At 70.2% G+C, this 54,678-nt stretch carries 59 protein-coding genes (2 of these 59 only partly in view); 31 read left to right on the plus strand and 28 right to left on the minus strand.

Annotated features, from left to right (window positions below; all coding sequences use genetic code 11):
* From BUR99_RS19745 to BUR99_RS18175, 4 genes are all read left to right on the plus strand, one after another.
* A protein-coding gene (locus BUR99_RS19745; protein WP_074261804.1) for a TetR/AcrR family transcriptional regulator crosses the window boundary here: on the plus strand, nucleotides 1-114 show its 3' end. Its footprint begins 393 nt before the window's first position; 114 of the gene's 507 nt are visible here — the last part of the coding sequence; its start codon lies off the left edge, out of view; the stop codon is at nucleotides 112-114.
* 161 nt (nucleotides 115-275) lie between these two features.
* Nucleotides 276-1,148, plus strand: coding sequence for a hypothetical protein (locus BUR99_RS18165; RefSeq protein ID WP_143231711.1), 873 nt, complete (start codon nucleotides 276-278; stop codon nucleotides 1,146-1,148).
* Between the two features lie 30 nt (nucleotides 1,149-1,178).
* Nucleotides 1,179-1,463 carry a hypothetical protein gene (locus BUR99_RS18170; protein WP_074261806.1) on the plus strand — a complete coding sequence of 95 codons (285 nt, stop codon included), beginning with the start codon at nucleotides 1,179-1,181 and terminating at the stop codon, nucleotides 1,461-1,463.
* Nucleotides 1,464-1,471: 8 nt separating this feature from the next.
* On the plus strand, nucleotides 1,472-2,050 hold the full coding sequence (locus BUR99_RS18175) for a hypothetical protein (protein WP_074261807.1): 579 nt from the start codon (nucleotides 1,472-1,474) through the stop codon (nucleotides 2,048-2,050).
* 6 nt (nucleotides 2,051-2,056) lie between these two features.
* Here the strand turns inward: BUR99_RS18175 and BUR99_RS18180 are convergent, their stop codons facing one another.
* A complete protein-coding gene (locus BUR99_RS18180) occupies nucleotides 2,057-2,743 on the minus strand; it encodes an SGNH/GDSL hydrolase family protein (RefSeq protein WP_084184138.1) in 687 nt (228 codons plus the stop codon).
* 89 nt (nucleotides 2,744-2,832) lie between these two features.
* Between BUR99_RS18180 and BUR99_RS18185 the strand changes: the two genes are divergently transcribed.
* Both BUR99_RS18185 and BUR99_RS18190 read left to right on the plus strand, forming a co-directional pair.
* Nucleotides 2,833-3,273, plus strand: a complete 441-nt coding sequence (locus tag BUR99_RS18185) for a hypothetical protein (RefSeq protein WP_143231712.1) — start codon at nucleotides 2,833-2,835, stop codon at nucleotides 3,271-3,273.
* An 81-nt stretch (nucleotides 3,274-3,354) separates the two neighbouring features.
* A complete protein-coding gene (locus BUR99_RS18190; RefSeq protein WP_074261810.1) occupies nucleotides 3,355-4,707 on the plus strand; it encodes a low temperature requirement protein A in 1,353 nt (450 codons plus the stop codon).
* Nucleotides 4,708-4,714: 7 nt separating this feature from the next.
* On the opposite strand, the gene BUR99_RS20320 is transcribed toward BUR99_RS18190, so the two are convergent.
* The 4 genes from BUR99_RS20320 to BUR99_RS18205 form a co-directional block, all read right to left on the minus strand.
* Complete coding sequence (locus BUR99_RS20320; RefSeq protein WP_159441010.1) at nucleotides 4,715-4,870, minus strand: hypothetical protein; 156 nt, start codon at nucleotides 4,868-4,870, stop codon at nucleotides 4,715-4,717.
* Complete coding sequence (locus BUR99_RS18195; RefSeq protein ID WP_074261811.1) at nucleotides 4,843-5,076, minus strand: hypothetical protein; 234 nt, start codon at nucleotides 5,074-5,076, stop codon at nucleotides 4,843-4,845. The genes BUR99_RS20320 and BUR99_RS18195 overlap by 28 nt, the downstream gene beginning before the upstream one ends.
* Nucleotides 5,077-5,423: 347 nt before the next feature.
* Nucleotides 5,424-6,299: an RNA polymerase sigma-70 factor gene (locus BUR99_RS18200; protein WP_074261812.1), complete on the minus strand. Its 876-nt coding sequence runs from the start codon at nucleotides 6,297-6,299 to the stop codon at nucleotides 5,424-5,426.
* Entirely contained in the window at nucleotides 6,296-6,901 is a 606-nt protein-coding gene (locus tag BUR99_RS18205) for a carboxymuconolactone decarboxylase family protein (protein ID WP_074261908.1), read from the minus strand. Before BUR99_RS18205 ends, BUR99_RS18200 begins: the two co-directional genes overlap by 4 nt.
* A 180-nt stretch (nucleotides 6,902-7,081) precedes the next feature.
* Between BUR99_RS18205 and BUR99_RS18210 the strand changes: the two genes are divergently transcribed.
* Entirely contained in the window at nucleotides 7,082-9,196 is a 2,115-nt protein-coding gene (locus BUR99_RS18210; RefSeq protein WP_143231713.1) for an esterase/lipase family protein, read from the plus strand.
* Between the two features lie 25 nt (nucleotides 9,197-9,221).
* On the opposite strand, the gene BUR99_RS18215 is transcribed toward BUR99_RS18210, so the two are convergent.
* Entirely contained in the window at nucleotides 9,222-10,157 is a 936-nt protein-coding gene (locus BUR99_RS18215; protein WP_074261814.1) for a LysR family transcriptional regulator, read from the minus strand.
* A 72-nt stretch (nucleotides 10,158-10,229) separates the two neighbouring features.
* On the opposite strand from BUR99_RS18215, the gene BUR99_RS18220 reads away from it, so the two are divergent.
* The 3 genes from BUR99_RS18220 (at nucleotide 10,230) to BUR99_RS18230 (ending at nucleotide 12,503) form a co-directional block, all read left to right on the plus strand.
* Complete coding sequence (locus tag BUR99_RS18220) at nucleotides 10,230-11,165, plus strand: EamA family transporter (protein ID WP_074261815.1); 936 nt, start codon at nucleotides 10,230-10,232, stop codon at nucleotides 11,163-11,165.
* Nucleotides 11,166-11,277: 112 nt separating this feature from the next.
* The gene (locus BUR99_RS18225) at nucleotides 11,278-11,868 is read left to right on the plus strand and encodes a hypothetical protein (protein WP_074261816.1); all 591 of its coding nucleotides are present in this window, start codon (nucleotides 11,278-11,280) and stop codon (nucleotides 11,866-11,868) included.
* A complete protein-coding gene (locus BUR99_RS18230) occupies nucleotides 11,868-12,503 on the plus strand; it encodes an HAD family hydrolase (RefSeq protein ID WP_074261817.1) in 636 nt (211 codons plus the stop codon). The genes BUR99_RS18225 and BUR99_RS18230 overlap by 1 nt, the downstream gene beginning before the upstream one ends.
* A gap of 116 nt (nucleotides 12,504-12,619) precedes the next feature.
* On the opposite strand, the gene BUR99_RS18235 is transcribed toward BUR99_RS18230, so the two are convergent.
* Complete coding sequence (locus BUR99_RS18235; protein ID WP_074261909.1) at nucleotides 12,620-13,078, minus strand: nitroreductase/quinone reductase family protein; 459 nt, start codon at nucleotides 13,076-13,078, stop codon at nucleotides 12,620-12,622.
* Between the two features lie 101 nt (nucleotides 13,079-13,179).
* Nucleotides 13,180-14,052, minus strand: coding sequence for an alpha/beta fold hydrolase (locus BUR99_RS18240; protein WP_074261818.1), 873 nt, complete (start codon nucleotides 14,050-14,052; stop codon nucleotides 13,180-13,182).
* Between the two features lie 82 nt (nucleotides 14,053-14,134).
* Between BUR99_RS18240 and BUR99_RS18245 the strand changes: the two genes are divergently transcribed.
* Complete coding sequence (locus BUR99_RS18245) at nucleotides 14,135-14,686, plus strand: TetR/AcrR family transcriptional regulator (RefSeq protein WP_074261819.1); 552 nt, start codon at nucleotides 14,135-14,137, stop codon at nucleotides 14,684-14,686.
* 63 nt (nucleotides 14,687-14,749) lie between these two features.
* On the plus strand, nucleotides 14,750-15,145 hold the full coding sequence (locus tag BUR99_RS18250; RefSeq protein WP_074261820.1) for a hypothetical protein: 396 nt from the start codon (nucleotides 14,750-14,752) through the stop codon (nucleotides 15,143-15,145).
* A gap of 52 nt (nucleotides 15,146-15,197) precedes the next feature.
* Here BUR99_RS18250 and BUR99_RS18255 read toward each other — a convergent pair whose 3' ends face one another.
* Together BUR99_RS18255 and qcrB are read right to left on the minus strand one after the other, a co-directional pair.
* Nucleotides 15,198-16,358, minus strand: coding sequence for a N(5)-(carboxyethyl)ornithine synthase (locus BUR99_RS18255; protein WP_074261821.1), 1,161 nt, complete (start codon nucleotides 16,356-16,358; stop codon nucleotides 15,198-15,200).
* 62 nt (nucleotides 16,359-16,420) lie between these two features.
* The gene (gene qcrB / locus BUR99_RS18260) at nucleotides 16,421-17,932 is read right to left on the minus strand and encodes a cytochrome bc1 complex cytochrome b subunit (protein ID WP_234980911.1); all 1,512 of its coding nucleotides are present in this window, start codon (nucleotides 17,930-17,932) and stop codon (nucleotides 16,421-16,423) included.
* Between the two features lie 152 nt (nucleotides 17,933-18,084).
* Between qcrB and BUR99_RS18265 the strand changes: the two genes are divergently transcribed.
* The 3 genes from BUR99_RS18265 (at nucleotide 18,085) to BUR99_RS18275 (ending at nucleotide 20,335) form a co-directional block, all read left to right on the plus strand.
* Nucleotides 18,085-18,690 carry a dihydrofolate reductase family protein gene (locus BUR99_RS18265; RefSeq protein WP_234980912.1) on the plus strand — a complete coding sequence of 202 codons (606 nt, stop codon included), beginning with the start codon at nucleotides 18,085-18,087 and terminating at the stop codon, nucleotides 18,688-18,690.
* Nucleotides 18,691-18,763: 73 nt separating this feature from the next.
* Nucleotides 18,764-19,093: a YciI family protein gene (locus tag BUR99_RS18270; RefSeq protein WP_074261823.1), complete on the plus strand. Its 330-nt coding sequence runs from the start codon at nucleotides 18,764-18,766 to the stop codon at nucleotides 19,091-19,093.
* Between the two features lie 9 nt (nucleotides 19,094-19,102).
* A complete protein-coding gene (locus BUR99_RS18275) occupies nucleotides 19,103-20,335 on the plus strand; it encodes an RNA polymerase sigma factor (RefSeq protein ID WP_074261824.1) in 1,233 nt (410 codons plus the stop codon).
* A gap of 13 nt (nucleotides 20,336-20,348) precedes the next feature.
* Here BUR99_RS18275 and BUR99_RS18280 read toward each other — a convergent pair whose 3' ends face one another.
* Nucleotides 20,349-20,699 (minus strand): metallopeptidase family protein, encoded by a 351-nt coding sequence (locus tag BUR99_RS18280; protein ID WP_074261825.1) that lies wholly within the window; start codon nucleotides 20,697-20,699, stop codon nucleotides 20,349-20,351.
* Nucleotides 20,700-20,806: 107 nt separating this feature from the next.
* Between BUR99_RS18280 and BUR99_RS18285 the strand changes: the two genes are divergently transcribed.
* Both BUR99_RS18285 and BUR99_RS18290 read left to right on the plus strand, forming a co-directional pair.
* Nucleotides 20,807-21,367 (plus strand): DUF1697 domain-containing protein, encoded by a 561-nt coding sequence (locus BUR99_RS18285; RefSeq protein ID WP_074261826.1) that lies wholly within the window; start codon nucleotides 20,807-20,809, stop codon nucleotides 21,365-21,367.
* Complete coding sequence (locus BUR99_RS18290; protein WP_074261827.1) at nucleotides 21,357-22,532, plus strand: low temperature requirement protein A; 1,176 nt, start codon at nucleotides 21,357-21,359, stop codon at nucleotides 22,530-22,532. Before BUR99_RS18285 ends, BUR99_RS18290 begins: the two co-directional genes overlap by 11 nt.
* Here the strand turns inward: BUR99_RS18290 and BUR99_RS18295 are convergent.
* Entirely contained in the window at nucleotides 22,516-23,757 is a 1,242-nt protein-coding gene (locus BUR99_RS18295) for an ROK family transcriptional regulator (protein WP_084184139.1), read from the minus strand. The genes BUR99_RS18290 and BUR99_RS18295 overlap by 17 nt on opposite strands.
* A 141-nt stretch (nucleotides 23,758-23,898) precedes the next feature.
* Between BUR99_RS18295 and BUR99_RS18300 the strand changes: the two genes are divergently transcribed.
* Together BUR99_RS18300 and BUR99_RS18305 are read left to right on the plus strand one after the other, a co-directional pair.
* On the plus strand, nucleotides 23,899-26,256 hold the full coding sequence (locus BUR99_RS18300) for a glycoside hydrolase family 84 protein (RefSeq protein ID WP_074261828.1): 2,358 nt from the start codon (nucleotides 23,899-23,901) through the stop codon (nucleotides 26,254-26,256).
* A 173-nt stretch (nucleotides 26,257-26,429) separates the two neighbouring features.
* Entirely contained in the window at nucleotides 26,430-27,005 is a 576-nt protein-coding gene (locus BUR99_RS18305; RefSeq protein WP_074261829.1) for a dienelactone hydrolase family protein, read from the plus strand.
* 3 nt (nucleotides 27,006-27,008) lie between these two features.
* Here the strand turns inward: BUR99_RS18305 and BUR99_RS18310 are convergent, their stop codons facing one another.
* The 3 genes from BUR99_RS18310 to BUR99_RS18320 all read right to left on the minus strand — a co-directional run bounded on the left by BUR99_RS18310 (nucleotide 27,009) and on the right by BUR99_RS18320 (nucleotide 29,645).
* A complete protein-coding gene (locus tag BUR99_RS18310; RefSeq protein WP_074261830.1) occupies nucleotides 27,009-27,905 on the minus strand; it encodes a TerC family protein in 897 nt (298 codons plus the stop codon).
* Nucleotides 27,906-27,976: 71 nt separating this feature from the next.
* Entirely contained in the window at nucleotides 27,977-28,510 is a 534-nt protein-coding gene (locus BUR99_RS18315) for a dihydrofolate reductase family protein (RefSeq protein WP_084184140.1), read from the minus strand.
* Nucleotides 28,511-28,580: 70 nt separating this feature from the next.
* On the minus strand, nucleotides 28,581-29,645 hold the full coding sequence (locus BUR99_RS18320) for a winged helix DNA-binding domain-containing protein (RefSeq protein ID WP_074261832.1): 1,065 nt from the start codon (nucleotides 29,643-29,645) through the stop codon (nucleotides 28,581-28,583).
* A gap of 107 nt (nucleotides 29,646-29,752) precedes the next feature.
* Between BUR99_RS18320 and BUR99_RS18325 the strand changes: the two genes are divergently transcribed.
* Nucleotides 29,753-30,175 carry an acyl-CoA thioesterase gene (locus tag BUR99_RS18325; protein WP_074261833.1) on the plus strand — a complete coding sequence of 141 codons (423 nt, stop codon included), beginning with the start codon at nucleotides 29,753-29,755 and terminating at the stop codon, nucleotides 30,173-30,175.
* 201 nt (nucleotides 30,176-30,376) lie between these two features.
* Nucleotides 30,377-31,516 carry a trypsin-like serine peptidase gene (locus tag BUR99_RS18330; RefSeq protein WP_200802770.1) on the plus strand — a complete coding sequence of 380 codons (1,140 nt, stop codon included), beginning with the start codon at nucleotides 30,377-30,379 and terminating at the stop codon, nucleotides 31,514-31,516.
* A gap of 66 nt (nucleotides 31,517-31,582) precedes the next feature.
* On the opposite strand, the gene BUR99_RS18335 is transcribed toward BUR99_RS18330, so the two are convergent.
* Complete coding sequence (locus BUR99_RS18335; protein WP_074261834.1) at nucleotides 31,583-32,323, minus strand: tyrosine-protein phosphatase; 741 nt, start codon at nucleotides 32,321-32,323, stop codon at nucleotides 31,583-31,585.
* Complete coding sequence (locus tag BUR99_RS18340) at nucleotides 32,320-33,639, minus strand: MFS transporter (RefSeq protein ID WP_074261835.1); 1,320 nt, start codon at nucleotides 33,637-33,639, stop codon at nucleotides 32,320-32,322. The genes BUR99_RS18335 and BUR99_RS18340 overlap by 4 nt, the downstream gene beginning before the upstream one ends.
* Before the next feature lie 189 nt (nucleotides 33,640-33,828).
* Here BUR99_RS18340 and BUR99_RS18345 point away from each other — a divergent pair, with 189 nt between their 5' ends.
* Together BUR99_RS18345 and BUR99_RS18350 are read left to right on the plus strand one after the other, a co-directional pair.
* Nucleotides 33,829-35,628 (plus strand): glycoside hydrolase family 3 protein, encoded by a 1,800-nt coding sequence (locus BUR99_RS18345; protein ID WP_143231714.1) that lies wholly within the window; start codon nucleotides 33,829-33,831, stop codon nucleotides 35,626-35,628.
* Nucleotides 35,625-36,257, plus strand: a complete 633-nt coding sequence (locus BUR99_RS18350; RefSeq protein ID WP_074261837.1) for a TetR/AcrR family transcriptional regulator — start codon at nucleotides 35,625-35,627, stop codon at nucleotides 36,255-36,257. Before BUR99_RS18345 ends, BUR99_RS18350 begins: the two co-directional genes overlap by 4 nt.
* An 80-nt stretch (nucleotides 36,258-36,337) precedes the next feature.
* Here the strand turns inward: BUR99_RS18350 and BUR99_RS18355 are convergent, their stop codons facing one another.
* Nucleotides 36,338-37,006 (minus strand): DUF4097 family beta strand repeat-containing protein, encoded by a 669-nt coding sequence (locus BUR99_RS18355; RefSeq protein ID WP_074261838.1) that lies wholly within the window; start codon nucleotides 37,004-37,006, stop codon nucleotides 36,338-36,340.
* Between the two features lie 237 nt (nucleotides 37,007-37,243).
* Here BUR99_RS18355 and BUR99_RS18360 point away from each other — a divergent pair, with 237 nt between their 5' ends.
* From BUR99_RS18360 to BUR99_RS18375, 4 genes are read left to right on the plus strand one after another with little or no spacing between them, the layout of a single operon-like run.
* Entirely contained in the window at nucleotides 37,244-37,987 is a 744-nt protein-coding gene (locus tag BUR99_RS18360) for a GbsR/MarR family transcriptional regulator (RefSeq protein ID WP_074261839.1), read from the plus strand.
* Between the two features lie 53 nt (nucleotides 37,988-38,040).
* A complete protein-coding gene (locus tag BUR99_RS18365; protein WP_074261840.1) occupies nucleotides 38,041-38,697 on the plus strand; it encodes a CatA-like O-acetyltransferase in 657 nt (218 codons plus the stop codon).
* Nucleotides 38,694-39,011, plus strand: a complete 318-nt coding sequence (locus tag BUR99_RS18370; RefSeq protein ID WP_074261841.1) for a hypothetical protein — start codon at nucleotides 38,694-38,696, stop codon at nucleotides 39,009-39,011. The genes BUR99_RS18365 and BUR99_RS18370 overlap by 4 nt, the downstream gene beginning before the upstream one ends.
* Before the next feature lie 28 nt (nucleotides 39,012-39,039).
* Nucleotides 39,040-39,447, plus strand: coding sequence for a hypothetical protein (locus tag BUR99_RS18375; RefSeq protein ID WP_074261842.1), 408 nt, complete (start codon nucleotides 39,040-39,042; stop codon nucleotides 39,445-39,447).
* On the opposite strand, the gene BUR99_RS18380 is transcribed toward BUR99_RS18375, so the two are convergent.
* The 4 genes from BUR99_RS18380 to BUR99_RS18395 all read right to left on the minus strand — a co-directional run bounded on the left by BUR99_RS18380 (nucleotide 39,380) and on the right by BUR99_RS18395 (nucleotide 45,225).
* Nucleotides 39,380-41,815, minus strand: coding sequence for an HAD-IC family P-type ATPase (locus tag BUR99_RS18380; protein WP_074261843.1), 2,436 nt, complete (start codon nucleotides 41,813-41,815; stop codon nucleotides 39,380-39,382). The two genes, BUR99_RS18375 and BUR99_RS18380, sit on opposite strands and share 68 nt — an antisense overlap.
* A gap of 79 nt (nucleotides 41,816-41,894) precedes the next feature.
* A complete protein-coding gene (locus BUR99_RS18385; RefSeq protein WP_074261844.1) occupies nucleotides 41,895-42,377 on the minus strand; it encodes a dehydrogenase in 483 nt (160 codons plus the stop codon).
* A gap of 84 nt (nucleotides 42,378-42,461) precedes the next feature.
* The gene (locus BUR99_RS18390; protein ID WP_234980913.1) at nucleotides 42,462-43,154 is read right to left on the minus strand and encodes a response regulator transcription factor; all 693 of its coding nucleotides are present in this window, start codon (nucleotides 43,152-43,154) and stop codon (nucleotides 42,462-42,464) included.
* Nucleotides 43,147-45,225, minus strand: a complete 2,079-nt coding sequence (locus tag BUR99_RS18395; RefSeq protein ID WP_159441011.1) for a sensor histidine kinase — start codon at nucleotides 45,223-45,225, stop codon at nucleotides 43,147-43,149. Before BUR99_RS18395 ends, BUR99_RS18390 begins: the two co-directional genes overlap by 8 nt.
* A 198-nt stretch (nucleotides 45,226-45,423) precedes the next feature.
* On the opposite strand from BUR99_RS18395, the gene BUR99_RS20325 reads away from it, so the two are divergent.
* The 3 genes from BUR99_RS20325 (at nucleotide 45,424) to BUR99_RS18410 (ending at nucleotide 48,811) form a co-directional block, all read left to right on the plus strand.
* Nucleotides 45,424-45,927, plus strand: coding sequence for a hypothetical protein (locus BUR99_RS20325; protein ID WP_074261846.1), 504 nt, complete (start codon nucleotides 45,424-45,426; stop codon nucleotides 45,925-45,927).
* Nucleotides 45,911-47,449, plus strand: a complete 1,539-nt coding sequence (locus BUR99_RS18405; protein WP_074261847.1) for a multicopper oxidase family protein — start codon at nucleotides 45,911-45,913, stop codon at nucleotides 47,447-47,449. The genes BUR99_RS20325 and BUR99_RS18405 overlap by 17 nt, the downstream gene beginning before the upstream one ends.
* A gap of 75 nt (nucleotides 47,450-47,524) precedes the next feature.
* Entirely contained in the window at nucleotides 47,525-48,811 is a 1,287-nt protein-coding gene (locus BUR99_RS18410) for a glycosyltransferase (protein ID WP_074261848.1), read from the plus strand.
* Here BUR99_RS18410 and BUR99_RS18415 read toward each other — a convergent pair.
* Both BUR99_RS18415 and BUR99_RS18420 read right to left on the minus strand, forming a co-directional pair.
* Nucleotides 48,787-49,167 carry a cupin domain-containing protein gene (locus BUR99_RS18415; protein ID WP_234980914.1) on the minus strand — a complete coding sequence of 127 codons (381 nt, stop codon included), beginning with the start codon at nucleotides 49,165-49,167 and terminating at the stop codon, nucleotides 48,787-48,789. The genes BUR99_RS18410 and BUR99_RS18415 overlap by 25 nt on opposite strands.
* A 14-nt stretch (nucleotides 49,168-49,181) precedes the next feature.
* On the minus strand, nucleotides 49,182-50,552 hold the full coding sequence (locus tag BUR99_RS18420) for an NAD(P)/FAD-dependent oxidoreductase (RefSeq protein ID WP_074261850.1): 1,371 nt from the start codon (nucleotides 50,550-50,552) through the stop codon (nucleotides 49,182-49,184).
* A 130-nt stretch (nucleotides 50,553-50,682) separates the two neighbouring features.
* Here BUR99_RS18420 and BUR99_RS18425 point away from each other — a divergent pair, with 130 nt between their 5' ends.
* Nucleotides 50,683-51,300, plus strand: coding sequence for a TetR/AcrR family transcriptional regulator (locus tag BUR99_RS18425; RefSeq protein WP_074261851.1), 618 nt, complete (start codon nucleotides 50,683-50,685; stop codon nucleotides 51,298-51,300).
* A 19-nt stretch (nucleotides 51,301-51,319) separates the two neighbouring features.
* Here BUR99_RS18425 and BUR99_RS18430 read toward each other — a convergent pair whose 3' ends face one another.
* The 4 genes in view from BUR99_RS18430 to BUR99_RS18445 are tightly spaced (at most 37 nt apart) and all read right to left on the minus strand, a layout consistent with a single transcriptional unit that may run on beyond the window.
* Complete coding sequence (locus BUR99_RS18430) at nucleotides 51,320-52,951, minus strand: ABC transporter ATP-binding protein (protein WP_074261914.1); 1,632 nt, start codon at nucleotides 52,949-52,951, stop codon at nucleotides 51,320-51,322.
* An 8-nt stretch (nucleotides 52,952-52,959) separates the two neighbouring features.
* Nucleotides 52,960-54,060: a serine hydrolase domain-containing protein gene (locus BUR99_RS18435; RefSeq protein ID WP_074261852.1), complete on the minus strand. Its 1,101-nt coding sequence runs from the start codon at nucleotides 54,058-54,060 to the stop codon at nucleotides 52,960-52,962.
* A gap of 37 nt (nucleotides 54,061-54,097) precedes the next feature.
* Complete coding sequence (locus BUR99_RS18440) at nucleotides 54,098-54,595, minus strand: GNAT family N-acetyltransferase (RefSeq protein ID WP_159441012.1); 498 nt, start codon at nucleotides 54,593-54,595, stop codon at nucleotides 54,098-54,100.
* A gap of 9 nt (nucleotides 54,596-54,604) precedes the next feature.
* Nucleotides 54,605-54,678 carry the 3' portion of an anhydro-N-acetylmuramic acid kinase gene (locus tag BUR99_RS18445; protein ID WP_234980915.1) on the minus strand. It continues 1,096 nt past the right edge of the window, so 74 of the gene's 1,170 nt are visible here — the last part of the coding sequence; its start codon lies off the right edge, out of view; it ends in the stop codon at nucleotides 54,605-54,607.

Genomic DNA, 54,678 nt, shown 5'->3' on the forward strand with positions numbered 1-54,678 from the left:
GTCATGACGATCATCGGATTCATCTACGGGCGATACATCCTCCAGGTCCCGACGCTCGCTTCTCTCTCCAAGGAGGAGGTCGGCAAGGAGTTGCTGGCGCTGCTGTCCGCATAAGATGCGGAGCTGAAGCAGTTCGCGCTCGCGTAGATGACCGAGTGGACCATGAAGGCGTGTTTGACCCCACACGCAAAGTTGAGGATAATTCATCTCGTCGGCGCGGCGTAGGGGAACGCCCAATGCGACACGTGGCCGGTGGGGGGCACATCGTGGTTGCCATGGGGAATGCCGAGGACAGGAACGTATCCGGGCGGACTGAGATCATCAAGCCAGTCGACGTCAAACCGGTCGTAGACAGCCTGAGTCAATTCGTCGTCACGACGGACAGTGTCGTGGTGACCGTTCGGCTGTCGACGACGCAGCGCGCGCGGCGCATCGCCATCGATTGGGGGGACGATCAGTACGACACGATCTGGGTGAGACCGGGCCTGCCAGTCGACCTTCACACGCATCCGCAGGATGACCCGCTGCCCGAGGGCACCTACGAGTTCCGCCACGCATACGAGCTCCCGCAGGGCGGGCTGCCGTTCATGCGCACGTTCCTCGTTCACGTCGAGAACGCCGACGGCAGTGACGATCTGCGTTTGAAGACCGTGCGCCTCGTACCCAGGTTCAGGGTCATTCAGTACCGCGCCTATCTGTACCTGCTCGAGCCCTGCGATCTCTTCGACTCGAGCTCCGAGCTGACGATCAAGCAGTCTGTCGCGGGAGAGACCGTCCGTGTCTGGCATTGGGAACCGAACAGTTCCTTCTACCCCGTGAGCACCGTGCTCGAAGGGAGCCAGTTCGCGGTTGAGTTGACGACCGAGACTGACCTCAACGCGCCCGAGTACACGGAGGATGTCACCGTGAGTTTCCACTTCGACGAGAGCGACTGGGGACCTGATCAATCGGGTCGCCACTCCAGCACGATCTCGAGGTACGGGCTCCCGGATCGTGCCGGCGAAGACGTCGATGCGATCGTGCACGTCGACAAGTCGATCGGCGGAGGTTGCGAGATTCGCCTTCACTACGACCGCGAGGCGACGCTGATTCGGCCGATGCCCTCGTCCGGGTCGGGGTGGCCCGTCTTCGAAGCAGCCCGCGCCTGACTCCCGCACGATGAGGGACAGAGGTGCGCCGTGGGAATCGGCGAACTGAAGAACGGCCGGCTGAACCTGGTGATGGTCGCGCAGCACCAACTCCCCCCGGCGGACTGGGCGCAGTGGCAGCGGGCGATTGCCAAGAGCAGCGAACTCCTCTACGACGCGAGCCAGGGGCAGCTGCAGGTCGGCGACGTCTACTTCGCCGACGACGGCAACGGCGAAGACACCGCCGACGTGGTCCCTATGCCTCGGGCGACCCCTCCTTCAGTCAGGGCCGGTTCGGCACCCCTGGTGCAGCGGTGCATCTGCTTCTTGACGTAGGGCATGAGATGCACGTCCGTGCGAGCGCGACACTCGGGCAGACCGTCCCCATCGAGGCGGGTGCCTCCTACCGCTTGCCGCTGTCCGGCCTGCACGTCACCGCCCGTCTGACCACCCCGAGTGGCGCTCAGATGGCGCTCACGCTGACCGATGTCGACGGCGACGGCGAAAGCACCGGTGCGTACCACGGGTCCTTTGCGGCGATGGAGGCCGGCCGGTACCACGGCGTCATCACCATCGAAGGAGGAGCCGACGCGCAGACGGCCCTCGGCCTCACACGCTCATTGCATCTGGAGGACGACGTGCCGGTGGATCTCACGTCGGATGCCCCACCGTTCCGCCGCACGATTCCGGTCCAGATCCTGGTGCGGAGAGAGGGGTCAGAGATCGAGGAGGACGAGCGCGAGAAGAAGGACGCACAGCCCGACGACGAGATTTGGAAGCGTCCGGTGCCGCTGTCGTCACATGTGCGGGAGCAGGAGCGGGCTCATCCACCTTGCCGATGTGACCATCCGTGGCGTGAACTTCGTAGCCGACGATGTCTGCGGGGTGCGCCCGCTGATGTGCGGTACGGGGCTGATCCGTAGGCTTGCTCACTCCTCGCGCAACGCCGTCGCGATCGCCTCTCCCAGCACACGCGCGCCCTCCGCCGACGGGTGCAGCCCGTCGAGACTCATCCCCTCGCCGAACCGCCCGTCGGCGGTGCCGAGGCCAGCAGATGCGTCGACGAACCGCCATCCCTGATCCGTCGCCAGGTCGTGGAGGCGCTCGTTGTACGCCTCCGCTCCCGCGGGCAACGTATCCATCGGCGGGATCGAGACGACGACGACCTCCTCGATGCCGACGACCTCGACGATGCGGTCGAGGTTCGCCGCAGAGTCTTCGAACGGGATGCCGAACGCGACGTCATTGGTGCCGGCGAGAAGCACGAGTACGTCCGCATCGACCCGGCCGACCGCGTCGGCCATCATCGCCGTCGTCGCACCCCACTCCGCCCAGCCACCGGCGAAATCGAAGCCGTCGTCCACGACGTACCTCGTCCACGACGCATCGCCGATGTCGCCCGCGGCGAAATCGGGGCTGTCGGCGTCGGTGATCGAGTCGCCGACCGCGGCGAACGTGCCGAGAACGGCCAGAGCGGATGCCTCGGGCGAACCGGTGCCGTCAGCGGGCTCGCGCGCGGAGCATCCGACGATCATGCTCGCGCATGCGAGGCCCATGAAGGCCGCGCCGATCCCCCGCGCAGCCCTGCCGGCTGCCGCTGTCGCTGCCCCGACCATGGGGCCAGTCTAGGAAGTCCGCCCGAAGCCGGCGGGTTCGATCCTCGATGTCGAGACTCGGAGTCCGGGTCAGCACCGACCTTGATTCAGTGCGGCACACGGATGCCGCGCCGAACAGACTGACCTACCGTGCCGGCATGACCTCTGAATCCGGCGCCCGCAGTGCGCCTGAACAGCCATCCGCCCGACGTGCGCCAATCCCGCTCTGGGCGCGCATCACGGTGCCCACCGTTGCCTTCGCCGGCGCGGCCGCCCTGATCGCCGGCGTCGTGACAGCCGGCGCGCAGCCACCTGCGACGGTCGAGTCCGCGTGCCGGTCGGCGATCGAGCACAAGCTTCAATCGCGCGGACACTCCGACGTCGATGTGGGCAGCTCGTTGCAGGTCGCCGAGGCCGACGGTGCGCAACGCGTGTCGGGCACCGTCATCTCCTCCGATGAATCGGGTCGCGTGCGCCACGCCGCTCTCCGCTGCGTCGTGCGCGATCAGGGCGAGTCGATGCGGGTCGTCAGCGCGCGCGTGTCTCCGTGAGCTGATTCGCACGCCTCGATCGCTTCCGATCGAGAAATCCGCGCTCGACCTCGCACCGCGCCCGGGCGCATCATTGCCTCCATGACGACGCTCAGCCTCTCGGACCGGCTCAAGCTCGATCTCAGGCATCGGCTGCGACCCATGTCGGGCCGCAATCCGGATGACCCGCATCGCACCGTCACCCCGCTCGAGCTGCTCTACGACCTCACGTACGTCATCGCGTTCGCGGCCGCGGCCGACGAGCTCGCCCACGCGCTCTTCATCGGCGAGGTCGGGGCGGGCGTCGGCGCGTACCTCTTCGCCATCTTCGGGGTGTCATGGGCGTGGCTCAACTTCACGTGGTTCTCGTCGGCCTACGACAACGACGACGCGCTGGTGCGCGTGGCGGTCGTCGTGCAGATGGTCGGGGTCGTGATCTTCATCTTCGGCCTGCCGGTCAGCTTCGAGGATGCCGCGCACGGAGCGAGTCCGAACAACATGCTGCTCGTGGCGGGCTACATCGTCATGCGGGTGCCGCTGATCGCGCTCTGGCTGCGCGCGGCGCGTGAGGATCCGGCGCGTCGCCGGACCTCCATTGCGTATGCGGTCGTGATCGCGGTCGCGCAGGTCGGCTGGCTGCTCACGACCATCCCAGGGATTCCGACGGGCGCGGTCATCACTGCCCTCGCGGTGCTGGCCACCGCCGAACTCATCGCCCCGCTGGTCATCGAGCGCCGATACGGGCGCGTGCCCTGGAACGCCGGCCACATCGCCGAGCGGTTCGGCCTGCTCACCCTGATCACCCTCGGCGAGGTCATCGCAGGAACGGTCGCGGCGGTCGGCGCCCTGGTCGGTGAACAGGGATGGTCGGTCGCGGCCGTCGCGATCGTCGCGGCGGGACTCGTGATCGCCGCCGGACTGTGGTGGGCGTACTACCTCATCCCGTCGAGGACCATCCTGCTGCGATGGCCGGAACGCATCTGGGGGTGGCGCTACGTGCACCTCCCCCTGTTCGGCGCCATCGCCGCGGTCGGCGCCGGCCTGCACGTCGCCGCCGAGGGCGTCGAGCACCAGGAGCTCAGCCTGCTGCAGATCACGCTCGCCCTCGCGGTGCCCGTGACCTGCGTGGTCATTCTCGTGTTCCTGATCTGGAGCGTGCTCATGCGCTCGATGGACTTCACCCACGTACCGCTCTTCCTCAGCAATCTCGTGCCGCTCGTCGCCGCGGTCGTCATCGCTGCCGTCGTGGATGCGGGGGCTCCGATCGACCTGGAGCCGGGCGGCGACCTCACCGCCCTCGTCACCGTGATCGGGCTGGTGTCGCTCTCCTGCGTCATCGAGGTCGTCGGCCATGAGCTGGTCGGCTACTCGCACACGCTTCGCGCCGCGAAACGGCACCTGCTCGAGCCCGAGATCGAGGCGAGGCGGGCGCACCAGAGCTCGATCGACCCCTGAAGCCCGATCACGCGAGGCGGTCGCGAGCAGCCAGGATCTCATCGGCGAAGCGCGCTGCGCGATAGCAGCGCACCTTCAGCACCGACTCGGGCGTCGTGATCGCGACGATCTTCGTGAAGAATCCCCAGAGCACCGTCACGTCGGTGATGTGCGCGAGGGGCACGCTGACGTCGAGCTCCCCGACTGCATGAAGCGGTTGGGCCCGTTCGGCGAGAAGCTCACGGCCTTCGTGGTGAGGGTGACCCAGCCGCCCACCCACAATCCACCCAATGCCGCGCGGAGGATCGGAATCGACGGCACCGTCACGTTGGCCGTCACGTCTTCGATCAGCGCGTTGGCGATCTTCCTCTTGAGCACTTGCTCGTGCATACGGCCATTGTCACGGCGGCCGGTGACCGGGTCCAGAGCACGGGCCCGATCGAGGACCGTGGATCCTCGAACGACCACAGGCGGGCATTCGTGCGGCCCGCACTGGGGCAGGCCGCACGGCTCGCCGTCGACCCGGGGAGCCGCGACTCAGCTGTCGAGTTCGACGTATGCCAGTTCCGCCTCATCGATGAGGGGGAACTGGCATATGGCGATCGCGATACCGACCGGTCGTCGATCGCGAACCCGATCGTCCCGAGACGAATAAGCCAGACGAGCGTCAGGCGGCGCACGTCAGCGGCGCACGTCTTCCGGCGAGCGTCAGGCCGCGCGGATGACAGCAACCGCCCTCAACGCACCAACTCCGCCGCCTCGTCCATCCGCCCGAGCTTGTTCGGGTTGGCGATCGAGAAGATCCGCGTGATGCGGCCGCCCTCCACCTCGAAGCAGATCGCACCGGCGAGCTCGCCGTCGACCTCGCCGCGAATCGCCGGATGTCCGTTCACCCATGTCGGGACCGCTTCGAACGGCACCGCGAGCTTCGCGAGACCGCCGAGCAGGTAGCGGGCGATCTTGTCGGCGCCGTGGATCGGCCGGAGCGCGGCACCCTTCACCAGTCCGCCGCCGTCTGCGACGGAGACCACATCGGGTGCGAGTACGTCCATCAGCCCTTGCAGGTCGCCCGAGTTGACTGCGGCGAGAAACCTCGCGACGACGGCCTCCTGCTCGGCACGCTCGACCGTGACGCGCGGGCGCCGGGCGGCCACGTGATCCTTCGCCCGGTGGGCGATCTGCCGCACCGCCGCCGGCGACTTGTCGACGGCCGCCGCGATCTCGTCGTACGGCACGTCGAACACCTCCCGCAGCACGAACACCGCGCGCTCGGTCGGGCCGAGGGTCTCCAGCACCGTCAGCATCGCGATCGACACGCTCTCGGCGAGCTCGACGTCCTCCGCGACATCCGGACTCGTGAGCAGCGGCTCGGGCAGCCACTCCCCCACGTACGACTCGCGCCGCCGCGACATCGTGCGCAATTGGTTCAGGGCCTGCCGGGTCACGATGCGCACGAGGTACGCGCGCTCATCGCGCACCTCGCTGCGGTCGACCTGATCCCACCGCAGCCAGGACTCCTGCAGCACGTCCTCCGCATCGGCCGCGGAGCCGAGCATCTCGTACGCGACCGTGAAGAGCAGGCCACGGTGGGTGACGAACGGATCATCGGTCATGAGGCCGAGCCTACGACCTGCGCCGCGTCATCCGCCCGGGTGGCGAGCGGCGGCATCTCGCACGCGTCTGCATACCCCTCGGAGTGGATGCCGAGCGCGATGTTCATGCGCGAGCTCATGTTCATGAACGCGACCTTGGCGGTGAGCTCGATGAGCGCGGCCGGGCCGAGTGCGTCGAGCAGCACGGCCGACAGCTCGTCGGTGACGGCGGGCGGGGTCTGGCTCATCGCCTCCGAATACTCCATGACCTGCCGCTCGAGGGGCGTGAACACGGATGCCGCGCGCCAGTTCGGCACTTGCCGCGCCTTCTCCTCGTCGAGGCCCTCGTTGTGCGTCTTGTAGTAGTTGAAGTCGAGGCACCAGCTGCAGCCGATGTACGCCGCCGTCGCCATCACCGCGAAGCTCGCGAGGTTCTCGTCGAGCTCGTCGAGCGCCTCGATCTTGCGGCCGATGCCCATCGAGGCCCGCATCAGGGCGGGGTGGTGCGCGAGCACGCCCATCGAGTCGGGCACCCTGCCGATCATGCGCTTTGCGGCGACCTTCACGACCGCGCCGAAGACTCCGGTGAGCTCGGTCGGCGGGATGCGGGTCTGGGTGGTCATCATGTCCTCCTGTGATGGTCGACGGCCCCGGGGTTCGGTTCCCGGATGATCCGTCGACATGAAGACACCGGATGTCGCGCGGTTGTGACATCCGGTTGGCGTTCGGTTCCGGACGGTCGGTAGACAGCGCAGGTAGCTGGGGCCACACTGTGCTCATACGCACACGGTCAGGGGGGACCCGTGCAAAAAGCCGACGTGGCCGTCGTCGTCGTTCACGGCATCGGTCAGCAACAACGCGGGGAGACACTGCTCGAATGGTGTGAACCGATCATCCGCAGAGCCGACTATCTGTCGCGACACTCAGGCGGCTCCGGCGCGACACTCATGTCTGCTGACTTGTTGGCCGCAGAACCGACGGGTGTGCGAGCGACCATTTCGCTCCCCAACGGGCGAGTACGGTCGATCATCTTCACGGAAGCCAACTGGTCGAGCGCTTTCCTCGCACCCAGACCGAACGAGGTGGCCGGATGGGTGATGAAGTATTCGCTTCGCGCCGGATGGCGCTTCGGCCGGCACCTGCTTCGCACCGCGCTCGGCACCTGGATCGCGAGCTCGCGCCGCCTCGTGAAGCCGACCGTGGTTCAGGTTCCCTCAGACGACGGCGGCACGCTGCACGTCGTTCGCCATCAGTCGTACTGGCTCATGATGATCGAGGGCATCGGGTTCTACCTCTCCGTCGTGCTTTCGATCTTCGCAACCCTCATCGGCGGCATCTCACTGGTGCTGATCGGCTGGATCCTCCCGATCCTGGCGACCATCATCGTCTTTCTGCTCTTCATCCTCGTGCGAGCGCCGATCGTCGGCAAATGGTTCAGACCGGCCGCGGGGCTGCTGGTCAACTTCATCGGCGACGCAACAGCGTGGACGAGCGAACCCGTGCGTGCCGCCGCCATTCTGTCGACCGTTCGAGGTGCCATCCGAAGAGCCCGAGAGTCGGCGAAGCGCGTTGTCGTCGTGGCTCACTCTCAGGGGGCTGCCGTCAGCATCTACGCCGCGCTCCAGGGAAGCGGGGCGGAGCGGGTGGACCATCTGGTCACCGTCGGCGGCGCGACATCCCTGCTGTCTGAAGTGAAATGGCCCACGTCGTCGCCGATCGACTTCCATCCGGTCAAGGCCTGGAGCGAGAGCACCATGGACTGGACGAACATCTGGGCGGGCTTCGACCCCGTGCCGGCAGGGCCGATCGCGCTCCCCAGACGGGCGGCGAAGAAGGCGGCCCGCCTTCGTTGGAAGGAGGTCAGCCGCGGGACCAAATGGCTGAGCGAGAGCTGGCTCACCGTTGCACGGGAGCACTTCGGTTCCGACACGGGTAGCCTCACGTTCCGGCAGATCTATGGTCTGATTCTCGTTCCGAAGCGATGGCACCCGTGGCGCGTGGATCACGCCCTTCGTCTGCATCCGGCGGTCGAGTTGGGCGAGGCGCAACTGGAAGAACTCCTCCCCGCCGCCCGCCAGCAGATGAATGAGGATCATCCGGGAAGCCCGGGGCCGGAGGAGCGTCGCGTGCACAACCACGGCTCATTCATCACCGACCATGTGAGCTATACGCAGAACATCGCTCAGGTCATCGAGCCCATCGTTCGCCACGCGATTCTCGAGGGCCAGCTGGGCACGTCCCACGACTCCAGAATCGTGGCTCGACGACACGCGCACTCGGTTCGGCTCCTGGCTCTCGCTCGATTGTTCGCTGCCGTGCTGGCGCTGGTGCTCACGCCAGTGCTGCTGGCCTTCCTGTCGAACGAAACGATCTCGGATGTCGCGACCGAACTCTCCCGCGACAGCGCCGTGCTCAGGTCGATGGTGGCCGCGATCTCGACGGCGGGTGTATGGGGCATCATCACGTTCAGCCTGGTCGCCCTGCTCATGTACGTGATGCTGACCGGGCTGCTCGGAGCGGCGTGGCGGTTGTGGCTCTCCGATTTCGAATGGGCGCTCGACCGTCAGCGAATGGCCGGGCGAGTGCTGCGGACCGTTCCGTTCTTCGTGCTCCTGGTCGCGACGATCGGCGTCGGGACGTACTTCGGCTTGATCTGGGTGTTCTCGGCACTGGCGAGGATCTTGAACCTCGAATATCTGCAGTCTCTTGCGACCGAACCGGGACTCATTCTGTATCTCACCTGCATCGTCACGCTCATCTTCATCGTCAACAGCTTCATCGGCGGCGAGTTCGTTCCGATTCCAGCCCGCCGAATCGTGCTCACCGAACCCGAGCCGACCGCGGCGGCGGCGGAACCAGCGGCTCCGATGGGTTCTGGAGTCGTGGCAGACGGGACGCTCTCGGACGGGGAGGCCTAGCCCGCTCTGCCAGCGTCAACCTGCGTCAGTCGCCGGCGTGGCCGACCGCGACCTCGCGGATCGCATCGAGCACCGTCTGCAGGGCCGGCGAGTCGGCCTGGCTGCGGCGGTGCACCGCCGAGACGCCACGGGTCGACGCCGGGCGCACGGTCGGGATGGCCACGAGATCGGGATGCAGCGGCGGCCGCCCCATGCGCGGCACGAGCGCGACCCCGAGGCCCGCGCGCACGAGCTCGAGGTGGTTCTCGAACTCCATCGACTCGTGCACGATGCGCGGTGCGTTCGAGACGCCGTCGAACAGTCGCCGCAGCCACTGCCGGCAGATCGTCGAGTCGAACGTCGCGATCCACTCCTCACCGGCGAGGTCGGTCGGGGTCAACTCGGTGTGGCCCGCGAGCGCGTGGTCGCGCCGCACGATCACGTCGGCGACGTCGGTGAACAGGGGCGTCTCGACGAGGTGCTCGGGCATCGCGAGAGCCACCCCGCCCCAGCGGTGCACGATGCCGAGGTCGCGCTGACCCGACGCGACGAGCGCGATGGTCTCCCACGGCTCGCTCTCGCGGAGCGGCACCCGCAGCTCGGGATGCTCGTCGCGCAGGCGCGGCAGCACGTCGACGAGGATGCCGCGCACCGCGGTGGAGAACGCACCGATGCGCACCTCGCCGGTGACCCGGCGCTCGGCGTTGCCGGTGCCGCTGCCGCCGGCGAGGTGCAGGTCGGCCTCGATGCGCTCGAGGTCTGCCAGCACGGTCGCCGACGAGGTCACGAGGTGCCGACCGGCATCCGTCAGCACGACGCCGCGACCCACCCGTTCGAGCAGCGCGATGCGGGTGCCGCGTTCGAGCCGCTTGATCTGCTGCGACACCGCCGACGGCGTGAAGCCGAGCGAGTCCGCCGCCGCCGCGACGCTTCCGTTCGTGGCCACCGCTCGCAGCGCGACCACGGCTTCGAGATCGATCATGCAGCGATGCTACCGAATCAGGCAGACAAATGATCGCTGGTGTTTCCGGATGCCGCGGGCGATCGTGGAACCATGACGAGACGCGACATGCTGCTGGCCGCCGCCGTGGCAACCCTGTGGGGCTTCAACTTCGTCGTGATCGACTGGGGCATGGCGGGCATCCCGCCCCTGTTCTTCGTCGCCGTGCGCTTCGGCGTCGTCGCGCTCGCAGCGGTCGTCGTGCCGCGCCCGCTCGCGAGCTGGAAGACCGTCGTCGGCGTCGGGCTGTTCATGTGCCTCGGGCAGTTCGGCCTGTTGTACACGTCGATCGCGCTCGGGCTGCAGCCCGGCATCGCGGCCCTGCTGCTCCAGGCGCAGGTCGTGCTGACGATCGTGGTCGCGGCGCTCGCCCTCCGCGAGCGCCCCACGCGCATGCAGACGATCGGCGTGCTCGTCGGCACCGTGGGACTCGGCGTCGTGGCATTCGGTCGCGGCGGCGACGCACCCGCACTCGCCGTCGTGCTGTGCCTGCTCGCGGCGCTCTCATGGTCGATCGGCAACGTCATCTCGCGCCATGCCGGTGCGGTCGCGCCGGCGAAGCGACTCGGCGCGCTGTCGCTGACGGTGTGGTCGTCGCTCGTGGTGCCGCTGCCGGCCCTCGGCCTGTCGGTGCTCATCGAGGGGCAGGATGCGATCGCCGCCGGCATCGCGGCGTTCGGCTGGCGGCCGATCGTCTCGACGCTGTACACGGCGGGGCTCTGCACGCTCGTCGGCTACGCGATCTTCAACGCGCTGCTCGCGCGCAACCGCTCCGCCTCGGTGGTGCCGTGGGTGCTGCTCGCACCGGTCGTGGCGATGGCGTCGGCCGCGCTGCTGCTCGGTCAGATCCCGAACCTCTGGGAGACGATCGGCGGACTCGTGCTCGTCGGCGGCGTGTTCATCGCGAACGCCCCGGGGCGGCGACGCCTGGGTCCTCCACCCCTGAAATGGGGCACCTCCGTGCCGCATCGGCGCATTCCCGCGGCGTAAGGTCGCGGGTGGCCCGGTGCTGCGTTCGGCGGTGCTCGGGTCGACGAGCGAGCCCTGCGCTGCGCCGTGGGGATGACCAACGAGCGAGGCCCGCGACTCGTAGGCTGGGAGCGTGCCCCGACTTCACGCCGAGCCCGACCTCTCCAAGTGGGTGCCCATCACGGACTCCCTCGGATTCCGCGGACGCCGCCACCGCAAGGCGGCGATCGGGATGCTCCTGTCGCAGGCGAAGGGACCCGACGCCGCACCGACCCGCGCGGGCGGCGGCTTCAGCGCCTGGGCGATGAGTCAGGCCGTTCCGTTCCTGATGCGCAAGGCCGCGGGCCGGGTGCTCGTATGGGTCTGGAAGGCGGAGCCCGAGCTGCTCGTCGTGATGGCGCAGGTGCAGGAAGCGACACCGCAGCTGCGGATGGCGCGCGCCTCGATGCCGATCGAGTACGACGACACCGAGGAGTTCCGCGGCAACTACCTCGGCATCGGGGAAAAGCTCGCGATGCCGCTGCCCGAGGGCGGTCGCCCGCCGTTCGCCACCTACACGTGGGATCTCGGCACGCACTTCGTGAGCGTGACGGCCGTGTGCAGCGACCGTGAGCGGTTCGGCACCGTCGTCGGAGCCGTCGACGAGCTCGCGCGCGGCCTTCGCGTCGTCGACGATCTCACGGTCGGGGATTCGGCGCCCGTGCTGCGGATCGACCCGGCCTGATGATTCGCGTCGTGCTGTTCGACCTCGACGGCGTCATCCGACACTTCGATCCCGATCACCTGGCCGACATCGAACGCCGGCATGGGCTCGCTGCCGGCACGATCGCAGGCATCGCCTTCGCGAACCCACTGATCGAGGAGGTCACGACCGGGCGCATCACCCGAGCCGAATGGGTGCGCCAGGTCAGCGAGGCGGCCGGAAGCGCACCGGCCGCCGAGGAATGGGGAGTTCAACCCTCGGTCGTGGACGAGTCGCTCTTGGCTCTGTCCGACGAGATCCGCAGCTTGGGTCTCACGACGGCGGTGCTCACCAACGGCACCGACACGATTCCAGCCGAGATCGCCGCGCTCGGCATCGCCGACCGGTTCGATGCGATCTTCAACTCGGCCGACATCGGTTTCGTGAAGCCCGACGTGCGCGCGTTCGGACACGTCCTCGACGCACTCGAGGTGACGGGCGCAGAAGTGTTCTTCACCGACGACACCGCCTCGAAACTCGTCGGCGCCGACCGTCTCTCGATGTGCACCCACGTGTTCGCGGGCGTCGAGGACCTTCGCGATCAGCTCATCGCGGCAGGCGTCGGGGTTCGACGTATGCCAGTTGCCCCTCATCGCGAGCCCGAACAGCTCCGCTGAGGCGGAACTGGCATGCCGATCTCGCGAACAGGCTCGTCTCACGGGCGGGGTCGACAACGACGACGACAACGGATGTCGGGCGGTTCGCGACAACCCAATCGGCTGGATGGCGCGCGTCACTCCCGGTGCGGGGTCAACCGGATCACCGGGATCTCGCGGTCGGTGACGCGCTCGTACTTCGCGAACCCAGGCGCCACGGCCGTGATCTTCTGCCAGGCCGCATCGCGCTCGGCGCCGTGCAGCTGGTCGGCCGTGACCTCGACCCGCCGACCGGCGTACTCGATGCGCACCCGATCGGGGTGGGCCGCGATGTTGTAGTACCAGGCCGGGTTGCGGGGTGCGCCGCTCGCCGAGGCCACGATGAGTCGGGTGCTGCCCAGGCCGGGGAACCAGCGCACGGGAGTCATCCGCTCTTCGCCGGTCTTCTTGCCGACGGTCACGAGCACCAGCTTGTTGCCGCTCCGGTCGCCCTTGCGACGCAGCCGCTGCGCCATTCGCAGGTTCGCCCAGCGCTCGAGCCGGTTGCGTCCGGGCTGGCGGGCTCCGCGGGTTCCGTTCGCCGTGTCGAATGCCATGACGTTCGCCTCCCTGAGGTGCGATGCGTACGTCAATCATCCCGCGTTCCGGCGCCCACGGCCCCGGATTTCTGAGGATCGGAACGAGCGGAGGAACCTCGTCAAGCGGATGCCTCGGCCGCCACGAAGTGCTCGAGCACGAGCTCGGCAACGGCGTCGGGAGCGTCGTCGGTGATGAAGTGCGCGGCCCCGTCGACGAAGGCGAAGTCGAAGCGGTCGGCGTAGCGGGCCGGGTCGCCGCTGAGCCGCCGCACGAGCTCCTCGGGGAACGGGCGATCGAGTCGCCCGAAGACGCAGAGTGTCGGCGGCTGCAGGCGCTGCTTCCGGTAGACGCCGCGGGCGATACGAGTCGCCTCGGGCACCGCCATGTGCCGGAAGATCTCGCGCACGGCGCCGTCGATCTCGGGGCGCTGCATGGGGGCGAGGTAGGTCTCGACCGTGCCGGGCGGCATCGGCTGGGCGACGTGTGCCGGGTCGAACAGCCCGGCGACGGAGCGGCCGGGTCGGTGCCAGACGAGCGCCGGCATGTGTCGGAGGCCGCTCATCATCTCGGGGCCGAACGACATGAACGGCGGCGGCACCGACAGCATGACCAGCGCCTCGACCCGCTCGGGATGCCGGTAGGCGAACTGGAAGCCGGTGATGGCGCCCATGTCGTGGCAGTCGAGCCGGACCCGATCGAGCCCGAGCGCGTCGAGCACGCCGATCAGGTCGTTCAGGCAGGTCTCGCGCTCCATGCGCAGATTCGCGGCGACGGTCCATCCGCTGCCGCGCTGATCGGGGCAGTACACCCGGTACCGCTCGGCGAGCATCGGCGCGATCGCCCGCCACTGCCACCAGTGCTGCGGAAAGCCGTGCAGCATCACGACCGGATCGCCGTCGCGGTCGCCGGTCACGGCGACGTGCGTGGCGAGCCCCGGCGTCGTGACCGTCAGGTGTTCGAATCCGGATGCCTCGGGCATCTGCGTGTCCATGACGACCTCCTCATCGGAGTCGATTACTATGTTCGTAGTAGATCTACTATGAACATAGTACGACCGCGATCGAGAGGTGTCCATGGCCGCGACGAAAGAGCGTGCACTCGAGGCGGCGGTCGAGCTGCTCGGCACCGAGGGCGTGCGGGCACTGAGCCACGCGCGCGTCGATGAACGGGCGGGCCTGCCCGCAGGGTCGACGTCGAACTGGTTCCGCACCCGGCGGGCGCTGCTGGCCGGCCTCATCGACTGGATGGCCGAGCGCGAGCGCGCCGACTTCGCCCCGTCGCTGCTCGAACACCCGACTCCCGACATGATCGTCGAGGGACTCTGCGCGGTGATGCTCGCGCAGACCGGCCCGTTCGCGGCCCGGACCCGGGCGCGCTACGCGCTCTTCCTCGAACTCTCCGCCGACGACGAACTGCTCGCACCGCTCTCCCGCCAGCGTCGCGAGTTCGAGCAGTGGACCGACCGACTCGTCGCCGAGGCCGGCATCCCCGACCCCGTGCCCGCGGCGCGCGCCCTCATGGCGCTCGGCGACGGGCTGATGCTGCACCGGCTCACCGTCGACCCCGGGCTCGACGTGCGTCCCGCCGTCGAACGTGCCGTGCGCGCACTCGCGGCGACTGCCTGAACCGGCGTTGACGCGCCGCCGACGCGGGCGTAGACCTGAGGCATCCGAGAAAGAGGTGCCGCCATGGTGAAGGATCTGCTGATCATCCTCGAAGACCAGCCCGGCGAGGGGGCCCGGCTCGGCGAGGCGCTCGGGCGCGCGGGGGTCAACATCGAGGGCCTCTGCGCGATCATGGAGGGCGGTCGGGGCACCGTCCACATCCTCGTCGAAGACGTCACCGGCGCCAGGGCGGCGCTCGAGGGCGCCAGCATCAGGGTCGACGCCGAGACCGACGTCATCGTCAGTCCGGCACTGCCGGACCCCGACCTCGACACGCCGGGCGTCTTCGGCGGGATGGCGCGCGCACTGGCCGACGCCGGCATCAACATCTCGCTCGCCTACGTGGCGTCCAGGAACCGCGTCGTGCTCGCGACGGACGACAACCAACGGGCCACGAAGCTGCTGCAGTCGATGATGTAGCGGGCCCGGCTGCGCGCCTCCGGATTTCGTCGCGTCGTCAGGCGCGACGCCGTCAGGCGTGCGGCGGGTACGGGTACTCGGGCGAGCGCCCCTGGAACTGGAGGATCGCCTCGTTGCGGATGCGCCCGCCCTCGATCTCGATCGCGCGGTCGATGGTGTCGGACTCCGCCCAGGCGTCCGGGCCCTCCATCACGGTGCGGAGGAACGGCATCAGGGCTTCGCTGATCTCCCAAGTGGCGGAGTTCCACAGGAACGACGGGCTGTGGTCGACGGCGTAGTAGTTGATCGAATCACCGACCGTGAACATCGGGTCGGTGAACGACGTCGGCCGCGCCCACTCGAATCCCATGCCGGCGTCGATCGAGACGTCGATGATGAGGCTGCCGGGGCGGAATGCCCCGACATCCTCGGTGCGGAGGTAGGTGAGCGGTGCGTTCGGATCCTGCAGGGTGCAGTTGACGACGATGTCGTGCGCCGCGAGGAACGGGGCGAGCGCGAGCGGCCCGTCCTCGGTGTTGACGGTGCTCAGGAACGGAGCGTCGGGGTCGTGCTCGAACTGGATGATGTCGATCGACGGGATCGGCGACCCGACGGCGGCGGTGTCGCGGTTGGTCAGCACGCGCACGTCGTGGATGCCGTGGGCGTTCAACGCGGTGACGGCGCCGCGAGCCGTCGCGCCGAACCCGATCACCACCGCGTTGAGCCGCCGCCCGTAGTCACCCGTCGAGCCGCACAGCTGCAGGGCGTGGAGCACCGAGCAGTAGCCCGCCATCTCGTTGTTCTTGTGGAAGACGTGCAGCCCGAATCCCCCGTCGGACTTCCAGTGGTTCATGGCCTCCCACGCGATGAGCGTGAGGCCCTTGTCGATGGCGTACTGCGTCATGTCCCGGTCCTGCACGCAGTGCGGCCAGCCCCACAGCACCTGCCCGTCACGGAACTCGGCGAGGTCGGAGGCGAGGGGTTTCGGCAGCACGACGACGTCGGCCTCCGCGATGATCGCCTCGCGCGACGCGATCGCGCCGACCAGCGGAGCGAGCTGCTCGTCGGAGATGCCGAAACTCTCGCCGTAGCCGCGCTCGAGCATCAGGTTCGACCGCAGGTCGGCGTCGATCCGCTCGAAATGCGAGGGATGTATCGGCAGTCGCCGCTCGTCGACCTTGCGCGAGGTGACCAGCACACCGAGTGCGAGGAGTGAGGGGGTGGGCGTGCTCATGGTGGCCTCCAGTTGTGCGGGCTGTGGCCGGTGTCGGCTCTGCGCTCGCTCACCGGCATCCGTCATGGCAGATGCGAACCAACGGGTGAGCCGCCGTCTGTCGAACCGGCGTCCTGCTCTGAGGCTACCCCGCCGAGCAGGACTCTCCAGCGTTCGTCGGGGTTCAGGGGCTCGTGCACCTCGATGTACTCGCCGCCCGGCAGGCGCACGATGCGCCCGGTCTCGAACCCGTGCAGCAGCACGTCGCGGTCCTTCAGCTGCAGGCCGAGGCACACCCGTCGGGCCAGCGCGAAGGCGACGGCCGGTCCGACGATCAGCACGATCTGCAGTGCGAGCACCACGCCCTCGATCGTGAGGCTGAAGGCGTCCGCGATGAGGTCGGCACTGCCGGCGACCCAGAGCGTGGCGTAGAACCCGATGCCCGCGACACCGATACCCGTTCTCGTCGGGGTGCTCCTCGGCCGATCGAGCAGGTGATGTTCGCGGTGGTCGCCCGTGATCCGCTCCTCGATGAACGGATACACCGCCACGGTGAGCAGGAAGAGCCCGATCACCGCCAGCGGGGCGATCACGGCGAGCGTCCAGGTGCGGTCGAACGCGACGAACTCCCACCCCGGGGGCACGAGCCGGAGCGCCCCGTCGAGGAAGCCGGTGTACCAGTCGGGCTGGCTGCCGGCGCCGACGTCACCGGGCGATGCCGGCCCGTACAGCCAGATCGGGTTTATCGTGACCGTCGCGGCGATGAGCATCAGCGAGCCCGAGACGATCAGGAGGAGACCGCCCGCGCGGGCTGCGGCGTTCGGGAAGAGCGGCATGCCGACGACGTTGGCGCCGGTGCGCCCGGGGCCGGCGAACTGCGGCGGCTGGTGGCGGGCCAGCAGCGCGACGCGCACCACGAGGAGCGCGATCATCGCCGGTACGACCGCGAGGTGCAGCGGGTAGAGCCGCTCGATGATCTCGCCCGGGAACTGGCCGCCGAACAGCAGGTCCTTCATCCACGTGCCGACGACGGGGATGCCGAGCGTGATTCCCTCGACGATGCGCAGCCCCGTGCCCGAGAGCATGTCGTCGGGCAGCGCGTAGCCGCTCCATCCGCCCACGAGTGCCGCGATGAACAGCAGGAACAACAGCACCCAGCCCGCGCGTCGCGGCCGGCGGAACGCCCCGGTGAAGAAGGTGACCAGCAGCTGCGCGAGCAATGCCGCCGGAAGCAGGAGCGCGGCCCAGTGGTGCGCCTGCCGGAGCGCCAGTCCGCCGGGCACCTCGAACGTGACTCGCATGGTCGAGGCGAACGCCTCGGAGACCTGCGCGCCGTGCAGCGTGGGATAGGCCCCCTCGTAGACGACCGTCGTGCCCGACGGCGTGTAGTGGAACACCAGCACCACGCCAGTCACGGTGATGACGGCGAGGCAGGCGAGCGCGACCACGCCGAACAGGTTCGACCAGTGCAGCGGCACCGCCCGGTGACGCAGCTCCTGCATCGCGGCCGAGGCGCGCCGGCCGATCGTCGTCTGCGACAGGCGCTCGCCCATCCGCCCCGTGAAGTCCGTGCGTGGTTCCCGTGCGACGGTCACGTCGTCTCCTTTCGAGCCTTCTGCACATACGACACGGCAGGGCCCCGAATCGTGACAGATCGAGCAACTTCCGCCCGAGGTGTCCGATCGGGTGCACCCTGTTCGTAGCAAGGGTGAGCGGCCGCCCACGAGGGGCGGTCGGAGAAGGGACCATGATCATGAAGCTGATCACCAACACCCAGATCACCGTCGACGGCGTGATGCAGGCCAACGGCGGCAACAACCCGGAGTTCGACCCGGGGTTCGAGCGCGGCGGGTGGGCCATCCCGGTCGGCGACGAGGAGTCGACCGGCTACATCGGCGACTACTACCGGCGCGCCGACGCGTTCCTCTTCGGGCGCCGCACCTACGAGCTCTTCGCCGGGTATTGGGGCGTGCAGGACGACTTCGACAGCCCGTTCGTGAGCTCGCTGAACTCGCGCCCGAAGTTCGTCGCGTCGAACACGATCACCGACCCGCAGTGGGCTGACACGACGGTGCTCTCCGGAGACCTCGAGGCCGCGGTGCGCGAGCTGAAGGCACGACCGGGCGGCGAGCTGCAGGTGCACGGCAGCGGGCAGCTCATCCGCTGGCTGCTCGAGCGCGAACTCGTCGATGAGATGACGCTGATCGTCTGCCCCGTGATCGTCGGCGCCGGCACTCGACTCTTCCCCGATGAGGGCAAGGACTTCGCACTCGAGCTGCTCGAGTCGCGCACGTTCCCGACCGGCATCATCGCGCAGACCTACCGGCCCGCAGGCCGTCCGCAGTATGCGTAGCCGCGCGGCCCGCGTGGCCGTACCCCGGCCCAGCAGTCCAGAATGTCCCTGACCCGCATCGTGGAGGTGTGAGATGCAGTACCTGGTTTCCGTGATCGACGACAAGACCGACTCCGGCACGGAGGAGGAGATGGTGGCGATCCGGGCGTTCAACGAGCGACTCCGAGCGGGCGGCCACTGGGTGTTCGCCGCAGGCCTCGCGGCACCCGAGACGTCGACGGTCATCGACGCCCGCGGCGAGGAGCCCGTGTTCACCGACGGCCCCTTCGTCGAATCGAAGGAGCACATGGCCGGGCTCTGGATCATCGAGGCACCCGACCTCGACGTCGCGCTCGAGCTCATGACCGCCGGCTCGAAGGCCTGCAACCGGCGGCTCGAGGTACGACCGCTCCTGTTCGTGTGAGCAGGCCGCGTGAACCCCGTCGACGCGCGCGAGGCGATCACGCTGGCGCACTTCGCCGAGTGGGCCCGCGTGGTCGCGTCGCTCGCGAGGCGCTTCGGCGACCTCGACGTCGCCGAGGAGGCGGCGGCCGAGGCCTTCGCCACGGCGGTGGAGCGGTGGCCGGTCGACGGCGTGCCGCCGAACCCGGGTGCGTGGCTCACCACGACCGCCAACCGCAGAGCGATCGACCGTATCCGGCGCGAGCACAAGCGCCTCGACAAGCACCGGGAGGCGATGCTGTTGACCGACGACACACCGCCCGAACCGCTCGGAGCCATCGACGACGACCGACTGCGCCTGATCTTCACGTGCTGCCACCCGGCACTCGCGATGGAGGCACGGGTCGCGCTCACCCTCCGCTTGGTCGGCGGACTCACCGTGCCCGAGATCGCCCGCGGGTTCCTCGTGCAGGAACCCGCCATGGCTCGGCGCATCACCCGCGCGAAGGGCAAGATCGCGGCAGCACGCATCCCGTACCGCGTGCCCTCAGCGCAGGATCTGCCGGCGCGCATCACCGGCGTGCTCGCGGTGCTCTATCTCGTCTTCAACGAGGGCTACCTGGCGACCGGCCCCGACACCGACCCGGTTCGGGCCGACCTGACCGCCGAGGCGATCCGGCTGACGCGCTTGATCCGCATGCTGCTTCCGGGCGACGGCGAGGTGGCGGGCCTCCTGGCGCTGATGCTGCTCACCGAGGCTCGTCGCCCCGCCCGCGTCTCGACAGCCGGCGAGCTCGTGCCGCTCGGCGAACAGGACCGCGGCCTGTGGTCTGAGGCACTGATCGACGAGGGCCATCGCCTCGTGCGCGAGCGCCTGGCATCCGGAGTCGCGCCCGGCCGCTACCAACTGCTCGCGGCCGTCAACGCCGTGCACACCGACGCGCGAGACGCCCGGGACACCGACTGGTCGCAGGTCGTCGCGCTCTACGACCAGCTGGTGCGCCTCGACCGCTCGCCGATCGTCGCCCTCAACCGCGCGATCGCCGTCGCAGAGCTCGACGGGCCGGATGCCGCGCTCCCGATCATCGATCGCCTGGAGAGCGCGCTGCAGGGCTATCACGCGTTCCACGCCACCCGGGCCGAACTGCTGCGCCGTCTCGGGCGGCCAGGCGAATCGCGCGAAGCCTACGACCGCGCCATCGCGCTCGCCGGCAACAGCGCGGAGATCGCCTATCTGGCCCACCGTCGCGACGACCTCGACTGAGACCGGTCGCCGCCTACGCCCAGCCCAGCTCCCCGAGCTTCGCGTCATCGAGCCCGAAGTAGTGGCCGATCTCGTGCACGAGCGTGATGCGCACGCGCGTACGCAGCGACTCGAGGTCGGCGCTGTGCGCCTGCATGTTGTTCTGGAACAGCGTGATGCGGTCGGGCAGCTCGCCGAAGCCGTAGACCCCGCGCGTCTTCAGCGGTCGCCCGCTGTACAGGCCGAACAGTCGCGGCCGCTGGTCGAGCGGCTGGTTCTCGATCAGGATCGCGACGTTCTCGACCCCGCGCACCATCTCGTCGGGCAGCGCGTCGAATACCTCGCCGACCATGCGTTCGAAGTCCTCGTCGGAGATCTCGACCATGTGCCCATTGTGCTCGCTCGCCGGGCGGGCAGGGCATGGCGGCGCATTCCCCCGCTGCGCCACGAGCGAACCGCGCGGCCGTCGTCCGCAGGTGGCATGCTCACGGTATGGAGACGCCGACGCACGTCGCACTGCTGCGCGGCATCAATGTCGGCGGCCGGAACCCGGTCGACATGGGGGCGCTCGTCGAGTGCTTCCACGCTGCCGGCTACGGCGAGGCACGCACGCACCTCCAGAGCGGCAACGTGCTGTTCACCACGAAGCGCAGCGCCGACACGAAGCTCGAAGCCGACCTCGAGCGCGCCCTCCAGCAGCGCTTCGGCTTCGCGATCCCGACGCTGGTGCGCTCGCGAGACGAGTTCGCCGCGACGATCGCCGCAGCGCCAGATGACCATGGGTCCGACCAGCTCCGCAGCGAGGTGTTCTTCGTCAAGGCGCCGCTCACGGTCGATGCGGTGCTCGACCAGATGCCCGAGCTTCGCGCCGGAGTCGACTCGATCGCCCCGGGGCCCGGCGCGATCTACTTCTCGCGCGTGAAGGCGCTGGCGGGCAAGACGCGTATCACTCGCCTGATGGCCATGCCCGTCTTCCAGCAGATGACGGTGCGAAGCTGGCGAACCGCCACTCGGCTGCGGGAACTGCTCGACGAGGCTCGAGATGAGCGCTGAGACATCCGGGCGGATCGCGGTCGCCGACCGCGATCCGTCGCGCGCGCACTGGATGGAGTTGTTCTTCGACCTCATCTTCGTGGCCCTCGTCGGTCAGCTCGCCCATCCGCTGCACGACCATCCCTCGGTCGCCGGCCTGCTGCTGTTCACCGCACTGTTCGCCTCCGTGTGGTGGTCATGGGTCAACCTGACCTTCACCGTGAACGTGATGCCGTGGCTCAGCCGTCGGCAACTGGCGCTCGTGATGCTCGCCGCGATGTTCGCGGTCGGCGCGATCGCCGTCGCCGCACCCGAAGCGACCGGCGAGCGGGCGTGGCTCTTCGCGGCGGGCAACGCGGCGCTTCGACTCGTGCTGCTCGGCCTCTGGATCACGCAGTCGTGGGGCAGCGGTGCGGCATCGCGAACCCGCCTGCTCGTCTACAACGGCGCCACGGCGCTGCTGTGGTTCGTCTCGATCTGGCTGCCGAGCCCGTGGATGTTCGCGCTCTGGGGTCTCAGCATCGTCGTCGAGGTGACGCTGCTCGTCACGAGCAGCAGCAGCTGGGCGGCTCGGGTGCTGCCGCGCATGAACACCGAGCACCTCTCGGAGCGGTTCGGGCTGCTCGTGGTGATCGTGCTCGGGGAATCGGTGCTCTCCACCGTCGGCGCCCTCAACGAGAGCTGGAACCTCGCTTCGGGCGTCGTGGGGTTGCTCGGCCTCGCCGTGATCTCACTGCTCGCCTGGTCGTTCTTCATGTACGGCACCGATGCGATGCGCGTCGGGCTCGACGAGCTGCGTGAAGCCGGCGACTACCGGGCGATCCGCGACACCGTCGGGTTCCTGCCGTTCCTCATCGTCGTCGGGGTGACCGCGGTGTCGGGTGCACTCGACAGCGCCATCCAGCATCCGGATGCACCGCTCCCCCAGGCTTCAGCCATCGCCCTCTGCGGCGGCATCGCCGTCTTCTACGGCACGAACGCCATCATCTCCCTGCGTTTCGGGCGCCCCCTGCGCGCTGTGCTCGGCTGGGCGGTCCCGGCCCTCGTGCTCACGATCGCGCTCGGGGCCACCGCGGCGTTCGTCGACGCGGCCTACGCGATCGCTGCGGCGGTCGTCGTGCTCGTCGTCATCGTCGCCACCTCGGAGGTCACCAACCGGCGCAAGCGACTCAGCGCGCCGGCGTGAGCGGCAGCGCGTCGCCGAGCACCGGAGCGAGCGCGAACCTCGCCGGCCCGAGGTACTCGCTGAGCTCGGGGCGGCCGTAGCGGATCGGCACCGGGGTCGTGCCCTTGGCCGGGTACATCTCGTACTCGTCGCGCAGCGTGCCGAGGAAGTGCGGGCCGAGCGCCGGCGCCGCACCGGCGATGACGATCTCCTCGGGGTCGAGCAGCGCCGAGCTGATGCGCAGTGCGCGGGCGAGCGCGCGGGCCCCGAAGCCCATGCGCTCGCGCGCCTCGGCGGTCGACGCCAGCAGGCTCGTGTCGTGATCGTCGAGCTCGTCGGTGTACGCGTCGCCGAGCATCGCGCTCATCGAGGTCGCCGACTCGAGGCATCCCGAGAGGCCGCACCGGCATCTGGTGCGCTCGCCCTCGTAGATCACGCGAACGTGCCCGATCTCGCCGGCCCGCCCGGTGGCGCCCGACATGAGGGTGCCCCCGTTCGTGATGGCGGCGCCGACGCCCTCGCCGAGGTGCACCACGAGCCGGATCGCGCCGTCGTCGGCATCGACCGCCTCGGTGAGCGCTTCGGCGTCGACGTCGTTCACGACGGATGCCGGTGCGCCGATCGCCTCCTCGACGATGCCTGCGAGCGGCACGCCACGCCAGCCGAGCTGCACGCTCTCGACGACGACTCCCCCGGCCGTGACCCCCGGCACCTGCACGCACGCGGCCAGCACCTGCGGTTCGAATCCCTCGGTGAGCGCACGAATCGCATCGACGACGGTCGCGACCTCCATGCCGCCGGCGACATCGAGTCGGCGGCTCGCGACGGTGCGACCCGCGAGGTCGACGAGCGCGGTGTCGATGGCGCGCGTGCGCACCACCGCGACGACGACGAGATAGGCGTCGCGCGCGATCTCGAGACGCGTCGCCCGCTTGCCGCCGGTGCTCTCGGCGCGACCGGTCTCGACGACGAGCCCCAGCGCGATCAGCTCCGCCACGAGCGACGAGGCCGTCGCCGAGGTGAGACCAGTGAGCCGCGCGATGACCGCCCGCGTGACCGGGGCGGGCTCGCGGGCGATCAGGCCGAGCGCCTTGAGCAGGTGCTCGCGCCGGATGCCCGTCTGCGCCTCGAACTGGGCGTTGCGCGCGAAACGGCGCAACAGGTCGGACTTGCGCTGCAGGCCGGCGGTGCTCACGGTCATCGTCTCCTCGGTCGTGCCGGCGGTCGCGGATGCCTGTGCCTGCACGAAGACATCTTGCCCCTTGACGCTCGGACTTGGGATCACATAAGTTCAGGGCTACTTAGTTTAGCCAGTCAACAAAGTGAGTGCCGACCGGATCTCGGCATCACGTTGACCACGGAGTCGTCGAGACAGTTGGAGGCAATAATGCAGACAATTCGCAAGACGTTCGCCACGGTGGGAATCTCCGCCGTCGCCATAGCCGGGATGCTCACGCCGCTCTCGGCGTCGGCGGCACCGCCATCGGGCCCGCTGCCGTCGGTGAGCCCGACGCCCCAGTCGATCACCCGCGCCGGCTCCGACCTCAACGTGCCGGGCCGCGTCGAGATCGTCGTCGACGACGGCACGGATGCCGCGGCGCTCGCCGAACTGCGCGAGACGCTCAGCGAGCACGGTGTCGACCGCATCGACGAGCGCGCGAAGGCCACGGGCACGGCCCCGCTCACGATCAAGCTCGGTGCGGCCTCGCGGGCCGACATCGACGCCGCACTCGGCGACACCGAGGCGCCGACGCACGCCGAGGGCTACGCGCTCCTGGCGGATGCATCCGCCGGACCGCTCGGCACCGTCGCACTCGGCGGCGTCGACGCCGCCGGCCAGTACTACGCCGTCAAGACCCTCGACCAGCTGTTCGTGCCGAAGGACGACGGCGGCTACCGCATCGCGGGCGCCGCGATCAGCGACTTCCCGTCGATGCCGCTCCGCGGCACGATCGAGGGCTTCTACGGCGAGCCCTGGTCGCACCAGGAGCGACTCGACCAGCTCGAGTTCTACGGCGACGTCAAGGCGAACACCTACATCTACGCGCCGAAGGACGACCCGTACCACCGTGATCGCTGGCGCGAGCCCTACCCCGCCGACAAGCTCGCCGAGCTCGGCGAGCTCGTGAACACGGCGACCGCCAACCACGTGCGGTTCACCTTCGCCCTCTCGCCTGGAAACAGCGTCTGCTACTCGAGCGACGGCGACTACCAGGCGCTCGCGACCAAGCTGCAGCAGATGTACGACCTCGGTGTCCGGGCGTTCAACATCCCGCTCGACGACATCGACTACGGTCGCTGGCACTGCGACGGCGACCGCACGAAGTTCGGCGCGCCGAGCGCCCGCACCGCCGGCATCGCGCAGGCGGCGTTCCTCGACCGCGTGCAGAAGGAGTTCGTCGAGACGCACGAGGGCGTGCACCCGCTGCAGATGGTGCCGACGGAGTACTCGAACACGGCCGACTCGGGCTACAAGACGGCGCTGCGCACCATGGACGAGGATGTCGTCGTCATGTGGACCGGCGAAGGCGTCGTGCCGCAGTCGGTGACGGTCGCGCAGGCGCAGAAGGCCGCGACGGTCTTCGGCGGCCCGACCTTCCTCTGGGACAACTACCCCGTGAACGACTACGGCAACACGGCCGGCCGCCTGCTCATGGCGCCGTACGACAAGCGCGAGGCCGGCCTCGGCGAGTACCTCGCGGGCATCGTCTCGAACCCGATGAACCAGGCCGCCGCCAGCAAGATCGCGATCTTCGGCGTCGCCGACTTCACCTGGAACGACGAGGCGTACGACGCGGGCCACAACTGGTCACGGGCGCTCGACTACCTTGCGAGCGGGGATGCCGCGACGGCCGCTTCGCTCCGGGTGTTCGCCGACCTCAACCACCTCGCCCCGAGCTTCGGCGCACCGTGGCAGCCGCAGGCTCCTGAGCTCTCAGCCCGCATCGCGGAGTTCTGGGAGACCTGGAGCGCCGGCGACCGCGCCGGTGCCGTCGCCGAACTCCGCACCTACGCCCAGTCCATCGCCGACGCCCCCGAGGCGATCCGCACCGGCACCACCGACCCGGCGTTCGTGTCGGACTCGAGCCCGTGGCTCGACGCCGCCGCGCTGTGGGGCCAGTCGACCGTCGAGCTGCTCGACGCCGTGCAGGCACGGATCGACGGCGACCAGGCGACATCCGATGCCCTCGCCGCCTCGGCGAAGGCCACGGCGGCGCAGGCCGCAGCGGTCGTCGTCGACCCGGTCGACAACGCATGGGGCAAGGCCAAGGTGAAGATCGCCGACGGCGTGCTCGACGCCTTCCACGGCCGCATCGGGTTCACGCTCGCCATGTGGGACGCGGGCGACGTCGTCAATGTCGCGCCGAAGGGCACGGCGACCGCTTCGAGCACCGAGGTCGCCCAGTTCGGCGCCAAGAACGTCAACGACGGCAACGCGTCGACGCGCTGGGCATCGGGCTACAGCGACGACTCGTGGGTGCAGGTCAAGCTCAGCGAGCCGACGGTCGTGCGCGGCATCACGGTCAGCTGGGAGGCCGCCTGCGCCAACGCCTACGAGCTGCAGACGTCGAACGACGGCACGACGTGGACGACGATCCGCACGGTCGACGACTCGACCTGCGCGCTCGACGTGTACACCTTCGACGAGAGCGAGCCGGTGCAGTACGTGCGTATGCAGGGCATCGACCGCAAGTCGACGTGGGGCTACTCGATCTGGGAGCTCGGCATCTACGCAGCGAGCTGATCCGACCCGACGATCTGATCTGATCTGATCCGATCGTCGACTGAACGAACCGGGTGCCCTCCCGCTCGCACCGAGCGGGAGGGCACCCGCGTTCGCATCCGGTCGACAATGTCAGACCGAGCGGGTAATTTCTCGTTCGGAATCGCCACGACGCTCGACGAACGGGGAACACGATGTCAGACGTACTGCTCTTCCACCACGCGCTCGGCCGCACCGATGGCCTGCACGCATTCGCGGACGAACTGCGTGCCGCCGGTCACACAGTGCACACGCCCGACCTCTTCGAGGGGCGCACCTTCGCGACGATCGAGGAGGGCGTCGGCTATGCGCGCGAGGTCGGTTGGGGCGAGATCATGGCGCGTGGCGAGCGTGCGGCGGCAGAGCTGCCGAGCGAGCTCGTCTACGGGGGCTTCTCGCTCGGCGTCGTACCCGCGCAGCAGCTCGCCCAGACCCGAGCCGGTGCACGCGGCGCGCTCTTCTTCTACTCGTGCCTGCCGGCCTCGGAGTTCGGCGAGTGGCCGGCCGGTGTTCCCGTGCAGATCCACGGCGCCGACGCCGACCCGATCTTCATGGACGAGGGCGACGTCGACGCCGCCCGCGAGCTCGTCGCGTCGACCGACGACGCCGAGCTCTTCCTCTATCCCGGCGACCAGCACTACTTCGCCGACTCGAGCCTGCCGAGCTACGACGCGGCCGCGGCCGCACTGCTCACGCAGCGCGTGCTCGAGTTCCTCGCCCGGGTGGGCTGACGCTCAACCGAGGCCGGCGCGCTCCTCCGCGGCATCCGACTCGCCCTCGACCGGCCTGCTCGACAGGCCGACCGAACCCGCGCCCTCGCCCCTCGAGAGCGCGGCCGACACTGCGACCGACTCGTCGACGTCGGGGTACTGCGGGCGCAGCTGCACGGCCTCTTGACGGCGCTTCTCGCGCTTGGCCTTGCGCGCGGAGGCGACGAGGTTCAGCGCCTCGACGAGGATGGCGAACGCCATCGGCGCGTAGATGAGGGCCTTGTCGATGTGCACGCCGAATCCCTCGGCGATGAGGAACACGCCGATGAGCAGCAGGAACGACAGCGCGAGCATCTTCACCGTCGGGTGCTGGTTGACGAACGAGAAGATGAACCGCGACGCGAAGAGCATGATGCCGAACGAGAGCACCACGACGGTGACGATGACGAGCAGGTTCTCGGTCATGCCGACCGCGGTGATGACCGAGTCGAGCGAGAACACGATGTCGAGCGCGAGGATCTGCAGGAGCACCGAGCTGAAGGTGATGCGCTTCGGTGCGGCGCCGCCGTGCTCCTCTTCGGCGCCTTCGAGCTTGTGGTGGATCTCGGTGACCGCCTTGTAGACGAGGAACAGGCCGCCCGCGATGAGGATGAAGTCCTTGATCGAGAAGCCCATGCCGAACCAGACGACCACATCTTCTTTCAGCGTGATGATCCACCCCGCGAAGAACACGAGCACCACGCGAATGACCATCGCCAGCGTGAGGCCGAGGTTGCGGGCGCGGGCCTGCTGCTCGATCGGGAGCTTCGACGCCAGGATCGAGATGAAGATGACGTTGTCGACCCCGAGCACGACCTCGAGCACGAACAGCGTCACGAAGACGGCGATGAGATCCGGCGTGAATGCGAAGGAGAAGTCCACCCGCTCATGTTAGAGCGGCGGGTCCAGCGGATGTCGCCGGCATTCCGTTGTTCGCCGTGCCTGGCTGCTCGCTAGGCCGGCGCGTACCTCGCGAAGATGGTGCCCGACTCCGAGCCCTGCACGTCGAGCAGCCGCAGGCCCACGGGGTGCGGCGTGCGCAGCCGGTCCTCGGCGTTGCCGACGATGAACGGGTGGATGCCGGCGTGCACCTCGTCGACGAGCCCGGCGTCCATGAGGGTCGCCGCCAACTGCCCGTAGCCGTGCGAGATGATCGAGCCGTACTGGTCGCGCAGGCGCCGCACCGCCTCGGCCACATCGCCCTCGATGAGCGTCGAGTTCCAGTCGAGCGGGCCCGTCAGCGTCGTCGAGGCCACGAACTTCGGCAGCGCGTTGTAGTGCGCCGCGAAGCCGCGCCCGTCGGTCTGCGCGGGCCAGTACTCGCGGAAGAACTCGTAGCTCTCCCGGCCGAGCAGCACCGCGTCGGCACCGAAGACGAGTTCGTCGGAGTGGCGCACGAGTTCGGGTTCGTTGTCGTCGAACCAGTGCTCCATCTGGTCGAACGCCCCGTCGAGTGTCATTTCGAAAGAGATCGTCACTGTTCCCATGCATTCCAGACTGCGCCTTCGAGCGCCGGATGTCACGGGCTCGACGGCTTCTCACCGCCGCCGCCCGCGATCAGGCCTCGAGTCGCACCCGCGCCTCGAGCCCGAGGAACGTGCCGTACCGCGCCGCGGCGTCGTCGACGGCCGCGACCTCGCGCGTCGTCAGAGCGCGATGCGGATGCACCGCGAACGTGACCGCCTTCGTCGTCACCGTGCGCTTCATGCCGGCGACGAGCTGCCCGTCGACGAGCGCCATCCCGATCGCGGCCTCGCGCGCCCTCGGCACGACGCCGTCGGCGTCGATGATCCAGCGCGAGTCCTGGTAGCCGCGATACATCTCGTCGAGCACCTGCAGCAGGTGGCCGGCGGGCGCCGCGGATGCCGGGGCCTCCCCGGGAGCGTGCCAGAAGGTGCGGCCCTCGTGCTCGAAGGAGTCGAGCCGATCGCCGGCCGCGGCGATGCCACGACGCACGTCGGTGACCGTGAGGGTCGCCCAGTAGGCGAGGTCGCGATCGGTGGCCGGACCGTGCGAGGTGAAGTACCGCAGGGCGAGCTCGGCGAGCGCCTCGTCGCGGTCGAGGCGGCGCGGGCTCGGCACGCGGTCGGCGAAGCGGGCATAGGTGTGCTCGCCGTCGCGCGGCGCGCCGCTGCACACGAGGCTCTGCACCTCGAGCCGGCCGAGCAGCAGCATGAGCTGCTGGCCTGTGAGCGGCTCGCCGCGTTCGGCGAGGCCCTCGGCGAGGTCGCCTCGGGTGCGGTCGGGCGACTCCGCGAGCATCTTCTCGATCGCATCGCCGAGCACGCCCAGCCTGCCGGCGATCGGCTGCAACTGCTGCTCGAAGATCGGCATCACCCGCGGCGCGGTGAGCTCCTGCAGCCACAACGCGTCGTCGGCGTGCACGTAGTGCCAGGTCGAGCGCAGCACGTGGATGCGCAGCACGCGCCCGTCGGCGAGCGCGGCGGCCAGATCGCCCTGCTCGGGCGACTTGGCGCGCGTCGCGACCGCCCACGCCGACTGCGAGGCATTCTCGGCCTGCACCGCGGTGAGGGTGCGCACCACGTCCTCTGCGGCGCCGGCCGGGGCGGCGAGCAATTGCGAGTGCAGTCGCCAACGGGCGATGTCTCGATCGGTGATCACCCCTGCAGCGTATCCACGCGACGGTCGGGCCGGTGCGCACGCTGGCCGCCTCCGCCGCAGAGGCGTAGCCTGTGCCGCGACGCGCCCGCGAGCTCCCAGGAGGTCCGATGACGAGAACGCCGATCGTCTACGAGACCACGCACCGCATCGCCTTCTCGGAGCTCGATCCGTTCCAGCACGTGAGCACCGGCAACTACGCCAGGTACTTCGCCGACCACCGCATGGAAGGGCTCGCGAGATACGCCGGCTGGGATCTGCCTGCACTCGGCACCCTCGGCTTCATGACCTGGGTGCGGCGCATGGAGATCGACTTCATCCGGCCCCTGACGGCGGATCAAGACGTCTCGATCACTTCGTTCGTACGCGAGTTCCGAGGGCCCGACGCGATGATCGAGTGCACGATGACGGATGCCGCCGGCACGACGGTCTCGAGGTGCCTCATGATCGTGGCCCACGTCGACGCCCGCACGCGGCGCGCCACCGACTGGCCCGACGAGCTCCAGGCGCTCTTCTTCGAAGCCGGCGACTGACGCTCGCTCAGGGCTGCCACCGAACCTCGCTCAGTGCTGTCCTGATGCCGCCGCGTCCGAGCAGGAGCAGCGTGAGGAGCACGGAAGGGCGGTCGCGCGAAGACTGCTCGTCGTACCCGTATGGCACCCCGAGCAGCGCGCGCAGGACTCCGTCCTCCGCCTGCACTCGGAGATGGTCTCCGGATGCTGGAGGTGAGTGTCATGAACGAGACGACGTCGACGAACGATGCGATGGAGCCGCCGAACGGTCCGGAGGAGTTCCGACGCCTCGACAACGAGCGCAGCTCCGAGCGCATGCCCGAGGAGCTCGCTTCCCAGGTCGAGGGCCGCACGCTGACGATCACGACGAGGGAGAAGTTCGACCTCAAGGCCGCCGAACCGGTGCACTACGACGCCGATCGATGGCAATTGCGGCTCCCCGAGGGGACCGGCCTGGTCATGCCCGGCCGTGCCTCCGGTCGACTCTCGCTCGACGAGATCGACAAGGGGATCACCCGCGAGTACGCCGGGGCGACCGAGCTCGCACCGTCACGGCCGGCCTGGGTCGACTTCGAGCCGCACGCCAAGGTGACGGCCCCGAGGTCGACCGTGCTGCGGCGGGTCGACGGCGAGCTGATCGAGCCGCACTACGGGGTCTTCGGGGCCGATCAACGCCAGGTCTACTATCCGGGCGGCTACCCGTGGACCTGCGTCGGCAAGGTGCTGGTCTGGGACGACTGGGGCTCTCCCTATCCGGCGTGGTCGGGGTCGGGCGTCCTGATCGGCGACCGCACCGTGCTCACGGCCGGACACATGTGCCCGTGGGGTTCGCCGAACTGGGCGATGCAGTTCATTCCGGCGTACTACGACGGCGCATCGACCCTCAGCCGGGGCGTGAGCTCGTACGTCTCCGACTACTACGGCTACGACACCGGCGACTCGGTCTCCGCGTGGGACATGGCGGTGCTGCGCCTGTACACCCCGCTCGGGGTGAACTACGGGTACTTCGGCACGAAGAACTACAACAGCGCGTGGGAAGGCGGCGACTACTGGACGCTCGCGGGCTACCCGGACGCCGTGTCGGGTGGGAACCGTCCCTCGCGCCAGATGTGGTGGCCGGTGCTCGACGATGACGGAAGCGGGTCGGCGGAGGAGGTCGAGTACGAGGCCGACGCGACGGCGGGAAACTCCGGCGGCCCGGTCTTCGGCTTCTGGAACGGCCAGCCCTACGCGATCGCCACCCACAGCGGCGGCTCGAAGACCACCTTCCTCTGGTGGACCCTCGAAGACACCAACGTCGGTGCGGGCGGCGGCGCGCTCAACTCCCTCGTGGCGTGGGCACGCAGCAACTGGCCGGCCTGATCCGGCGGTCGACACCGAGGAGCCGGTCGACTCCGACGAGCCGACCGACTCCGAGGCGTCGAGCCGTCACCGCGGAGCGTCGACGAGCCGTCGGCGCAGTCGCACCAGCTCGTCCGCGGTGAGTCCGTGCGCGAGGAGGTACGCGTCGACGCTGCCGTGCTCCTGCTGCACCCAGTCGAGCGCCGCGCCGAGCGCCTCGGCCGAGGTGCCGTTCACGAGCGCTTCGAGCTCGGGCGTCACCTCGGCGCCCATCCGGTGTGCGGCGCCGAGCATGCGCTCGGTCCACTCACCCGTGAGGTTCGAGGTCGTGGCGAGGTAGTCGGCCGTCACCGCGTCGCGGTCGGCGCCGACGGCGAGCAGCACGAGGGCGACTCCCACCCCGGTGCGGTCCTTGCCGGCAGTGCAGTGCACGAGCACGGCGTCATCGCTCGTCGCGATGATCGAGGCGAGCCGGGCGAACCGGTCGCCCGCCTGCTGCACGAGTTCGAGGTAGATGCCGTCGAGGGTGGGCAGGCGCCCGCCGCCGAGGGGCACGGCTCCGTCGAGCAGCGGCATGCTGACGAGCGCAGGACGCACCGAGTCCGCGGCGAGGCCGGGCGAGTGGGCCACCTCGCCCTCGCTGCGGAAGTCGACGACGGTGCCGATCGCGCAGTCCGCGAGCTCGCGGCGGCCCTCCTCGCTGAGCGAGGCGAGTCCCTCCGAGCGGTACAGCACACCCGGGGCGATGGTTCCCTCCCCGGCCGGCATGCCGCCGACGTCGCGGAAGTTCACGAGGCCGTCGAGGTTGGTGATGGTGGTGAGCGTCATGCTGAGACCTCCGCGGGTGCCGGGGCATCCGCTGATTCGGGTGCACGGCGCAGCACGGGGCGCAGCGCCGGCAGGGTGACGAGGGAGACGAGCACAGCGCCCGCCGCCACGAGGTAGAGGGCGACGTAGTTCTTGTCGCCGCCCGAGATGGGGTCGGAGCCGCCGATCAGGATGACGAACGGCGCGAGCGCCGGGGCGATCGACTGCGGCAGGGTCTTGGCCATGTTGAAGACGCCGAGGAACTTGCCCTCGTGCCCGACGGGGAGCGTGCGCATCGCGAGCGCCAGGTCGACCGCGTAATAGGCGCCGAGGGCGAAGCCCGCGATCACCGTGCTCACCCAGAACACGACGAGGTCGCCGGTGAACGCCTTCATGAGCAGCGAGGTCGCCATGAGGATGGCGGCACCCGCGATGAACGGGCCGTAGTTGCCGCGCCGCGAGGCGAGGTAGCCGCAGAGGAACGCCGCGCCGACGTTGACCGCGGCACCGGCGAGGGTCGCGATGGAGGTGAGCGCGGCGGCATCCGTCTGGCCCATGTCGAGCCGCAGCATGAGGTAGAAGAGGCCGAAGGTCGAGATGATCGTGTACCCGAACTGCATCGAGAAGCGCTGCAGCCACACGAGGGTGAACATCGGCACCTTCGCCGGGTTGAAGAAGAACGAGGTGAGCACGCTGCCGATCGATGCCGGCGGCACCGCGCTGCGGTCGATGGGCGGGTCGGACACGAAGCGGCAGATGACCGTGACCACGATGACGGCGAGCACGGGCATGGCGAGCAGCACGACCGTGAGCTGCGAGGCGAAGACGGCGGCCACGATCATGGCGGGCACCATGCCGAGGAAGCCGAAGGCGCCGAAGATGCCCGACGCCTTCGCGCGCTGCGCCTCGGGCACCTGGTCGGCGAGCAGCGCAGAGAGGGCCGCGAGGGTCGCGTTGTAGGCGACCTGCGAGAGCGCCCAGCCGAGCAGCAGCACGGGCACGTCGGATGCCACGACCATGACGAGCGCGCCGGCGAGACCGCCGAGCGTGCCGGCGACGATCCACGGGCGGCGGCGGCCGAAGCGGCTCGTCGTGCGGTCGGAGAGGTGGCCGAAGAGCGGGTTCGCGAGCATCGCGCAGACGGCGCCGACTGCGGTGATCAGGCCGAGCGCGGCCTCCTTCTCGCCCTCGGGCACGATCTGCAGCACCTTCAGCGAGAGCGCGACGACCAGGGGCGTCACGAGCGCGCCGAGGGCGGCGAGTTCGATGAGGGCGAGCAGGTAGATCTTGCGCATGGGCACGGCGGGGGTGCTGCGCGTGGTGGCTTCGACAGCCATCGTGGTTCCTTCCGGTTGGACTCGTCGTTGAGCGCTATCCGAACAGATCGGATCAACGTGAAGACTAAAACCTAGTGACGACTAGGTTAACTGCGAGATGATGTTACTGCCTCACCCGTACCGTGAGGAAGTGCCCGCCGATGCGCCATCGACGAGCGCGCCGAGCCACCACCGACGAGACGGAGCCCCGTGCCTTTCGCCAGCCCAGAGACCCTGCTCGCGCAGATGACCATCGAAGAGAAGGCCGGAGCGCTCTGCGTCGCCAGGGTGGTCGTCGGCGAGGGCGGCGCGCTGTGGGAGGGCACCGACGCCGAATCCCCGTTCGGCTTCGCACCGACGAGCGAACTGCTGCTCGAACGCTCGATCTCGCACCTCACGATCATGAACGCGCCGGGCGTCGCCGCGCTCGCGCGCTGGCGCGACGCCATCGACGCGCGCGCCGCCGAGCACCGCCTCGACGTGCCGGTCAGCGTGCTCAGCGACCCGCGGCACGGTCGGGTGCACAACGCCGCGACCTCGCAGAGCGGCGACGGTTTCTCGCCCATGCCCGAGCCCCTCGGCCTCGCCGCGATGTTCGACTCCGAGCTCGTCGAGGAGGCCGCCGCGATGATGGCCCGCGAGCTGCGCGCCGTCGGCATCGACGTCGCCCTGCATCCCATGGCCGACCTCGCGACCGAGGCGCGCTGGGCCCGCGTCGCGGGCACCTTCGGTGAAGACCCGGCGCATGCGACCGAGACGCTCGCACGGTACCTCCGCGGCATGCAGGGCCCCGCTGGCGGAGTCGCCTGCACCGTCAAGCACTTTCCGGGCGGCGGGCCGCAACGGCGCGGGGACGACGCGCACTTCGAGCGCGGCGCCAACACCGTCTACCCCGGCGGCCGGTTCGACGACCACCTCGCGCCGTTCGCCGCGGCGGTCGAACTCGGGGTCGCGCGGGTCATGCCCGGCTATGCGGCACCGGTCGGGGCGAGCGCGAGCGATGCCGGCACCGGCGTCGAGCTGCCGCCCGTCGGCTTCGCCTTCCAGCGCGAGCTCATCACCGGCGTGCTGCGCGAGCGCCTCGGCTTCGACGGCGTCGTGATCACCGACTTCAACATCGTCACTGGCATGCGGCTGCCGCGCCTCGGCCTCGAACTGCCCGTTCGGGCATGGGGGCTGCTCGACCTGCCGCCCGTCGAGCGCGTCGGCCGGCTCTTCGATGCGGGCGTCGACCAGCTCGGCGGCGAGGACGACCCCGGTCTGATCCTGCGCGCCGTCGAGGCCGGGCTCGTGACCGAGGCGCGACTCGACGAGTCGGTGCTGCGCGTGCTGCGCGAGAAGGAGCGGCTCGGGTTGTTCGGGCCCGCGAGCGTCGGCGCCGATGCCGACGGCGAGCACGGCACCCGCGACGAGCGCGCACCGGAGCTCGTCGCGACTCGCGAGCACCTCGCCATCAGCGCACGCGTGCAGGCCGCGTCGGTCGTGGCGCTGTCGGGTTCGCCCGTGACGGTCTCGCCGGGCACCCGCATCTACAGCGAGGGCGTCGACCTCGATGTCGTGGGCCGGTACGGCGTCCCGGTCGACTCCCCCGCCGACGCCGACCTCGCCGTGCTGCGGCTCGAAGCTCCGTTCGACGCGAGCGACGACCCGTTCGAGGCCGCCTTCCACTCCGGATCGCTCGAGTTCCCCCAGCCCGAGCGCGAGCGCATCTTCGAGATCTGCGACCGGGTGCCGACCGTCGTCGACGTCTTCCTCGACCGGCCGGCCGTGCTCACGGGCTTCCCCGAGCGGGCGGCAGCACTGCTCACGACGTTCGGTGTCACCGACGAGGTGCTGCTGGATGCCGTGACCGGCCGCGCCGCCGCCCCCGGCCGACTGCCCGTCGACCTGCCGCGGTCGATGGCGGCGGTCGAGGCATCCCGCGAAGACGTGCCGTTCGATACCGTGGACCCGCTGTTCCGATTCGGGCACGGACTCGGGTGGACGGCACTCGAAGGAGGCGACCGGTGAGCGAAGCGGATGTCGCGGCGCCCCTCGACGGCCGCCAGCGGCGCGGCGACGAGCGCCGCGAGCGCATCATCGCGGCCGCCGTGCGCCGCTTCGCCCGACGCGGCTACGACGGCACCCGCATCGCCGACATCGCGAAGGACGCCGGGGTGACCGACGCCGGCCTCATCCACCACTTCCCGACGAAGCTCAGCCTCTTCCTCGAGATCGTCGAGCGGCGCGAGGCGGCCTACACGCAGCACGATCTCGGCGAGGTCACGTCGGTGCGCGAGCTCGTCAACTGGCACATCGACTCCGTACGCCTTGCGGCGTCCGAACCCGACTACGTACGCTTCCGTGCCATGCTGACCGGGTCGGGCCTGCTCGAGGGGCATCCGATCGCCGACCGCCTCACCGCGAACCTCGAACTCGCCCTCGCCGAGCTGGTGCCGATCGTGCAGCGCGGCATCGACGACGGCGAGCTCCACGCTGGGGTCGAGCCCCGACAGGTCGTGCTCGAGCTGCTCGCGCTGAACGAGGGCATCCGCAACCAGTGGGTGACGCTGCCCGACCGCATCGACTACGTCGCCGTATTCTCGGCGGCGGCGGCCGGGCTGTACGAGCGCGTGTCGGGGCATCCGCTCGACGCCTGACTGACACGGTCGGTCGCGAGACGACGAAGCCGCCGGCGCCCAGCGAGGGCGTCGGCGGCTCGTCGTCTCCGGGTGCGACCTCAGAGGCTCCGGGCCTCGATGTCGCCGTAGGCGGTGGTCGCCGTGATGGCGAGCTCGGCGTCGGCGCCCTTCGTGTTGTTGAGCGAGTTCTGCACGCGACCGTAGGTGGTGCCTGCGTCGAGCGTGGCGGATGCCCCGGGCACGACGCCGACCGACAGGTTGCCGGCCTGCGCGCTCAGCACGACCGAGCCGCGCACGGCCTCGGCGATGCGGATGTCGCCCTTCTGGGTGCTGATCTCCGCCGGGCCGTTGAGTCGGCCGACCACGACATCGCCGGCGAGCGCCGAGAGCCGCACGCTCTGGGCCTCGTCGATCTTGATCGTGCCGTTGGCTCCGTCGAAGGCGATGTCGCCGAGGCGTCCGACGCCGCGGAACTCGGCGGCGGCGGCCTTCGCCTCGACGCGCGAGCCGGCCGGCAGCTGCACCGTGACCTCGACCGATCCCGACGGGCCGAGGATCTGGTTGCCCGAGGGCGTCGCGATGCGCAGCACGCCGTCGCGGTACTCGACCGTCGTCTCTTCGGCCATCTTCACGTCGCGGCTCTTCGAAGCGTTGGCGGGGCGCACCTCGACCGCGGTGTCGGCCCGGTCTGCGGCGATGACCTGCACGCGGCCCGCCGAGATGTCGAGCACGGCGGTGATGGCGGCGGGGGTGTCGAACTTCTGCATGATGATTCCTCTTCAGTCGGTGTTGCGTTCAGTTGGTGTTTCTGATGTTGGTAACGCTACGTTGCGTTCACACATTGCACAACAAGAGAATTGCATTGTCTCTCAAAAAATGCTGATCAAACCGGCTTAATCGTTGCAACTGCGCGAATTCTAACGCAATGACCCCACCATCACCTCGTTGCAATGACTGTGGAACGAAGGTCATACTGGAGGCATCCGTCGACGAAGGAGGCCGACATGCCGGGAGGCAGACTCACCCAGCACGAACGCCAGCAGATCTCGCTGGGCCTGTCCGACGACCTCGCCTACGCCGAGATCGCCAGACGCCTCGATCGCCCGACCTCGACGATCACCCGCGAGGTGATGCGCAACGGCGGCCCGGCGGCCTACCGAGCCGATCTCGCGCAACGCGCCACCGAGCGCCGCACCCATCAACGGAAGCCGGTGGCACCGCGCGGCCAGCACGCGCCCGCGCCGGCGCACGGCCGCGATCCCGACGCGGTGCACGAGTACGAGGAGGCGTTCATCACGATCCTCATGCAGTCGGGACTCCCCCGCATGGCCGCCTCGGTGCTGACCTGCCTCTACACCTCCGACGCCGGCAGCCTGACCGCGGCGGAGCTGGTGCAGCGCCTGCAGGTCAGCCCGGCATCGGTCTCCAAGGCGGTCGCACTGCTCGAGAACGTGGGACTCGTGCGCCGGGAGGTCGAGGCCGGCCGTCGCGAGCGCTACTCGGCCGACAACGACGCCTGGTACCAGTCGATGATCGCCGCGGCGCGCTCCAACGCCGAGCTCGCCGAGGCCGCCAGGCGCGGCGTCAACGTCTTCGGACGCGACACCCCGGCCGGCAACCGGCTCCAGAACATGGCCCGCTTCGTGGACTTCGTCGCCGAGAGCATCGCCCGGGCCGCGGAGCAGGCACGGGACATCCTCTCGACGATGCCCGCCACGAACGCCGACGGGAGAGACCGCGAACGCTGACGGATGTCGCAGCTCATGCCGTGCGAACGACCGCGACCTGCGACGATCGAGGAATGACCAGCCCCGAACTGATCGACCTCGACACCTGGCCACGGCGTGAGACGTTCGAGCACTACCGCCACCGCGTGCCGTGCACCTACGCCATCACCGTCGAGATCGACGTGTCTGCGTTCGCCGCGGCACTCCGCACGTCGTCGCGCAAGACGTACGTCGCGCAGATCTGGGCGATCGCGACCGTCGTGAACCGCTTCCGCGAGTTCCGCATGGCGCTGACCGACACCGGAGAGGCGGCGAGCTGGCCAGTGGTGCACCCCGCGTTCACCGTGTTCAACGCCGAGCGCGAGACCTTCGCCGCGGTCTGGGCGCCCTACGACCCCGACTTCGGCCGTTTCCACGAGCGGGCCGCCGAGCTGCTCGCCACCGCGGCGAGCGCGACCACCATGTTCCCGCAGGGCGATCTGCCGCCGAACGCATTCGACGTGTCGAGCCTGCCGTGGACGAGCTTCACCGGATTCACCCTGCAGATCGACGGCGGCACGAGCCATCTGCTGCCGATCTTCACACTCGGACGGTACGTCGAGCGCGACGGCCGCACGCTGCTGCCGGTCGCCGTGCAGATCCACCACGCCGCCGCCGACGGGTTCCACACGGCACGGCTGCTGAGCGACCTCGAACAGCTCCTGGCCGATGCGAGCTGGGTGGGCGCGTGACCTCCGCTCAGCCGTCGCCCACCCGCCGCGTCGAACTGACCCTGCACAAGCCCTGGTTCGCGCTCTACGGCCGTGTCAGGCCGACGCTCGTGATCGGCGGCCTGGGCCAGCCCGCGCAGTGGGGCGTCGGCACCTGGCAGCTGCCTGCCGACGACACGGCGGTGATCGGGGTGTTCCTGTTCAACCGCCTGTGGCGCTTCGGGCGCGCCGAACTCGCGCTCGAACCGCACCACGCGCCGGCGCTCGTGTACCGCGCACCCGCCCTGCCGTTCCTGCCCGGCCGCATCCGCGTACAGCCACAGCCCGCGGCGTGACGTCGGGTACTCGGCTAGGGTCGCCGGTATGACCCGCCGCCCACCGCCCGAGCTCGTCGTCGCCGTCGTGCTCGGCTACCTCAACGGCGTCGTGGCGGTGCTCGTGGGCATCGCCCTGATGTTCGCGCGCTACCTGCCCGACATCGTCGACGGCGAACGCCTGATCGTCACGATCGTCGGCGCCTGCACGGTACTGCTCGGGCTCTTCGTGATCGCGATCGCCGCGGGCCTCACGCGCGCCCGGCAGGACGCCCGGGTGCTCGTCACCGTGCTGCTCGGCATCACCATCGCGCTCGACGTGGTGATCCTGCTCGCGTCACCCGGGCTCTGGTTCGTGCTGGTCGACCTCGTGCTCGCGGCGGCCGCGATCACGGTGTTGTGGACGGGTCGAACAGCGCGGTTCTTCGCACATACCGCCGGTGCACGGCCCGGATGACCTCGATCGCCCCGATGCTCACGACCGACACCGCGAGCACGAGCACCGCCGTCACGATCGACGGGTCGACGAACACCAGGAACTCGGTGGCGAGCGGCACGGAGTAGACGAGGATGAGGCCGACCATCATCGAGCCGATGATGAGGATCTTCCATCCGTCGATCGGCCGTGAGAGCACGATGAGCACCCAGAGCCCGATGATCGTGAGCAGCAGGGTCGAGCCCGTGCGCAGCTCGTCTTCGCCGATGCCCGCCTGCGTCGCGGCCCAGCTGTAGAAGAACACGGCGAGCGCCACCACGATCCCCGCCGGGATCGCGAAGCTCAGCGACCGCCGCAGGAACCCGGGCACGTAGCGCCGCGCATTCGGCATGAGGGCGAGGAAGAACGCGGGAATGCCGATCGTGAGGCCGTCGACCACCGAGAGCTGGCGCGGCAGGAACGGGAACGCGAGCACGAACACCCCGAAGAGCAGGGCGAGCCCGGTGGCCCAGACCGTCTTGGTGAGGAACAGCATCGAGACGCGCTCGATGTTCGCGATCACCTGACGCCCTTCGGCGACCACGCGCGGCAGGTGGGAGAACCTGCCGTCGAGCAGCACGATGCGCGCGACCGCCTTGGTCGCCGCCGACCCCGACTCCATCGCGATGCCGATGTCGGCCTCCTTGATCGCGAGCGCGTCGTTGACGCCGTCGCCGGTCATCGCCACGGTGTGCCCGGCCTGCTTCAGCGCGATCACGATGGCCTTCTTCTGGTCGGGCGTGACGCGCCCGAACACGAGGTGCTGCGCCAGCACGGCCGCGAGCTCGGCCGGCTCCTCGGGCAGCTGCCGCGCGTCGAACCCGTCGGCCGCGTCGAGCCCGACGCTGCGCGCGATCGCCGCGACCGTGGCGGGGTTGTCGCCCGAGATGATGCGCACGGCCACGCCCTGCTCGGCGAAGTACGCGAGGGTCTCGGCGGCATCCGGTCGGATGCGCTCGCGGAAGGTCACGAGCGCGACCGGTTCGAGCCCGGCGGGCAGCGCCTCGCTCACCTCGTCGAGCGGCTCGGCACTGCGGGCGAGCACGAGCGTGCGCAGACCGGATGCCGCGAGCCCGCGTGCATCGTCGGCGAGCCGGTTGTCGGGGAAGACCATCTCGGGGCCCCCGAGCACCCAGCTGCCCGCGACCTCCGCGCCCGCTGCACTCGCTGCACCCGTTGCGAACGCGACCGCGCTCCACTTGCGCGCCGACGAGAAGGGGATGCGTGCGACGGGGGCGGCCGACGGCACGTCGTCGTAGGCCTCGGCGAGGCAGCGGGCCGTGGCGTTCGCGTCGGGCTCCCCGCCGTACCAGGCGAGCACGCTGCGCCATCCGGCACACCCGCCCGCGGCGTCGTCCGCGGCCGCACCGAGCGGGTGCTCGGCGTCGAAGACGATGCTGCCCTCGGTGAGCGTGCCGGTCTTGTCGAGGCAGATGAGGTCGACCCGGGCGAGGCCCTCGACCGCGGCGAGCTCCTGCACGAGCACCTGCTGCCGGGCGAGCTTCACCGCGCCGACCGCGAACGCGATGCTCGTCATGAGCACGAGGCCGAGCGGGATCATCGCGACGAGCGCCGCGATCGTGTTCACGGCCGCCTGGCGCCAGTCGCCCGACTCGATCGCCTGCTCCCACCCGCCGAACACGAACATCTGCGCGTTGAAGACGAGCAGCGCGATCGGCCCGACGATCCACGCGACGACGCGCAGCACCTTGTCGATCGACGTGCGCAGCTCGCTCGCGACGAGCGAGAACTTCTTCGCCTCCGAGGCGAGCCGGTTCGCGAACGAGTCCGCGCCCGCGCGCACCACGATCGCCTCGCCCTCGCCGGCGATCACCACCGAGCCCGACAGCACGTCGTCGCCCGGCGCCTTGTCGACGGCGTCGGACTCCCCCGTGAGCATCGACTCGTCGAGCTGCAGTCGAGCGGAGGTCGCGACGCGCGCGTCGGCCGGCACCTGGTCGCCCGCCCGCAGCACGAGCCGGTCGTCGAGCACGACGCCGCCGACCGCGACCTCGGTCACCACGCCGTCGCGACGCACCCGGGCCCGGGGCGCGTGCAACAGCGCCAGCTTGTCGAGCGCCGCCTTCGCGCGGAACTCCTGCACCGAGCCGATGACCGTGTTCGCGATGGCGCTGATGCCGAACAGGGCGTCCTGCCAGCGGCCGAGCAGGAGCAGCACCAGGAAGCAGGCGGCGATGATGCCGTTGAACAGCGTGAGCACGTTCGCGCGGATGATGCTCGAGACGCTGCGGCTCGACTGCTGCGTGAAGGCGTTCGATCGGCCGTCGGCCGCACGCTCGGCCACCTCGGCGCTCGTGAGGCCCATCATCTCGACGTCAGTCGCGCTCATGTCGCGAGACTATCGACGATCACGGCACCGCCGCAGTCGGCAGCGCGGGTGCGCCGAAGCGGGCGCCTGGTGCCGCGGGTCAGCCGCGTGCGTCTTCGAGGTGCGGCGCGCCGTGGCTCAGCACCTTCACCACGAGGTTGTGCCGGGCCAGGGTGCGGATCGTACGGGTGACCTCGTCGCGGTTCTGGCCGAGCGCGCGTTCATTGGCCACGACGAGCACGTCGCCCGCCCGCAGCGTGCCGAACAGGCGGCCGAGCCGCTGCTCCCAGGTCTCGGGAGCCTCCGCCGCCGGGTGCTTGAAGTCGAGGATCGCGACGCCGAAGTCGGCGAGGTCATTGCGCTGCTCGACGACCGAGGGCATGTCGTCGCGCGCGACGACGAGACCGACGAGACGTGCACCCTCGGGGCGCGCCTTCCACCAGTCCTGGTTGCGCTGCAGCTCCTCGAAGCACTCGGGGCAGCCGAGCGCGTGATGGCCGGGCCCGTGCGGAGCCGCTGCGGCATTCGGCGTCGACGTCGCCGCCGACGCATCCGTCGTCGTGTCTGATCGCTGCTCACCCATGCCGTACCCCTTTTGCGTCGCCTCCCATTCTCGCCGGGATCGAGGCGGACTGCACGTCGCAGGGCCGACGTCACCGGCGAACGCTCACGACGTCGCCTCCGTGCCGTCGTTCTGCAGGAACGCGAGCACCGCGGCCACCCGCCGGTGCACGCCCGTCTCGGGCAGCCGCAGCTTCGTGAAGATCGCGTTCACGTGCTTCTCGACCGTCGAGGTCGACAGGAAGAGCGCCTGCTCGATGCCCGCGTTCGTCTTGCCCGCGGCCATCTCGCGCAGCACGTCGAGCTCGCGCGGCGACAGCGTGGCGAGCGGGCTCGACGCCCCCGCCGCGCTCCGGCGGCGCACGAGCGTGTCGACGATCTGCGGGTCGATCACCGAGCCGCCGGCGTTCACCTCGTGGAGTGCGTGCACGAGGTCCTCGAGGTCGCCGATGCGGTCCTTCAGCAGGTAGCCGAGCCCCGCCGAACCATCGGCGAACAGTGCGAGCGCGTAGCTCTCGTCGGCGTGCTGCGAGAGCACCACCACGCCCGTCTCGGGGTGCGCGGCGCGGATGTCGCGGGCGGCCTCGATGCCCTCCATGTGATGGCCCGGCGGCATGCGGATGTCGGTGAGCACCGCGTGGGGGTCGAGCCGCCGCACCGCGTCGAGCAGTTCGGTCGCGTTGCCCGTGGAGGCGACCACGTCGATCTCTCCCGAGTCCTCGAGCAGACGGCGCAACCCCTCGCGCACGAGGTAGTTGTCCTCGGCGATCACGACGCGCAGCGTGCCCGGCTCATCCAACTGGGTCCGCCTCACGGTCGGCGGGTCGATCGGGGCGTTCCACGGGCAGGTCGACCAGCACAGTCGTGCCCGACGGCTGCGCCACCGACACGCTCACCGTGCCGCGCAGCGCGGCGACCCGATCCCGCATGTTCGCGAGTCCGCCGGTCGACGCCGTGGCCGGCGAGAGCGCGCCCATGCCGCAGCCGTCGTCGCTGATCGCGATGCGCAGGTGCCCGTCGCTCCGCGCGAGGCCGACCGATGCGTGCGTCGCCCCGGCGTGCTTCGCAGTGTTCGCGAGGGCCTCCCGCACCACGTAGTACGCGGTCGTCTCGACGTCGTCGGAATACCGCTCGGCGCGCACCGCGGCATCCGCCTCGACCGTGAGCGGGATCGGGTACCGCGCGACGCCCGACTCGACCGCCGCCACGAGTCCGTTGTCGCTGAGCACGGGCGGGTGGATGCCGCGAGCGAGTTCGCGCAGGTCGGTGAGCGTCTCCCGGGCCTGGTCCTGCAGCTCGACCAGCTCCTCGGGCACGAGCTCGCCGCGCTGCAGCCGGTTGCGGGCGAGGCGGAGTCCGGCGATCTGCGCCACGACGTCCTGCTGGATGCCGTCGTGCAGGTCGCGCTCGAGCCGCCGGCGCTCGTCGTCCTGCGCCGCGACGAGCCGCTCGCGGGAGGCGCGCAGTTCGTCGAGCTGCTCGGCGAGCTGCGCCGTCAGGCGCACGTTCGCGACGGATGCCGCGGCCTGGCCCGCGACCGTTCGCAGCAGCGTGCGCTCCGCCTCCCCGTATTCGCCGCGGTGCCGCGGCCCGACCTCGATGCGACCGAGGGTCTCGTCGCCGCGCACCAGGTCGCACGACTCGACCGGCTCGCCGTCGACGTCGCCGCTGACCCCGATGGGCACCGTGGCAAGCGAGGCATCCGTCGACACCAGCCGGATCCGCACCCACGTCGCGTCGAGTCCGTCGCGCACGGCCTCGGCGAGCCTCGTGAGCAGCTCGCGCGGGTCGGCGGCCCGTTCGAGTTGCGCGCCGAGCTCGCTCAGCATCGTGAACTGGCGCTCGCGGTCGCCGAACAGCGCTCGGTGGAGCCGCCGCTGCATCCAGCTGCGCGCGGGCAGGAGTACGACCGCGAGGATCGTCGTGAGCAGGATGGCGGGCACGGTCCTGAGCGGAGGCGTGAGCAGCAGGGCGGGCGTCGCGACCCCGGCGGCGTAGACGACCGTGATGAGCAGGTTCGACGACCGCTCGACCCGCGCGCCGCGATCGCCCGGTCCGATGTCGAACGCGCCGTACCGGAGGATGCCGTGGATCGCCGCGACCGGGATGGCGATCATCGACGCGTAGACGAGGAACTCGATGCCCCAGACGCCCGGCACGAACGTCCACAGCACGAACGCCACCATCGCCGAGCCGACCGCCAGGGCCATGACGCGGGTACGGTCGCGCACCTCGGGCGGTCCGAAGATCGCACGGGAGGCGAGCACCGCGACGCCGAGCGCGACAGCCGCCCACGACTGGACGACGAGGTAGTGCACCGCAGGTGCCGCCCACTCGAGCCACGGCACGACATACGGGTTGGGGATCGAATCGCCGCTGAAGCCGATGAACTGCGACATCACGACGTGCGGGGTCGTGAGCAGGGTGAGCGGGCCGACGAGCACCGGGGTCCAGAGGAAGAGGACCGTGATCCGCTGCCACCGGCGCTCGAGCACCCCGTCGGGGAAGGTCGCGAACACGACCAGCAGCGTCGACGTCGCCACCGCATCGGCGGTGAGGCCGAGCATGTTGACGAGAGGGAACCACGGTTCGCCGAGGATCTCGAGGTTGAGATGCACGAAGGTCTCGTACGCCGAGCCGACGAGCATCGAGGTCGCGCCGAGCGCGATGAGCAGGGCGATCCGCGAGGCCGACACGGTGAGCAGCCACATGCCGAACACGAACAGCGGCAGCGCTCCGAGCAGCGGCCAGGCGAGGCCGTGGTCGGAGTTGACGTCGGGGTCGATGAAGCCCCGCGTGACCACGACGTAGACCAGGGACGCGACCCCGATGGGGCCGAGCGTCGCGAGACACAACCACCTGCGGTCCACGATTCCATCGTCCTCCTGTCGGGCGATTCGCGGGAGAGGGTCTGCCCCGACAGCCCTTAGCAGCTGACCCCCACCCGGCGTACGGCGGGCTGCCATGCGGTGGCGGGCCATCCGCGTTCCGGCGTCGCTGACGTTCCGAGAACGTGAGAGGCGAGCGGATGCCGCGTCCGACGGCCCGCACGAACAGGGAGGCACATCATGCGCAGGTTCTACACGGGTCTGGCCTGGGCGATCGCCGCGAGCGTCGTCGTGCAGGCTGCGGCCATCGCGTTCGCGTTCGGCGGCCTGCTCAACCGGGTCTCGAACGGCGACGTCGTCGACAAGGCCCTCCTCGAGAGCCGCCAATCCGGCGGCACGGGCGAGGCCGGCTTCTGGATCCACGGGATCGTGGGCGGAGCCGTCATCCCGCTGCTCGCGATCGTGCTCGTCGTGGTGTCGTTCTTCGTGCGCGCCCGCGGCGCCAAGCTCTGGGCCGCGATCACGCTCGCCCTCGTGGCCGCGCAGGTCACGCTCGGCTTCACGATCGTCGGCGCGCCCTACCTCGGGCTGATCCACGGAGCGAACGCCCTCGCCATCGTGGCGGCCGCCGTCATCGCGGCGATGCGGGTGCGACGGATGCCTCGGGCGCCCGGCGAACGCACCGCTGCGACCGAAGCCGGTGCCGACCAGGAGGAGGCGACCTCGAATGCCGTCTCGGCGTGAGCTCTTCCGGTGCGCGGTCGTCGGCATCGCGGTCACGACCGCGCTCGGCGCCGGCGCACTGGCCTGGAGCTCCACGCTGCTCGGCGAGTACTCGGTCATGACGATGGGGGGCGGGCACGACGTCGACACCGCCGCCGGCGGCCACAGCGGGCACAGCGCCGGCGTGCCCGGTGCGGGCGAGGCATCCGGAACCGGCGGCGCGACCGGCGCCGTGAGCGTGACGTCGCTGATCGCCGACCCGGATCGCCCCGCCGACGTGCGGGTCGAACTCGTCGCCCGCGAAGGCACCGTCGAGGTGCCCGGCGGGCGGTCGATCGAGGGATACACGGTGAACGGCACCTCTCCCGGGCCTGAGATCCGGGCCGAGCAGGGCGACCTCGTCGAGGTCGAGTTCGTGAACGAGTCGGTGGCCGACGGCGCGACGCTGCACTGGCACGGCATCGACGTGCCGAACGCCGCCGACGGCGTCGCCGGCATCACCCAGGACGCCGTGCCGGTCGGCGGCCGCCACGTGTACCGGTTCGTGGCGGAGGACGCCGGCACGTACTGGTACCACTCGCATCAGGTGTCGCACGTGCAGGTCGAGCGCGGCCTGCTCGGCGCGATCGTGATCGAGCCCGCCGCGACATCCGGCCCGTCGGGCGACGCCGCGTCACGCGACGTGACCGCGCTGCTGCACGTCTACGGCGGCCAGCACACCCTGAACGGCCGCGTCGCTGACGAGCGCGTCGAGGCAGAGCCCGGCGAGACCGTGCGCGTGCGCGTCATCAACACCGACCAGGGCACCGCCTCGGTGTGGTCTGCCGAGCCGTTCCGTGTCGTCGCGACCGACGGGCACGACGTAAATCGACCCTCCGACGTCGAGGGGCAGCGGCTGCTCATCCCGGCGGGCGGGCGGGCGGATGTCTCGGTGCGCGCGCCTGCCGCGGGTCACGTCGTGCGCCTGCACGTGGGCGGCGCCCGGAGCATGGTGATCGGCGACGCATCGGCGCCCGAGGCATCCGCCCCGCCCGTGCGGCAGCCGAAGGAGACCCTCGACCTGCTCGCCTACGGCGCGCCCACGCCGCTGTCGTTCGACGCCTCGGCGCCCGACCGCTCCTACGACTACGTGATCGCCCGCCGCTTCGGCATCATCGACGGCCGCCCCGGCAACTTCTGGACCATCAACGGCCGCATGTTCCCCGACGTGCCCATGTTCGACGTGACCGAGGGCGACGTCGTGGTGATGCACCTGCGCAACGACTCGGGCGATGTGCACCCCATGCACCTGCACGGCCACCACGTCGTGGTGCTCTCACGCGACGGCGTCGCGGCCTCCGGCAGCCCGTGGGTCGTCGACTCGCTCGACGTGCACCCCGGCGAGTCCTACGACATCGCCTTCGTCGCCGACAACCCCGGCATCTGGAGCGACCACTGCCACACGCTCCCCCACGCCGTCGACGGCCTCATCGCCCACGTCATGTACGAGGGCGTCACGACGCCGTTCACGATCAACGGCGACGCCGGCAACCGCCCGGAGTGACGGTCGCCGTGCCGAGGTCGACGCTCAGCGCCACCACGGATGCCGCCATCTCGCCCGGGGAGTAGCGTGCGGCGCATGAGCGACGACGAGGCGGATCGCCCGGCTGCACGCACCTACCTGTTCGTGCTCAGCGACGCCGGCGGCACGGTGCCTCCCGAGATCGGGGTCGCACGCCGACTCGCCGAGCGCGGCCACCACGTCACCGTGCTCGCCGACGACCCGTTGGAGCGGCCGGCGCTTCAGGCCGGCGCGAGGTTCCGGCCGACGACGGGGCGGGTGACGGAGCCGTTCCGAGACTGGGCGATCCGCACCCCGCCCGGGATCGCGCGTGGAATGGCCGAGGAGATGATCGTCGGCCCCGCCCCCGTGCAGGCCGCCGACACGGCGGCGGCGATCGACGAGCTCCGGCCCGAGCTCGTCGTGGTCTCGTCATTCGCGGTCGGCGCGATGATCGCGGCCGAGTCGCGCGGCGTGCCCTTCGACCTGCTGATCCCGAACACCTACGCGCTGCCCGCGAAGGGCATGCCGCCGTTCGGTGTCGGGCTCGCGCCGGGGCACGGCGCCATGGGGGCGTTGCGCGACACGGCGTTCGGAGCGGCGGGCAGGCGGCTCTTCGACCACTACGCGCTTGCACCGCTCAACGCCGTGCGCACCGATCACGACCTCGACCCGGTCGCGACGATGTGGAACCAGATGCAGCACGCGCATCGGCAGCTCGTGCTCACCTCGGCGGCGTTCGACTTCCCGGCGGAACTGCCCGCGAACGCCCGCTACGTCGGGCCGGTGCTCGACGATCCGTCGTGGGCCGCCGACGAGACGTGGACGCCGCCCGACGGTGACGACCCGCTCGTGCTCGTGGCCATGTCGTCGACGTTCCAGAACCATGTCGAGTGCCTGCAGCGCATCACCGACGCGCTCGGCGAGCTGCCCGTGCGCGGCGTCGTCACCACCGGGCCGGCCGTGCTGCCCGACGCGATCCGCGCTCCGGCGAACGTGAGCGTCGTGGCATCCGCCCCGCATCGACTCGTGATGCGCGAGGCGAGCCTCGTCGTCACGCACGGCGGCCACGGCACCGTGATCAAGTCGCTCGCCGCTGGGCTTCCGCTCGTGATCCTGCATCACGGCCGCGACCAGGCCGACAACGCCGTACGCGTCACGGAGCGAGGGGCCGGGGTCGCGATCTCACGGCGCTCCTCGACGCAGCGCATCGCCCGGGCGGTCGGCGAGGTGCTCCGCGACGACCGCTACCGGCTGGCGGCGGCGAAGCTCGGCGAGGTGATCGCGCGGGATGCCGCGGGCAGCGCGTTGCTCGACGAGCTCGAAGGCCCGGCGCGGGATCAGGCGTCGTCGACGATCACGTAGAGCTTGCGCACGGTCTCGTGCACCACCCACACCCCGCGCCATCCGCTCGGCATCACGAGGGTGTCGCCGGCGGCGAGCGCGACGGTCTCCTCCCCCTCGACCTCGATCGTGACGCGCCCCGAGAGCAACTGGCAGATCTCGGTGTACCCGTCGCGGGTGGCGGTGAAGCGGCCGGGCGTGCACTCCCAGTAGCCGACGTCGAGGCCCGCACGAGCCCAGAGCGAGTCGGACGCCTCGAGCACGCCGTCGGTGACGGCGGTCGGCTTCGGCGAGCGCTCGCCGAGATCGCGCTCGAGCGGGCGGAGCCCGGCGACCGTCACGACGGGGTGGTGCTCGTCCATGGTTCCTCCGGTCATGGTCGTGGCCACCCTCAGCGCCCGGCGACGAGGTCGGCGACGTGGGCGATCGGCGAGGTGGTCGCGCGGCCGCGCAGTTCGGAGCGATCGGCGGCGTGGTACGCGCCGTAGATGGCCTGCACCGCGAGCCAGCGGAGCGGCTCGATCTCCCACTTGCGGGCGCGATGGCCGACCCAGGGCAGCCGGGTGAGCTCGGTGTCGCGGCCGAGCACGAGGTCGCGCAGGGTGCGTCCAGCGAGGTTCGTCGCCGTGACGCCGGTGCCGACGTAGCCGCCGGCCCAGCCGAGGCCGGTGGCGCGATCGTGGCCGACGGTGGCCGACCAGTCGCGGGGCACGCCGAGCACTCCCGACCAGGCGTGGTCGATCGCGGCATCCGCTGCTGCAGGGAAGAAGCGTGCCAGCAGCGCGCCGAGGCTGTCGATCGTGGCCTGCTGGGTGCGGCCGTCCTGGTCGACGCGCGAACCGTAGCGGTAGGGCACGCCGCGTCCGCCGAACGCGATGCGGTCGTCGGCGGTGCGCTGCGCGTACATGTAGACGTGCGCCATGTCGCCGAGGACCTCGCGGCCGTTCCAGCCGATCTCGTTCCACACGGATGCCGCGAGCGGCTCGGTCACGATGAGCGACGAGTTCATCGGCAGCCACGTTCGGTGCTCGCCGCGGAGGTCCGGCGTGAAGCCCTCGGTGGCGCGCAGCACGTGGGCCGCGCGCACGGTGCCGTGGTCGGTGCGCACCTCGCCCGGGCGGATCTCGGTGACCGTGGTGTTCTCGTAGATCGTCACGCCGAGGCGTTCGACCGCGGCAGCGAGGCCGAGCGCGAGCTTCGCGGGGTGCACGCGCGCGCAGTGCGGATGCCAGGCGGCGCCGAGCAGGCCGGCGACGTTCACGCGGGCGGCCGCCTGCGTCGCGTCGAGGAGTTCGACATCCGTCGCCGGCCACGACTGCTCGGCCGCGGCGTAGGACCTCAGCCGGGCGAGCTGCGCCGGCGTGTAGGCGACCTCGAGCTCGCCGCCCTTGTGGATGTCGGCGTCGATGCCCTCGGCGGCCGTGACGGCGATGACCTCGTCGACCGTCGCGTTGAGGGCGACCTGCTGTGCGATCGCGGCGTCGCGGCCGTGCGTCTTCACGTACTGCTCGCGGCCGCCCGTGACCGAGTTGGTGAGCCATCCGCCGTTGCGGCCCGAGGCGCCGTACCCGGCGAAGCGCCGCTCGAGCACGGCGACGCGCAGGTCGGGCTGGTCGCGCTTCAGGTAGTACGCCGTCCAGAGGCCGGTGTAGCCGGCGCCGACGATCGCGACATCGACGTCGAGGTCGCCGGGCAGGGCGGGGCGCGGCGTCGGCAGGCCGACCTGCTGCAGCCAGAACGAGACTCCGCCGTTCGTGGTCATGCGTGTTCCTCTCCGGTGAAGATCGAGCGCCCGAGATATCGGTGTGTTTTACAACAATGTTTTGAAACGTAGCGCCGAAGCTGGCAGGCTGTCAACAGCCGGCCGTCGTCAACCGAGGGAGGGAGGCCCGATGCCGATCGACGTCGACACCGACGAACGCCTCGCCGACATCGCCCGCGCGACCGTCGAGGTGGCCCGCGAGCGCGGCACCCGCGCCGTGACCCTGCGAGCGGTCGCCGATCGCCTCGGCCGCTCGACCGCCTACATCACGAACTTCGTGCCCTCGCGCGCCCACCTCATGGCGAACGCCCTCGATCACGCCCGCACGCAGTGGGACGCCGAGCGCCTCGAGCACCTCGGCGATCTCGTGGGCGTCGAGCGGCTCGCCGCCCTCGCCCGGTGGATGTGCACCTCCGACCCGGAAGAGAACGTGCTGCGCAGCCTCTGGATCGAGGTCATCGCCGACGTGCGCGGCGCGAACGAGCGCGCCTACCAGGTCGTGCGACGGGTGACGGATGCCACGTACGACAAGTTCCTCGCCGGCGCCGAGCACGTCGAGCACGACGGGGCATCCGTCGATCTCGAACAGGCCGCGCACATCGCCGACATCCTCTACCTCTACTGCCGGGGCTACGAGGTCAAGGCCGTCGAGGACCCGGCGTCGTGGACGGATGCGCGCGTGCAGGCCTCGCTCGAGGTGCTGCTGCGCGCACTCGTGTTCGGCGCGAGGCACGACGCGACGGCGTAGTCGCCGAGCAGCCGGCCGCTCAGGACGCCAGCGCGGCCCCGGGGATCGCCGCGAGCAGCTCCCGCGTGTACGGGTTCTGCGGGTCGTCGAAGATCTGCTCGGGCGTGCCGCTCTCGACGATGCGGCCGCGCTGCATCACGTGCACCTCGTCGGAGATCATGCGCACGACCGCGAGGTCGTGGCTGATGAAGAGGTAGCTGAGGCCGAGGCGGGCCTGGAGGCCCGCGAGCAGTTCGAGGATCTGCGCCTGCACGAGCACGTCGAGCGCCGAGACGGCCTCGTCGAGCACGACGAGCTCGGGCTCGAGCGCGAGGGCGCGGGCGATCGCGACGCGCTGGCGCTGGCCGCCCGAGAGCTCGTGCGGCAGGCGCGAGGCCATGGCCACCGGCAGGGCGACCTGCTCGAGCAGCTCGGCGACTCGCTTGCGGCGACTCGCGGCGTTGCCGATGCGGTGCACCTTCAGCGGTTCGGCGATCGACTCCTCGACCGTGTACCGCGGGTCGAGCGAGGCGTACGGGTTCTGGAAGACGGGCTGCACCCGGCGGCGGAACGCGAAGAGCTCGCGGCGCTTCAGCTTGGTCAGGTCGGTGCCGTCGAAGGCGATGCGACCCGAGGTGAGCTGCTCGAGCCCGAGCACGAGGTTCGCGGTCGTGGACTTGCCCGACCCCGACTCCCCCACGATCGAGACGGTCTTGCCGCGCGGGATCGTGAAGCTCACGCCGTCGACGGCGGTGAACGTCGCGGGCTCCCCCGCCTTCGGCGAGCGCAGGTGGAACTCCTTGCGCAGCTCGGTCACCTCGACGAGCGGGCGCGCGTCGACGTCGCCGCCGCGGATCGGCAGCGGTTCGCGGCGCGAGGCGAGGCTCGGCGCAGCGGCGAGGAGCTGCTTCGTGTACTCGTGCTTCGGGTTCTCGAGCACCTCCTGCGAAGTGCCGGTCTCGACGATGCTGCCGCGGAACATCACGACGATGCGGTCGGCGCGCTCGGCGGCGAGCGCCAGGTCGTGGGTGATGAGGAACACCGCGGTGCCCATCTCGCCGGTCAGCTGGTCGAGCTGGTCGAGGATGCGGCGCTGCACGGTGACGTCGAGCGCCGACGTCGGCTCGTCGGCGATGAGCAGGCGCGGCTGGCACGCGAGGCCCATGGCGATGAGGGCGCGCTGGCGCATGCCGCCCGAGAACTCGTGCGGGTACTGCCGCGAGCGCTGCTCGGGGTCGGGGATGCCGACGAGCTCGAGCAGCTCGACCACGCGGGCGCGCACGGCGTCGCCGGTGCCGTAACCGTGCACCTCGAGCGCCTCGCCGATCTGCTCGCCGACCCGCATGAGCGGGTTGAGGTTCGACATCGGGTCCTGCGGCACGAGGCCGATGCCCGCGCCGCGGAGCTTCACGAGCTCATTCTCGCCGAGCTCGGTGATCTCCCGGCCCTCGAATCGGATGCTGCCCGCGGTGATGACGCCGTTCTCCGGCAGCAGCCGGTTGATCGCGGCGGCCGTGGTCGACTTGCCCGAGCCCGACTCCCCCACGATCGCGACGGTCTCGCCCGCTGCGACGTCGATCGAGACGTCGTCGACGGCGGTGACGAGTTCGCCGCCCGAGCGGAAGGCGATCGAGAGGCCGCTGATGCGGAGCACCGGTTCGTTCGTGGTCATGGTCGGGTTCACTCCTGTGTGCTGAGGGTCGAGGCGAGCGTATCCAGCACGCGCTGCCAGTGGAGGTCGGTGGGCGCCGGCTCGGCCGCGAGCAGGCGGTTGCTCGCGAAGGCCACGGCGATGCCGCGCCCGGGCACGAAGCCCACGGCGCAGCCGGTGAATCCGGGGTGCCAGAGGAGCGGCATCCGCTCGCCCTGCACGACGAGCTCTCGGCGCCGCCAGCCGAGCGCCTGCTCGGCGTCGGGTCCCGCCGCACTGAAGTCGGCGGTGACCTCGGGGTCCCAGAGCTCGGGCCGTTCGTCGGCGCGGCTGAGCGTCGCCGCGACATCGAGCACGTCGTCGATGGAGCCGAAGAGCCCCGCGTGCCCGGCGACGCCGCCGAAGGCGTGGAAGCAGTTGCCGTCGTTGGCCTCGCCGTTGACGGGCGCGGTGCGCCAGGCGAATCCCGCATCGCTCCATGCGACGGGGTACGGATGCCCCGTGGCGACCATCCGGCGTTCGGCCTCGTCGCCGTGCGAACTCGTGGCCGCCTCGCCCGCGACCGGACCGTAGCCGAGCGAGCGGAGGCCGAGCGGGCGCGCGACGAGGTCGCGCACGGCGGCGTCGAGCGGCAGGCCCGCGACGGCCTCGACGACCCGGCCGAGGTGCATGAACCCGAGGTCGGAGTAGTGCCGTTCGCTGCGCAGGGCGTAGCGGAGCGGGAGCGCGTCGATCGTCGCGAAGGGGTCGTCGCCGGGCGCGAGGTAGAGCGGCTGCCACTCCTGGAGTCCGGCGCGGTGCTGGAGGAGGTCGCGGACGCTCGTCTCGGCGTGACCGCCGAATGCCGGCACGAATCGCGTGACGAGATCGTCGACGTCGAGCTCGCCCATCGAGGCGAGGCGGTGCAGCGCCGTGGTCGTGCCGACGACCTTGCTCACCGAGGCGAGGTCGTGCAGGGTGCCGCGGTGCATCGGCACCGGGGTGGGATGCTCCGGCGCAGCGAGACCGGCGGCGGCGACCTGCCGCTCACCGTCCAGGTCGACGCCGATCACGCAGCCGGCGGGCGAGCCGGCGCTCGGCGCGATCATCGCCGCGGCAGCAGCGCCGAGCAGGGTCTCGGGCGCGCTCATGAGGCCACCTCGTGCGCGCTGAGTCCGGCGAGCCGGATCATGCCGGCCTCCGTCCACCACGGCGGAGGCGGAGCTCCGGCTCGCCGAACTCGGCCTGCGTGCGCGCTCCCCCGTCGGGCATCCAGCCGCGGCCCCGGTAGAACGCGATCGACGGCGCGTTCGCGGCGAAGACCCACAGCGCGACCGACGCCGCGCCGCGCTCGCTGAGCGAGTCGTAGGCGGCGTCGAGCAGGCGCGTGCCGAGGCCGAGACCGCGGGCGTCGGGCGAGACGTAGAGCGAATGCACCGCACCGCCGTCACCTTCGGGCTCGGGCGCGAAGCGGGTGACCCCCTGCACGAGGCCGTCGTGCTCGGCGACGAGCACCGTGCCCTCGGTCGAGGCCAGCACCCGTCGCCAGAGCGCCTGCGCACGGTCATCCGTCATCGCCTCGATCGCGACGGCCGGCAGCACGCCGACGTAGCTCTCTCGCCAGCAGGCGAGGAAGACGGCGACGATCGCGTCGCGGTCGTCGCTCGTCGCGGGGCGAAGCGTCACGGACATCGTTCAGCGACCCGCCTCGAGCACCAGCGAACGCAGGCCGTCGACCGGCTGCGGCAGCACGAGCGGGCCGTCACCGG

Source organism: Agromyces cerinus subsp. cerinus, assembly GCF_900142065.1.
In the GTDB taxonomy this organism is placed as follows: Bacteria; Actinomycetota; Actinomycetes; order Actinomycetales; family Microbacteriaceae; genus Agromyces; species Agromyces cerinus.

Excerpts from the sequence above, each read along its gene's own strand:
- BUR99_RS18165 (WP_143231711.1), top strand. The coding sequence starts at position 276 with ATGGGGAATGCCGAGGACAGGAACGTATCCGGGCGGACTGAGATCATC.
- BUR99_RS18175 (WP_074261807.1), top strand. The coding sequence starts at position 1,472 with ATGCACGTCCGTGCGAGCGCGACACTCGGGCAGACCGTCCCCATCGAG.
- BUR99_RS18180 (WP_084184138.1), bottom strand. The coding sequence starts at position 2,743 with ATGGTCGGGGCAGCGACAGCGGCAGCCGGCAGGGCTGCGCGGGGGATC.
- BUR99_RS18190 (WP_074261810.1), top strand. The coding sequence starts at position 3,355 with ATGACGACGCTCAGCCTCTCGGACCGGCTCAAGCTCGATCTCAGGCAT.
- BUR99_RS18195 (WP_074261811.1), bottom strand. The coding sequence starts at position 5,076 with ATGCACGAGCAAGTGCTCAAGAGGAAGATCGCCAACGCGCTGATCGAA.
- BUR99_RS18200 (WP_074261812.1), bottom strand. The coding sequence starts at position 6,299 with ATGACCGATGATCCGTTCGTCACCCACCGTGGCCTGCTCTTCACGGTC.
- BUR99_RS18205 (WP_074261908.1), bottom strand. The coding sequence starts at position 6,901 with ATGACCACCCAGACCCGCATCCCGCCGACCGAGCTCACCGGAGTCTTC.
- BUR99_RS18215 (WP_074261814.1), bottom strand. The coding sequence starts at position 10,157 with ATGATCGATCTCGAAGCCGTGGTCGCGCTGCGAGCGGTGGCCACGAAC.
- BUR99_RS18220 (WP_074261815.1), top strand. The coding sequence starts at position 10,230 with ATGACGAGACGCGACATGCTGCTGGCCGCCGCCGTGGCAACCCTGTGG.
- BUR99_RS18230 (WP_074261817.1), top strand. The coding sequence starts at position 11,868 with ATGATTCGCGTCGTGCTGTTCGACCTCGACGGCGTCATCCGACACTTC.
- BUR99_RS18235 (WP_074261909.1), bottom strand. The coding sequence starts at position 13,078 with ATGGCATTCGACACGGCGAACGGAACCCGCGGAGCCCGCCAGCCCGGA.
- BUR99_RS18240 (WP_074261818.1), bottom strand. The coding sequence starts at position 14,052 with ATGGACACGCAGATGCCCGAGGCATCCGGATTCGAACACCTGACGGTC.
- BUR99_RS18245 (WP_074261819.1), top strand. The coding sequence starts at position 14,135 with ATGGCCGCGACGAAAGAGCGTGCACTCGAGGCGGCGGTCGAGCTGCTC.
- BUR99_RS18250 (WP_074261820.1), top strand. The coding sequence starts at position 14,750 with ATGGTGAAGGATCTGCTGATCATCCTCGAAGACCAGCCCGGCGAGGGG.
- BUR99_RS18255 (WP_074261821.1), bottom strand. The coding sequence starts at position 16,358 with ATGAGCACGCCCACCCCCTCACTCCTCGCACTCGGTGTGCTGGTCACC.
- BUR99_RS18265 (WP_234980912.1), top strand. The coding sequence starts at position 18,085 with ATGATCATGAAGCTGATCACCAACACCCAGATCACCGTCGACGGCGTG.
- BUR99_RS18270 (WP_074261823.1), top strand. The coding sequence starts at position 18,764 with ATGCAGTACCTGGTTTCCGTGATCGACGACAAGACCGACTCCGGCACG.
- BUR99_RS18280 (WP_074261825.1), bottom strand. The coding sequence starts at position 20,699 with ATGGTCGAGATCTCCGACGAGGACTTCGAACGCATGGTCGGCGAGGTA.
- BUR99_RS18285 (WP_074261826.1), top strand. The coding sequence starts at position 20,807 with ATGGAGACGCCGACGCACGTCGCACTGCTGCGCGGCATCAATGTCGGC.
- BUR99_RS18290 (WP_074261827.1), top strand. The coding sequence starts at position 21,357 with ATGAGCGCTGAGACATCCGGGCGGATCGCGGTCGCCGACCGCGATCCG.
- BUR99_RS18300 (WP_074261828.1), top strand. The coding sequence starts at position 23,899 with ATGCAGACAATTCGCAAGACGTTCGCCACGGTGGGAATCTCCGCCGTC.
- BUR99_RS18305 (WP_074261829.1), top strand. The coding sequence starts at position 26,430 with ATGTCAGACGTACTGCTCTTCCACCACGCGCTCGGCCGCACCGATGGC.
- BUR99_RS18315 (WP_084184140.1), bottom strand. The coding sequence starts at position 28,510 with ATGGGAACAGTGACGATCTCTTTCGAAATGACACTCGACGGGGCGTTC.
- BUR99_RS18325 (WP_074261833.1), top strand. The coding sequence starts at position 29,753 with ATGACGAGAACGCCGATCGTCTACGAGACCACGCACCGCATCGCCTTC.
- BUR99_RS18330 (WP_200802770.1), top strand. The coding sequence starts at position 30,377 with ATGAACGAGACGACGTCGACGAACGATGCGATGGAGCCGCCGAACGGT.
- BUR99_RS18335 (WP_074261834.1), bottom strand. The coding sequence starts at position 32,323 with ATGACGCTCACCACCATCACCAACCTCGACGGCCTCGTGAACTTCCGC.
- BUR99_RS18340 (WP_074261835.1), bottom strand. The coding sequence starts at position 33,639 with ATGGCTGTCGAAGCCACCACGCGCAGCACCCCCGCCGTGCCCATGCGC.
- BUR99_RS18355 (WP_074261838.1), bottom strand. The coding sequence starts at position 37,006 with ATGCAGAAGTTCGACACCCCCGCCGCCATCACCGCCGTGCTCGACATC.
- BUR99_RS18360 (WP_074261839.1), top strand. The coding sequence starts at position 37,244 with ATGCCGGGAGGCAGACTCACCCAGCACGAACGCCAGCAGATCTCGCTG.
- BUR99_RS18365 (WP_074261840.1), top strand. The coding sequence starts at position 38,041 with ATGACCAGCCCCGAACTGATCGACCTCGACACCTGGCCACGGCGTGAG.
- BUR99_RS18375 (WP_074261842.1), top strand. The coding sequence starts at position 39,040 with ATGACCCGCCGCCCACCGCCCGAGCTCGTCGTCGCCGTCGTGCTCGGC.
- BUR99_RS18380 (WP_074261843.1), bottom strand. The coding sequence starts at position 41,815 with ATGAGCGCGACTGACGTCGAGATGATGGGCCTCACGAGCGCCGAGGTG.
- BUR99_RS18385 (WP_074261844.1), bottom strand. The coding sequence starts at position 42,377 with ATGGGTGAGCAGCGATCAGACACGACGACGGATGCGTCGGCGGCGACG.
- BUR99_RS20325 (WP_074261846.1), top strand. The coding sequence starts at position 45,424 with ATGCGCAGGTTCTACACGGGTCTGGCCTGGGCGATCGCCGCGAGCGTC.
- BUR99_RS18405 (WP_074261847.1), top strand. The coding sequence starts at position 45,911 with ATGCCGTCTCGGCGTGAGCTCTTCCGGTGCGCGGTCGTCGGCATCGCG.
- BUR99_RS18410 (WP_074261848.1), top strand. The coding sequence starts at position 47,525 with ATGAGCGACGACGAGGCGGATCGCCCGGCTGCACGCACCTACCTGTTC.
- BUR99_RS18415 (WP_234980914.1), bottom strand. The coding sequence starts at position 49,167 with ATGACCGGAGGAACCATGGACGAGCACCACCCCGTCGTGACGGTCGCC.
- BUR99_RS18420 (WP_074261850.1), bottom strand. The coding sequence starts at position 50,552 with ATGACCACGAACGGCGGAGTCTCGTTCTGGCTGCAGCAGGTCGGCCTG.
- BUR99_RS18425 (WP_074261851.1), top strand. The coding sequence starts at position 50,683 with ATGCCGATCGACGTCGACACCGACGAACGCCTCGCCGACATCGCCCGC.
- BUR99_RS18430 (WP_074261914.1), bottom strand. The coding sequence starts at position 52,951 with ATGACCACGAACGAACCGGTGCTCCGCATCAGCGGCCTCTCGATCGCC.
- BUR99_RS18435 (WP_074261852.1), bottom strand. The coding sequence starts at position 54,060 with ATGAGCGCGCCCGAGACCCTGCTCGGCGCTGCTGCCGCGGCGATGATC.